Genomic DNA, 57671 nt, shown 5'->3' with positions numbered 1-57671 from the left:
AATAGGCCAATACCTTGTCCTTGACGGGGACCAAAAAATCGAATGCCATACTATTTCTTAGCTTTTGCTTTGGCTTTTTTCTTAGGTGATTTTTTTTCCAAAAGGGCCTGGGCTTCTTCCAAAGAGATTTTTGTGGCATCCACATCCTTGGCAAGTTCCACTTTTATTTTTCCCTTGATAATATTGTGCCTTCCCCATCTGGCCTTCTCAATACGTATTTTTTCTTCAGGCCACTCTTGTACCAGCTTTTCGGCTTCTTTCTTCTTTTTATCCTCAATGAGCTCCTCTATATCGGATTGGGAAAGGTTGTCAAAATCGTATTTTTTGTTCACATTGATGAAGATTCCGTTCCATTTTATAAACGGTCCAAACCTCCCCTTGCCCTTGGTAACTTCCATTCCTTCATACGAGGCAATGGGTGCATCGGCTTTTTCTTTTTCCTTGATCAACTCAATGGCGCGATCCAAATCCACATCAAAGGCACTTTCTCCTTGGGCCAGGGAAATGAATTTTTTTCCAAAGCGCACATACGGACCATATCGGCCTACATTGGCCTCTATTTCCTCTCCTTTATACTCACCCAATTTGCGAGGCAATTGAAAAAGCTCCATGGCCTCTTCAAAGGTAATGGTGTTGATGGATTGGTCCGGCAACAAACTGGCAAAGAGCGGTTTTTCCTCTTCATCCACCGTTCCAATTTGAACCATTGGTCCAAAACGGCCCAATCTTGCGGCTACCTGACGCCCTGTTTTGGGGTCGGTTCCCAAAATGCGTTCTCCGCTGGCACGATCGGCATTTTCCTCAACTTCCACAACATTGGGATGAAAATCTTTGTAGAAGGACTTCATCATTTCTTGCCAGTCTTCTTCACCTGCAGCAATCTCATCAAAATCCTCTTCTACCTGGGCAGTAAAGTTGTAATCAAGGATTTTGGTGAAATGGCTCACCAAGAAATCGTTTACGATCATTCCAATATCCGTGGGCACCAATTTTCCCTTATCGGAGCCTACCATCTCAGAAAGTCCTTTTTCTGATATTTTCCCATCTTCCAAAACCAACTGAACATACTTTCTTTCTGTTCCTTCCACCGTTCCTTTTTCAACATATCCCCTGTTCTGAATGGTAGAAATGGTTGGCGCATAGGTAGATGGCCTTCCAATTCCCAATTCTTCCAATTTCTTCACCAAGGAAGCTTCGGAGTAGCGGTACGGTGCCCGGGTAAACCGTTCCGTGGCCGTTATGAATACATTTTGCAAGGCCTCCCCAATCTGCATGGCTGGAAGCATCCCTTCCTGCTCCTCTGCAATATCTTCATCATCCGTGCCTTCCAAGTATACCTTAAGAAAACCATCAAATTTGACCACTTCTCCGTTGGCCGTAAACTCTTCTGTATGGGAACTGGCCTTTATTTTCACATTGGTACGCTCCAATTGCGCATCGCTCATCTGCGAAGCCAAGGTTCTCTTCCATATAAGCTCGTAGAGCTTGGCCTGATCCCGCTCCAAAGAAGGGGATTGTAGTTTCATGTCTGTAGGGCGTACCGCTTCGTGCGCTTCTTGGGCACCTTTGGATTTGCCTGTATAGTTTCGCACTTGACTATATTCTTTACCGTAGTTTTGAACGATAGCCTCCTTAGCGGCACCCAAAGCCTCATTGGACAAGTTTACACTATCCGTTCTCATATAAGTAATGAGTCCTGCTTCGTATAAACGTTGGGCCACTTGCATGGTACGGCTCACCGAAAAATATAATTTACGTGAAGCTTCCTGCTGCAAGGTAGATGTGGTAAATGGGGGAGCTGGGGATTTCTTGGCCGGTTTTTTATCCAGATTGGCCACTGAAAAATCTGCCCCAATATTTTTTTGAAGAAAGTTTTCGGCTTCTGCTTTGGAGGAAAACGTCTTATTGAGTCTGGCAGAAAACATATTGCCATCGCCAGTCTTGAAATCGGCCCTTATCCTGAAAGAAGCTTCCGGGGTAAAACCGTCTATTTCCCTTTCCCGTTCCACGATCAACCGTACGGCAACGGATTGCACCCGCCCAGCGGAAAGTCCCGGCTTTATTTTTTTCCAAAGTACCGGGGAAAGCTCATAGCCCACCAATCGGTCCAAAACCCTTCGGGCCTGTTGCGCATTTACCAAATTGTAATTAATGTCCCGTGGATTTTCAATGGCTTTTTGGATGGCAGACTTGGTTATCGAATTAAAAACAATACGCTTTGTTTTGCTCTTGTCCAATTTCAACTCCTCTGCCAAGTGCCATGAAATAGCTTCTCCCTCACGGTCCTCATCACTGGCCAGCCATATGGTTTCTGCTTTTTGGGCGAGGTCCTTCAGTTTCTTTACCAAGGCCCTCTTTTCCTTATCTACGGTATATTTTGGCTTGAAATCATTTTCTACATCTACACCAAGTTCTTTGGATGGCAAATCTGCAATATGCCCAAAACTGGATTCAACTTGAAACTCTTTTCCTAAAAAACGTTCTATGGTCTTAGCCTTTGCGGGGGACTCTACAATAACTAAATTCTTTGGCATGCACTGGGTTTTGTGGTAACAAAAGTATGTCAAAATTTCGATTTTGAATTTTTTGTAAACCCATAGGCAAAAAAATATCCCGCTGAAAACGGGATATTTGACTTTAAAACGGTACTTTTTTATTTCAGCCCTATCTGGCTGATAAGCTTTATTCCGTCATCTAAATATTCATATTGATAGAGCACTTCATCTCCCACCATGATCAATTGGTTTTCTAACGGAATTACATCAAACGTAACAATATCTTCAAAATGATTTAACTGTTTCAAATCATTAATATCGGTCTTATCATAAACTTTAAGACCTGAATCACCATCGCAGACAAAAAGCTTTTCCCCCTTGATTCCCAACCCGTACGGACCATCCATAGGGTACGAGATTGCCAGTTCAGGACTTTCAATATTGGAAATATCCACAATAAAAAGACCACTCTCCGTAGCTCCGCACCAATTGCCCCCACGCAGGGTAACATAAGCGTAGTTTCCATCAACTACTATGGGGTCACATGCCGTTCCATGCTCAAACTCGGAAACAAACTCTGGTTTTGCCGGATTGGTGATATCATAAATGTACATGCCGCGCATACTCCCCAAGAACAAATGGTTGTCCCTATTGAAAATGGTCTCGATATCGAACCCAGCGTATACATCTTCCAATTCTTTGGGGTTATCCAAATCTGAAATATTAAAAATATTGATGTTATGGTTGTCCACGGCATAAAGGTAGTCGGCCACAATCTTAAAACGGGCCAAAGAACCACCTTGACCTGACCCTCCATCATTGGCCGCTTCGGCAACTGCCACGTTATCAAAGAAAAAACCTCTTCCTATACCCTCTTCCACCTCGGAAATCAATCTTCGCTCCGTTATGGTTTCCCATCCGATCAGGATCTCCGTTTGGTAATCATAATCCTCATATTCAAAAATATCAGCTTCCATGGGCCAAAAAACATTGCTGTACAGAACATTTTCCAATCGGTTCACCTGCTTAATATTATTGATATCGGAAATATCGAGAACCACCAAATCCATAAGACTATCCGCATATAGGAAATCATCCTTTATAGAGATATCTACATTACCCGGAATCTTTATAAATCCGATTTTTACGGGTTGTTGTGGATTGGCATTGTTGATGACATGAATGCCTTGATGTTTGTCGTTGACAAAAATGTAATCCTTGTACGTATATATTTTTCCGGATTCATCTATGGGCCGTGGTGCAATGATATCAACACTGGCCGCAAATTCAGCTTGGCTCATCACAATGGGGCGGGCCACCAAGTACTCGGCATATTCGCCATTGGATTCATCATCGTCGCAGGCAACAAAAAATAATAGGGTCAAGGAAACTAGAAACAGAATTTTCTTTTTCATGGGTGATGCAGTTTTTTGGTAGATTACAATTCCTAGATAAAAAATAGCGGATGTCGTTGCTTGAATTTTGGTTAAAATTTAACTGCCAAATTGTCACTAAACTGGAATAAGCACTATCTTTGCAGACTATTGCATCACAATGACAAAGGACGAAACCGTAGAGAAAATAATAGATGAAAGCCAACAGGGAAGTACATTGGCCATCGAAAAAAATGCAAAGAATACCCGTAAACTTTATATAGAAAGTTACGGATGCCAGATGAACTTTTCGGACAGTGAGATTGTAGCTTCCATTTTGGCCAAGGAAGGTTTCAACACAACCCAGGAGCTCGAAGAAGCTGATTTGGTACTCGTGAATACCTGCTCCATCCGTGAAAAGGCGGAACAAACTGTTCGCAAACGCTTGGAAAAGTTCAATGCTGTAAAAAGGACCAACCCTGGAATGAAAGTAGGGGTCTTGGGCTGTATGGCCGAACGTTTGAAAAGCAAATTCCTTGAAGAGGAAAAAATAGTGGATATGGTAGTGGGACCTGATGCCTACAAAGATCTTCCAAACCTTATCCAAGAAATTGACGAAGGCCGTAACGCCGTAAACGTTATCCTATCCAAAGACGAAACCTATGGCGATGTGGCGCCGGTCCGGTTGAACTCCAATGGTGTGAGCGCCTTTGTATCCATTACCCGTGGCTGTGACAACATGTGCACCTTCTGTGTGGTCCCCTTTACCCGCGGACGGGAACGTAGTCGTGACCCCCAATCCATTTTGGAGGAAGTGAACGACCTTTGGGAAAGAGGCTTTAGGGAAATCACCCTTTTGGGCCAAAATGTGGACAGCTACCTTTGGTATGGTGGCGGACTCAAAAAAGATTTCGATAAGGCTTCCGAGATGCAAAAGGCCACTTCGGTGAATTTTGCGAAGCTTTTGGAGCTTGTGGCCTTGGCCCAGCCCAAAATGCGAATCCGCTTTTCCACATCAAATCCGCAGGATATGACCTTGGACGTCATCGAGGCCATGGCCAAATATGAAAACATCTGCAAGTACATCCACCTTCCGGTACAAAGTGGCAGCAATCGTATTTTACAAGCGATGAATCGTTTGCATACCCGTGAGGAATATTTTGAGCTTATTGACAATATTAAAAACATCATCCCCGATTGTGCCATTAGTCAGGATATGATCACCGGTTTCCCTACAGAGACCGAAGAGGACCATCAAGATACCTTGAGCCTCATGGAGTATGTAAAGTATGATTTTGGTTTCATGTTTGCCTATTCCGAACGGCCCGGAACCTTGGCCGAAAGAAAGATGGAAGATGACATTCCTGAAGCCATCAAGAAAAGACGCCTCACGGAAATCATCGAACTGCAACAAAAGCATAGCCATTACCGTACCCAGCAACATGTAGGCAAAATTGAGGAAGTCCTTATTGAGGGTCCGTCCAAAAAATCCGATGCCCACTGGATGGGTCGGAATTCACAAAACACCGTTGTGGTCTTTCCAAAGGAAAACTACCAAGTGGGCGATTTTGTGAATGTACAAATCAATGATTGCACCTCGGCCACACTCCTTGGAGAGGCCTTGGAATACTCAAAGAACAACTAATATATGGAGAGCGTTCAATCCATTAAACAACGGTTTGAGCTCATTGGCAATGACGTCAAGCTAAACCGTGCCATAGAAAAGGCTATTCAAGTAGCTCCCACGGACATATCGGTTTTGGTGACCGGGGAAAGTGGTGTGGGAAAAGAGGCCATCCCCAAGATCATCCATTCCCTATCACACCGAAAACATGCCAAATATATTGCCGTAAACTGTGGGGCCATCCCGGAAGGAACCATAGACAGTGAGCTATTTGGCCACGAGAAAGGAGCCTTTACCGGGGCTACCCAAACCCGAAGCGGATATTTTGAAGTGGCCGATGGTGGAACCATCTTCTTGGACGAGGTGGGTGAACTTCCACTTACCACACAGGTACGGTTGCTCCGTGTCTTGGAAAATGGTGAGTTTTTAAAAGTGGGGTCTTCCCAGGTTCAAAAAACGGATGTTAGAATTGTGGCCGCTACCAACATCAACATGTTCGAGGCCATTAAAAAAGAAAAGTTCAGGGAAGACCTCTACTATCGATTAAGCACCGTTGAAATCGCAATTCCCCCTCTTCGGGAACGCAGGGACGATATTCATTTGCTGTTTAGAAAGTTTGCTTCAGATTTTGGGCAGAAGTACAAAATGCCAACCATCCGTTTAGAGGAGGATGCCGTTCAATTATTGTTGAAATACCGTTGGCCGGGCAACATCAGACAATTGCGGAACATTGCAGAACAGATTTCGGTATTGGAGGAGGATAGAAACATTTCTGCGGCAACCCTGAACAGCTATCTCCCCAATTCCAGTGGTTCCAATTTACCCGCGGTGGTGGGGCAGACTAAAAAAGAAGGTGACTTCAGCAACGAAAGGGAAATTTTGTACAAGGTTTTGTTTGATATGAAAAGTGACCTCAATGATTTGAAAAAACTGACCTTGGAACTTTTGAAAAACGATACTTCTGAAAAGGTCCAGGAGGAAAATGAAACCCTGATCCGCAAAATTTATGGAGGTAAGGAAGAGGAATTTGAGCAGGAAGACGATACTATGGCCGAAGTATTACATCTTCCTGAGCCCACTGTGGAAAAACCTATGGTAGTGACCCAATCCCCAGAAGACCGGTACCATTTTGCCGAGGAGATCGAAGAAGAAGAAACCCTATCTTTACAGGAAAAGGAAATAGAACTTATTAGGAAATCACTGGAACGCAATCGTGGAAAACGCAAAGCCGCGGCTGCCGAATTGGGCATTTCTGAACGGACTCTATACCGAAAGATAAAACAATACGATCTATAATACTCCAAGTTTAAAATTTGAATTGATATACATGAAGAAAAATGGTTTTAAAATTGGACTTTTAGGGTTTATTCTCAGTCTTTATAGTTGTGGAGCCTATAATTTTTCGGGAGCAGATATTGGGACGGCCACTAGTTTTCAGGTCAACTTTTTCCAGAATTATGCCGACCAAAGCCCCGGTTCCACCATTGTGCCCGGATTGGATCGCGATTTTACCTTGGCACTTCAGGATATGATCAACAACCTCACCAGCCTATCGCTCACCGGCAGCAACGGTGATCTTTTGTACGAAGGTGAAATTGTGGAGTACAAGGTCATCCCCATGACGGCAACCTCCGACCAGAGAACGGCCCAAAACCGATTGACCATGAGCGTAAATGTACGGTTTTACAACACCACAAAGGATGATGCTGATTTTGAACGTCGATTTTCATTTTTCTATGATTTTGATGCCGCTGCTTCATTGACAGCAATCCAAGCAGCCGCACACGAAGAAATTTTTGAACGCCTTACCCAGGATATTTTTAATGCATCCTTAGGAAATTGGTAATGATTATGAACGTATCGGATTTTATACATATTCTTCAAAAGTCCAACACCATCCTGTCCCCAAAACAGACGAGGGAATTGGAGGACATTATTGAGGAGTATCCCTATTTTCAAGCCGCACGGGCACTGCACTTGAAGGGGCTTAAAAATCTGGACAGCTATAAATATAACGGAGCACTAAAAGTGGCCGCGGCCCATACGGCGGACCGTGAGGTATTGTTCGATTATATTACATCCCAGGAATTTGTACAGAACAATATTGCCGACACCATAGCCGGAAGAGGCAGCAAACTGGAAGATCAAAATGCCGTTTCAGAGGAAATTGAACCCAGTGAGACCGTGAAAGCCATGCTGGTGGATGCCGAAGAAGTGGCCTTGCCCCAAAACCTTCAGGATGCCGAACAAATATTGAATCCGGCCCTGTTCAAATCCAAAACCCCCGAAGAACCTGTTTCGGAAGAAATCAAGAAGGAAGATCCCACTCCAGAGGTCGAACTGCAATTGGGCAAACCCATCCCCTTTACCAAAAAAGAAAAGCATTCCTTTACCGAATGGCTCAAATTGACCTCCAAGCATGAGCAGGAAGCATCCCAAGATGAGCAGGAGATCATGGAAGAGTTGGAAAAAAAGAAAAAATTTGAGCTATTGGACAAGTTCATCGAGAACAATCCAAAAATAGTACCCCAAGAAAACACCAATCCCAAGGTAAATATCAAAGAATCTACCAAGTTCGATAAAAATGAACTGATGACAGAGACTTTGGCCAAGGTGTATTTGGAACAAAAAAAGTACAAAAAGGCCATTCAAGCCTTTAAAATATTGAGTTTGAAATATCCAGAAAAAAGTGGTTTCTTTGCAGACCAAATTCGGGCGGTGAAGAAGCTGCAAAAAGAAAAAGAATAAGATAGTAATGAGCACGTTTACAATTTTTTTGATATTGATTATCGTCGTGTGCCTTTTGTTGGTATTGGTCATCATGGTCCAAAATCCAAAAGGTGGCGGTCTTTCCTCTTCTTTTGGAGGAGGTGGTACCCAAGTTGTTGGTGGTGTAAAAAAGACAGGGGATTTCTTGGACAAAAGTACTTGGACCCTTGCCACTTTATTGGTTGTTTTGATTTTGCTTTCCAATGTTTCCCTAAAGGGAAGCTATAGCCAAGCAGACTCAAAACTTCTACAGGGTGACGGAACTGAAACTACAGTTCCTGAAGCACTTCCAGAAGAAGTTCCAGAGCAGGTTCCTGCGGCGGATACCACAAATCCCGCTGACACGATCAACTAAGAACAATGACAACAGATACAAAAATGCCAGCTTGAATGACAAGCTGGCATTTTTGTTTTCCATAATGTCAGTTTTTGGGCAATGGCATAATTTCTGCCCCAATATTTCGAGAATTTTAAAAACAAATACCTAAAAAGTAAAAATATGGCTAAAGTAAGCATCAAACCATTGGCAGATCGGGTCTTGATCGAGCCTCTTCAGGCTGAGACCAAAACTGCCTCCGGTATCATCATCCCGGACAACGCAAAGGAAAAACCCCAAAAAGGCAATGTAGTTGCCGTTGGTCCTGGCACCAAGGATGAAAAAGTGACCGTAAAGGTTGGAGATACCGTACTCTATGGAAAATATGCCGGAACCGAACTTAAATTGGACGGAACGGATTATTTGATCATGCGCGAGAGTGATATTTTGGCAATTGTTTAATTAAAAATCAACTAAAAAGAAATGGCAAAAGACATTAAGTTTGATATAGATGCACGTGACGGCCTGAAACGAGGCGTTGATAAATTGGCCGAAGCCGTGAAAGTAACCTTGGGTCCCAAGGGAAGAAACGTGATCATCAGCAAATCCTTTGGCGCTCCCCAAGTGACCAAGGATGGTGTATCCGTTGCAAAAGAAATTGAATTGGAGGACGCCCTAGAGGATATGGGTGCCCAAATGGTGAAGGAAGTTGCTTCCAAAACCAATGACCAAGCCGGTGATGGTACCACCACCGCCACTGTTTTGGCACAAGCAATTGTAAAAGAAGGTTTGAAAAACGTTGCTGCCGGCGCCAATCCCATGGATTTGAAACGCGGTATTGACAAAGCTGTTGAGGCTTTGGTGGCCGATTTGGAAAAACAAGCCAAAAAAGTAGGTAGCGATACTGACAAAATAAAGCAGGTTGCCGCTATTTCTTCCAACAATGACGATACCATTGGCGACCTTATCGCCACTGCTTTTGAAAAAGTAGGTAAAGAAGGTGTTATTACTGTGGAAGAAGCCAAAGGTACCGATACTTATGTAGATGTTGTGGAAGGAATGCAGTTTGACAGAGGGTATCTTTCTCCTTACTTCGTGACCGACACTGACAAAATGATTGCCGATTTGGAGAGTCCTTATATTCTTCTTTTCGACAAAAAAATCTCCAACCTGCAGGAAATCCTACCTATTCTTGAGCCCGTTGCGCAATCAGGAAGACCGTTGTTGATCATTGCCGAGGATGTTGAAGGACAAGCTTTGGCCACTTTGGTAGTGAACAAATTGAGAGGTGGTCTTAAAATTGCCGCTGTGAAGGCTCCTGGATTCGGGGACAGAAGAAAAGCCATGTTGGAAGACATCGCCATCTTGACCGGAGGTACCGTAATCTCTGAGGAAAGAGGTTTCTCTTTGGAAAATGCTTCTTTGGATATGCTGGGTACTGCCGAGACCGTAACCATCGATAAGGACAATACCACTATTGTAAACGGTTCAGGAAAAGCGACTGACATCAAAGCTAGAGTAAACCAAATCAAGGCGCAAATCGAGACTACAACCTCAGATTACGACAAGGAAAAATTGCAAGAGCGTTTGGCCAAATTGGCTGGCGGTGTTGCGGTATTGTACGTAGGTGCTGCCTCTGAAGTGGAAATGAAAGAGAAGAAAGACCGTGTGGACGATGCGTTGCATGCTACCCGCGCCGCTGTTGAAGAAGGTATTGTTGCCGGAGGTGGTGTTGCTTTGGTACGCGCCAAAAAAGTCCTTGAGAAATTGGAAACCGAATCTTTGGACGAAACCACTGGGGTTCAGATCGTGGCCAAGGCCATTGAGGCTCCATTGCGTACCATCGTTGAAAACGCTGGAGGCGAAGGTTCTGTTGTAATTTCCAAGGTTTTGGAAGGCAAGAAAGACTTTGGTTACGATGCCAAGGCCGATCAATATGTTGACATGTTGAAAGCTGGAATCATCGACCCTAAGAAAGTGACCCGTATCGCTTTGGAAAATGCCGCTTCGGTTGCAGGTATGATCTTGACCACGGAGTGTGCATTGACCGACATCAAGGAAGATACTCCTGCCGGACCTCCAATGGGTGGCGGCGGAATGCCAGGAATGATGTAAAACCCCATTGGGATTTAAAATAGGAACGCCCTGATTTTCATCAGGGCGTTTTTCTTTCTTTTCAGTTATGGCCCTTTGGGCCAAAAAACCACAAGTTACTTCTTCTTACCAGTAGCTTGGGTAGTCTTCTTGGCATTGCTTTTTACAGCTTTGGCAGGAGATGACTTTCCAGTTGACTTCGCTTGTTTCATGAGTCAATAAATTAAAAACTGAAGTAAATGTATATCAGTTTTCAATTCCATGATTTTTATTGGCTAAATATTAACTAAACTGGAAATAAAATATTTTTTATAATTTGATTATCAGTTTATTACACTAACTATACTTCCGCATTTCAACATGGCTTCACCGTAATATGGGTTCTTGATTTCCTCCTCTAGACTCAACCAATTTGCCCCTTTGCTTTTGTTGGCCATAGGACATTGTTGTACATATAGCTTCTTGCCCATTCCTGTTATCCCATTTCCAATCAGTATCATGTTTTCCGACAATTGGACAAAGTGATCTCGCTGGCTGTCCAACGAACTTTCCGAAGCAATAGTCGCGAATTGATTCCCAATCTTCGAAAAATGAATCTTTGTCTTTTCATCCATTTCCATGGCAGCAATTTGTTTGGCATTCTCCATCCCCTCACTGGCAAATTGTTGTACCTGTTCCATATTGGAAGCCACCAAGGCATCTTTTAGTTTAAGATACGGATCCAACAATAAGTCAAAGGCCGTCTTGGCATCTTTTGAGATTTCCATATCCATTTGCATTCCAGCTCCATGTCCTTCATGTCCGGTCATGGTTCTTCCCCCGCTTTTATTCATCATAGATTTTTTCCCTTGAAGTTGTGCAGCCGCATCCACGGTGAAGGCACCCTTGGCGACTACCTCCTCACCTGAATTCAATCCAGAAACCACCACATAATTCCCATTGACCAAATTCCCCAAGGTCACTTCGCGCATCTCAAAGATGCCTTCTCCTGAATTTGGCTTTACATAAACAACAGAGCGTTCCCCAGTCCAAAGAACCGCACTTTCCGGAACGGTAAGGGCTTCCGTTTCGGTATCGTTCTCCAATTGGATTTCGGCAGTGACAAACATCCCTGGCTTCAGCAACCCTTTTCTGTTATCAAGATTCGCACGCACCTCAAGGGTCCTGGTGGAACTGTTCAACAAGGGATCCACAAAGGAAATCTTTGCATTAAAAGTTTCATTGGGGTACGACTTTGTCCGCACCTCAAGGTTTTGTCCTTTCTTAAGAAGTGATAATTGGTTCTCGTAGGCATCGAAAACGGCCCAAACCGAATTTAAATTGGCCACTTTCACCAAAGGGGAGCCGGTGCTTACATAATCCCCTTCTTCGACCATGATTTCCGAAACCACTCCCGAAACATTGGCATATACCGGGAAATTTTCACGAACCTTTCCTGAACTTTCAATTTCATTGATTTGATTTTCAGAAAGTTTCCAAAAGGTAAGCTTGTTTCGAACCGCGGCATAAAGCGCCGGTTGGGAAGCCTTTAAATTGGCTGCCGTAATCAATTCTTGTTGTGCGGCTACCAGCTCGGGAGAGTAAATAGTGGCCAGTTGTTGCCCCTTTCTCACCTCTTCGCCTTCAAAATTGATGTTGAGCCTTTCTATCCTCCCATTAAAGTAAGCTGATTGTACGGCATCCGCTTCTTGGTTGATAGCCACTTTTCCAGAGAGTTTCACACTACCTTCCCCTGTTATCCCAGCACCCACGGTCACCGTTTCCACACCAGCGAGCGCCATGGCATTGTTGGACATTCTGATCTGTCCCATGGCAAGGCCTTCATCTGAAGAGCTGGCCGGAATCAAATCCATACCACAGATAGGACAGTCGCCAGGTTCCGGCTGCATGATTTGAGGGTGCATGGAACAGGTCCACATTTCACCGGATGCCATTTCCTCGCTGTGATCATGCCCATCGTTAGAATTCATTTCTTCAAGACCTGAACCAAAAATCAGATACCCCAATAGAAGTCCAACCAATGCTGCAACTGCAACAAATACACTATTCTTTTTCATACTATTTATTATTTCGTTTAACCACTTTTCGAACTGATGGGGAAGACGTGAACCAAAGCAGGAAACCACTCAATACCGTAATCAGTCCCAATAAAGAAAATCCCCGGAGCAACAGGGTATTGAAATCATCCCTCCCTTGATAATCCATGGTATGTGTCATCCATAAAAAATCAAACCAACGCCAATCCCTGTGCCGTACCGTTTGAAATGCCCCATTGTTGAGTGCCACATACGCCTTAAGTTCGTCCGTAGTCCCATATGAAATCTCATACGCAGGCAAGGGTCTTCCCCTATACTCGTGATGTGGCCCCACTTCATTAATCTGGGCAATGGAGCTGACCTTAAGGTCAGCGCGCATATGATCGGCCGCCACTTGCAGCGCCTCTTCCTTGGTTACACTTTCTTTTTGCTCCCCAGTTTTGGCATTGAACAACTGTGCCCCATTGATCCAATAATAGGGCTGACCAGCAATCTCCAAAAGCTCCATGGACGTAATCGCCTTAACACCGTTTAGGCTATCCGTACCCAAAAGATTGGTAAAGGATGTGGCCTTGGGCGGCATTTTTTTGAAATGATCTCCATGGATTTCATCAATATCCGTCCAACTGAAATACATCCCGCTGATCGTCCACATCAGGAATTGAATCCCCAAAAAGATTCCCAAGTACCTGTGGGTCTTTCGAATTTTGATTGCTGTTTGTCGTTTTACCATTATTTAGTCGATTGATTTAGTTCGAAGTCTGAGTGCATTGGCAATGACCGATACGGAGCTAAAGCTCATGGCCAAGGCTGCGATCATGGGAGAGAGTAACAATCCAAAAAATGGATAGAGCACTCCCGCGGCGATAGGAACCCCCAAGGTGTTGTACACCAAGGCAAAGAACAGGTTTTGCTTGATATTGCCCATGACGGCACCACTCAGGTTGAATGCTTTGACAATACCATGCAAATCTCCTTTTACCAAGGTAATGGAGGCACTTTCCATGGCCACATCGGTACCTGTTCCCATGGCAATCCCAACATCACTTTTGGCCAATGCAGGTGCATCATTTATTCCGTCTCCGGCCATGGCCACCACCCTACCTTGGGACTGCAATTCCGATACTTTTTTAAGTTTGTCCTCGGGCAGCATACTCGCTTCAAAGTCGGACAAATGAAGTTCATTGGCCACGGCTTGGGCCGTATCCCGGTTGTCGCCGGTAAGCATGATCACACTCACACCTTTATCCTGTAGCGCCTTGATGGCCTTTGCACTGGTTTTCTTTATGCGATCCCCAATGACCACATAACCCACCGCTTTTCCATCGATGGCCAAATAGGACACGGTCTTTCCTTGTTTCTGATAGGTTTGTACCTCATTTTCCATGGCTTCGGACACTTCTACGCCTACTTCCTGCATCATCTTACGGTTACCCAAAGCTGTCTTCTTTGCATTTACAGTTCCTTGGACCCCTTTTCCGGTAACAGCTTCAAAGCCATCAGCTTTTAAAATATCAATATTCTTTTCTTTTCCGTAGTTCACAGTGGCCTGAGCCAAGGGATGCTCGCTAAGATTGTTCAAGGAAACGATGTACTGTAAAACCATGCTTTCATCGTTATCGCCAAATGTCCCAACTTTTTCAACAGCGGGTTTCCCTTCGGTAATGGTCCCGGTTTTGTCCACAATAAGGGTATCCACCTTGTTCATTTTTTCCAATGCTTCGGCATTTTTGATCAAAACGCCATGTTGGGCCCCTTTGCCCACCCCCACCATAACGGACATTGGAGTGGCCAGCCCTAGGGCACAGGGACAGGCAATGATCAATACGGCGATTGCATTGACCAACGCATATACATAGGCCGGCTCTGGTCCCCAAATGGCCCATACGCCAAAAGTGACCACGGCTATGGCCACCACAATGGGCACAAAATATCTAGATACGGTATCGGCCAATTTCTGGATAGGCGCCCTGCTACGACTGGCATCGTTCACCATTTTTATGATTTGGGACAATAGGGTGTCCGACCCCACTTTTTCGGTTTTCATCAAGAATGATGTATTCCCGTTGATGGTACCACTGCTTACCTTATCTCCTTTCTCCTTGTTCACAGGAATGGGTTCGCCCGTGATCATGGACTCATCTATGGCTGTCTGACCTTCCATCACCACGCCATCCACAGGAATCTTTTCCCCGGGCTTTACCCGTAAAATATCCCCTAACTGAATGTCATCGATATGTACTTCCTCCTCTTCTCCATTGATTACCCTGATTGCTTTGTTCGGGGCAAGCTTTAATAGCTCCTTTACGGCAGAATTGGTCTTGCTGTGGGCCCTGGCTTCCAATACCTGACCCAAAAGTACCAAGGTAAGGATGACTGTTGCGGCCTCAAAATACACGTGTACCGTACCCGCTTCCGTCTTGAACTGTTCCGGGAAGAAATCCGGAAAAAGCATCCCAAAAACACTAAAAGTCCATGCCACTCCGGCACCAATACCAATGAGGGTGAACATGTTCAGGTTCCAAGTTTTGATACTTCTATAGGCCCGTTCAAAAAACATCCAAGTGGCGTAAAAGACCACGGGCAGGGAAAGGGCAAACTGCACCCAGTTCCAATACTTTTGCGGCAAAATGGTGTACAATGGATTATTGGGCACCATTTCACTCATGGCTATCAAAAAAATGGGCAGGGTAAATGCCAAGGCCAGCCAGAATTTTTTGATCAATTTTTTATACGTTTTCTCCTCTGCTGAAAGATCTGGCTTTTTGGGGACCAAATCCATCCCGCAGATGGGGCAACTGCCCGGTTCGTCCCGAACAATTTCAGGATGCATGGGGCAGGTCCATTGTTCTGAGGAAGGAGTGGATAAATTCTGTTCCTCTACCAAATCCATTCCACAGACCGGACAATCTCCAGGTTTATCATAGGTTTTATCCCCCTCGCAATGCATGGGGCAGTAAAAGACCCCTGTTCCATTTTTCACTGCGGGTTTTTCTTTTGGTTGGGGTGGATGGTGATGACCGGGCATATGGATGCTATATCTTCCCCCATCCTTTTCCAAGGCTTGTTGAAACCGTTCCAAGGGAATATGCTCCTCCATGGTGATCAAAGCTTCGGCCTTTTCCAAATTGACCTCAGCGGAAATTACCCCGTCAACCTCAGAAAGGGTTTTCTCCACATGGCCCCTGCATCCGTTACAGGTCATTCCGTGTATGTGATAGGTGTGCTTCATTGTTTTTGTTTTTATGTCGAAACTACCGTATCCTCCGGTCAACTACTTTTACAATTTTGGTTAATTGTTATACAATTTGGTCCCAAGCCTTTCTGTCCCACTGCTGAAGTTTTTGATATTCCCCCATGGACATTCCGGTGATGGCCTTGAACTGCTTGGCCAAATGGCTCCCACTGGCATAGTTTAGATCATAGGCAATCTCAGAAAAGGTTTTGTCCCCCATTTGAATCTGTTCCTTGGCCTTTTCAATTTTTAGCCTGATGAAAAACTTTTCAATGGTCATCCCCTCAGTCGCACTAAAGAGTTTGCTCAACACCGAATATTCCTTTTTCATTTTGTCGGATAGATACTCCGAGAGATTCCGGTCCACCCCATGGTTCAATGCCATGAGCACATGCTTTTTGATTTCAGCAATGCGGGTGTCGTTTGGATTCTCGATCAGCTCAAACCCATTGCAGACCAAAATCTCCCGAATATCGTCCATGCGATGCGATGCATCATCCAAGAACTGGATCTCACCCAAATCCATTTTCACCACGGCAATGTCCGCCTTTTGAAACTCGTCTTTCAAAACGCTCTTGCAGCGGTCGCACACCATATTTTTGACTTTAATGATCATAACCTGTGTTATATGGATGGGTAAAGTTTGAAGCTTAATTATGGGTATGCCCGTCCTTCATGTGCTCCGTATTTAAAACATAAGTCATCCCACAAGTTGGACATTTCCCTTCGGTATCGCTACCGCTGCCCTCACAATGCATGGGACACACATAGGCTGATGCATATTCCTTGCCTTGCATATCCTTGGTTTCCATATCGTTCATGTTGTCCATATCATGCCCTTCATGATCCATAGTCGCTTCCGTGGAAGTTTCCTTTGCCTCTTCTGTTTTTCCTTTACAAGATATGGTCAATACCAATGCCGATGCAAATGCGATTCCGATAATTGTTCTGATGTTTGTTCTCATTTTCGTTAAAATTAAATTACTTGTTGATTACATAATTGATTAAGGCAGATTGCACATAGTACATCTGCACAGATTGTATTTGATTGAGCTGAAATTTCAACTGCAATTCTTGAATGTCCAGTACATCATTGAAATCAATGGTGCCCGTTTCATAGTTTTTGATGAGGATTTCCTCCGCATCCTTGGCCTGATCCAGATTTTTAGCCTGAATGGCATGGGCAATCCGGGCCTCGTTACGCTGTGAAAGCGCTTTGGCAAATGTGTTTTCCAACACATTCAACCGTTCCTGCTTTTGCAGTTCGATCTCCTGTTGGCGCAATTGGTTCTGTTTGGTCACAGACTTGAACTTATTGTTGAAAATGGGAATGGAAAGGGTAACCATGGGCATTACAATGTCCTTGCCATTGTCACTGAAGCTCATATCGGGTCGTTCCGAAACGGTCACATAGTCCAATCCAAATCCGAGACTAGGGGCATTCTCCTTTTGATTGAGCAGTTCGGATTGCACCACGGATTCGTACAATTGGTCGTACTTTAGGAGTTCCGGGTTCAGGGTCAAGGCTTCCTTTTCAAGAATGGGATCGTCCTCTGGGATATCCATTCGCTCCACCACCTCAATTGAAATACTTTCATCCCGATTCAGCAAGTTGTTGAACACGGCCTGTTCCGCGATGTATTGTTGCTGCAATACTTCTTTTTGTTGTTGAAGTTCATTCTGTCTAATCTGAAGTTTAAGCACATCCACTGCCGATGCTTTTCCCACTTCAACTGAAGTAAGGGCCAAGCGTTCATAGGTTTTGAGCAAGGCAATATTCTCATCGAGTTTCGCCTGTGTTGCCTGCAATGCGTACAATCGGTAATAGGATTGGGCCACGGACAATGCCAATTTGCGTTTGGCTATGGCAATTTCCACATACTCGGCCTCGGCCATGGAACTGGCGTAGTTTTCACGGGCCGTAATGGTCCCAAACCAGGGCAGCATCTGTGATACTGAAAATCGGGCTCGCTGTGGACCGGTCCGTGTTTCGGGTTCGCTCACAAAATAACCCGCTCCAATAGTTGTGTTGGGTAAGGTGTTCACCTCATCCACCTTTTCCTTGGCGATGTTGTACCGCAGCTCCAAAGCCTGAATCAGTGGATTGTTCTGCTCCGCCTCCTGAAGATACAATTCCAAGGATTGGGCATTCATTCCAGCTGTCAACAGGGTAAATGCCATAAAAATGAGATTCTTTTTCATCGATTTTGCATTTTAAGTTGCCACTCGCTTTTCCAACTGAACAATACAGGCACCACAAACAGGGTGATCAATGCGATAAGCATTCCCCCAAAACTGGGAATGGCCATGGGAATCATTATATCGCTTCCCCTTCCGGTGCTGGTCAATACGGGCAAAAGGGCCAAAATAGTGGTCGCCGTGGTCATTAAACAGGGTCTAATACGCTTCTCCCCCGCTTCCAAAACCGATTCCCTGATGGCTTCCAAGGAGGTAGGGGTATTTTTCTGAAAGGTCTGCGTTAAATAGGTGGCCATAACCACACCGTCATCCGTAGCAATTCCGAAAAGGGCAATGAACCCGACCCAGACCGCAACACTCAGATTAATGGGATGCATTTGAAACAGGTCCCGTAGATTTTCACCAAAAAAACTGAAGTTCAAGAACCAGTCCTGACCATACAGCCATATCATTAAAAACCCACCGGCAAAGGCCACGGCAATTCCCGTGAACACCATCAAGGAAGTGGCCATGGACCGAAACTGAAAATATAGGACGAGGAAAATGATCAATAGGGCCAGCGGTACCACAACAGACAATGTTTTTTCTGCCCGAAGTTGGTTTTCATAGGTACCCGTAAACTGATAACTGATTCCCTTGGGCACCACCAACGCACCACTATCAATTTTTTCCAGAATCTTGGCTTGGGCATTTTCCACCACAGCCACTTCTGCAAAGCCATCCAGCTTATCAAAAAGAACATATCCCACCAAAAAGGTATCCTCACTTTTAATAACCTGCGGACCTTGTTCGTATTTTATGGTAACCAATTCGCTCAACGGAACGGGGTTGCCCTTTTCCACGGGCACATAAATATTGCCGATATCCGTTGGGTTTCCCCTAAGCTCTCTGGGGTATCGCACCCGAACCCCATAACGTTCCCTTCCTTCAACAGTTTGGGTCAAGGTCATACCGCCAATGGCCACCTCAAGAATTTGCTGTACATCTTCAATGACCACGCCGTATCTTACCAACTTTTCACGGTCGATATCAATCAGCAAATAAGGTTTACCCACAATGCGATCGGCAAAAACAGCTTCGCCCTTTACCCCATCAGCTTCTTTGAGGATGGACTCCAACTGCATTCCAAACGCCTCGATTTCCTTTAAATCTTGTCCTTTGACCTTGATTCCCATGGGAGCGCGCATCCCAGTTTGAAGCATTACCAAACGGGTTTCAATAGGTTGCAATTTGGGGGCAGAAGTAATTCCAGGCAATCGGGTCACCTTCACAATTTCATCCCAGATGTCATCCGGATTTTTGATTTCTGGACGCCAGTTCCTAAAATATTCCCCATTGGGATCAGCAATCAGTAGGTTCCTATCAATACGAAGCGGTTCGCTCACATGTGAACTTGCGTAATTTGCTTCATTCTGAACTTCTAGATTGGGATTGGCGGCCACTTTTCCGCTCTTCAATACAAAATAGCCATCTTCATTTACCTTAAACCGTTGTGGTGATCCTGATTCATTTTTCTCGTATTCGGAGCGGTATTGGATCACATTTTCATACATGGAAAGCGGAGCGGGGTCCAAAGCTGATTCGGTCCTTCCTGATTTCCCCACTACGGTTTCAACTTCAGGGATGGTGGCCACGGCCATATCCAACTGCTGCAACACCCTTTTATTTTCCTCTACCCCTGCATGTGGGAGCGAGGTGGGCATCAACAGAAAAGAGCCTTCGTTAAGGGAGGGCATAAATTCTTGACCTGTGTTACGCATGATCAAAAACCCGAAGACCACGATCACCGTAGGAATTGAAAGGAAGAGCAGTTTGTTCTCCAATGCCCACAACAATATGCGGTGATAGTATTTTCGGAATAGGTAGAACACGCCCAACAGTACCCCACAAATCAACCCAACAAAAATTAGGTTGATGGCTATGCTCCTGTCAAAGCCAAGGGGTCTCCAATAGGTAGCCAATAAAAATAGTATGGTAGTGATGCAAATGACCACATTGAGCCATGTAACATCCTTTTCAGACACCAACTTTTTCAATCTTAAAATGCCCAAAACTCCAAAAGCCACCAAGGTCAGGCCAAGCCATTGTCCAAAAACAACCGCTACAACACCCAAGGTGATAAGCGCACCATTCCAAATGTATTTTAGAAGAGGTCCTTGCGGTTTTCTTTTGAAAATGATGGCCGCAAAAGGAGGAATGAGGAACAGTGCCACAATTACGGAAGCTGCCAAGGCCATAGTCTTGGTAAATGCCAGTGGACGGAACAATTTCCCCTCCGCCCCTACCATGGTAAATACCGGGATAAAACTGATGATTGTGGTCAGCACGGCGGTCAATATGGCTCCGGAAACTTCTGATGTGGCATTGTAGACCACGGTGTTTATAGGCAGGTTTTGGGTATTCTCATCCCGGTGCCGGATAATGTTTTCGGAAAGGATAACCCCAACATCCACCATAGTACCAATAGCAATGGCAATTCCGGAAAGGGCCACAATATTGGCATCCACCCCGAACAGTTTCATGGAAATAAAGACCATGAGCACGGCCACTGGAAGCAATCCCGATATCAATAACGAAGCCCTCAGGTTGAAGACCATTACCACAATCACCAAAATGGTAATCAGGATTTCCAAGGTCAATGCTTCATTTAAAGTCCCCAAGGTTTCTTGGATGAGTTCCGTGCGATCGTAAAATGGCACAATGGTCAACTGTGATGTAGTACCGTCCTTTAATTCCTTTGACGGCAATCCGGCACTGAGCTCATTGATTTTCTCCTTTACATTATTGATGACCTCCAAGGGATTGGCCCCATATCGCGCCACAACAGCACCACCGACCACCTCGGCACCTTCCTTGTCCAAAATACCCCTTCGAACAGCAGGTCCCAAGGATACATGGGCTACATCCTGTACTCTTATGGAAGTATACTCTGTTGAAGTGACCACAGCATTTTTAATATCTTCCAAGGATTTTATGTATCCCAGTCCACGGACCAAATATTCTGCCTTATTGATTTCCAAGGTCTGTGCCCCAATATCGCGGTTGCTCTGCTTTATGGCCTTCACCACTTGATCCAGGCCAATCTTGTACTGTTTCAGCAATTCTGGATTTACATCAATTTGGTATTCCTGCACAAATCCACCAATGGAGGCGACTTCAGAAACCCCACTGGCCGAGGACAGGGCATACTTTACATAGTAATCCTGAACGCTTCGCAGTTCCTGTAAATCCCATCCACCGGTAACATTGCCCTCTTCGTCACGTCCTTCCAAGGTGTACCAGAAAATTTGCCCCAAGGCAGTGGCATCGGGACCCAATGCCGGATTCACCCCACTGGGCAAAAGATTACTGGGTAAGGAATTCAGTTTTTCCAGAATACGGCTTCGGCTCCAATAAAATTCCACATCTTCCTCAAAAATGATGTAGATACTGGACAGTCCGAACATGGAAGAACTCCGTATGGTCTTTACCCCGGGAATGCCCAATAATGAAGTGGTCAACGGATAGGTGACCTGATCTTCCATGTCTTGGGGTGACCGCCCAGGCCACTGGGTAAACACAATCTGTTGGTTTTCCCCAATATCAGGGATGGCATCCACTGCGACAGGGTTCTTGGGAAGAAATCCAGTGTCCCAGTCAAATGGAATGTTCACCGTACCCCAACCTACAAATAGGACTAGGAGTAAAACGGCCACTAATTTGTTCTCTATGAGAAATTTGATGCTCTTGTTCAGCATAAAGGTTTGATTTAAACAATTGGATCAGAAAAAAGTGCATAAATAGGCATGCCCAACCACAAGGGGTCGGGTACAATCAACCAATGTTAAATCAAATGAGGAAAGTCTGATGCAGCACTTGGACGTCCTGTATCAGTGGGGGTGGGGCGTAGTCCCTAAAGGCACTGACCTCCTCCACATTGTTTTCGAAAAGATAAAAATAGGAATGGACAAAGCTTACCAAAAACAGCTGTTGTCCAACACTAAAATCATCAAAAGAGATTTTTAAGTCATCCTGACCTTGAACAGTGAATGACTCATCATCACAACAAGATTTTTCCATCTCCATGTCCATACCACAATCATCCGCATGAGCAAAAAAGGAAATATCCTGTACTTTACCCATACAAATATGCTTGTCCACGGTCCAAGAAACCGTTGAGGCCAAGACCAAAAGGGCCATTACAGACGACATAATTTGATGAAAAATCTGTTTCATTTCCCTACAAAACTACAAAAATTGGTGATTTATTGTTTTGTTTAACAGAAGTTTAAAAATACAGTCCAGTAAGTTTATGGCTTTGCATCGGACAAACCCCCTATTCCATACCTTTGCAAAAAAATAGATTTATGTTGGCAACCCTTCAACCCAGAGTACTTTCCATTATTGCCGATGATTCGAAAACCGCGGACACCCGTTTGGGTGAAATCTGTGAACTATTACGCAGCGAAGTACCCTATTACGATTGGGTCGGGTTTTACTTCAGAAATGGAGACAAGGAGGAACTGAAATTGGGTCCATATGCAGGTGCACCCACGGACCATACCATTATCCCTTTTGGAAAAGGTATTTGTGGACAGGTGGCGGTGAGCAACCAAAATTTTGTGGTTCCCGATGTGGCGGCTCAGGACAACTATATTGCCTGTAGCATAACCGTAAAAGCGGAAATTGTGGTTCCCTTGTTTGTGAATGGGGAAAATGTGGGACAAATTGATATCGATTCCAACACCCCTGACCCCTTTTCCGAGGAGGATGAGCGGTTTTTGGAATTCATCAACGATAAAGTGGCCGGAATTCTGTAAAACTCCTCCATTTTGTTGATAACCCATTCTACTTTTTAGCAACAAAACAAGTACTTTTGTGGGTTTAAGAAATTGATTTTTAAGATACCCATGAAGACTGCCAAAAAAGCCTCCGCTGCACTGATTTCCGTATTCCACAAAGATGGTTTGGAGCCCATCGTAAAAAAACTGGATGAACTCGGCGTAACCCTTTATTCCACAGGAGGAACCGAAACATTTATCCGCAATCTCGGTATCGATGTGGTACCCGTGGAAGACGTTACCAGCTATCCTTCCATTCTAGGTGGACGGGTGAAGACATTGCACCCCAAAGTGTTTGGCGGCATTTTAAATAGACAGGACAACGAAAGCGACGTGGCCCAAATGCAAGAATTTGACATTCCCCAATTGGACATTGTCATCGTTGACCTCTACCCTTTTGAAAAAACCGTGGCCAGTGGTGCTTCGGAACAAGATATTATCGAGAAAATCGATATCGGTGGTATTTCCCTAATCAGGGCCGCTGCCAAAAACTTCAAGGATGTACTCTGTGTTTCCTCCATGGAGGATTACGAGGACTTCCTCAACGTTATTTCCGAAGGAAATGGTACCACTACTATGGAAGACCGCAAGCGTTTTGCCGCCAAGGCATTCAACGTTTCCTCACACTATGACACGGCCATTTTCAACTATTTCAATGCGGAAAAGGAAGAAACCGTACTCAAAATCAGTGAAGCCAAAGGACAAGTGTTACGCTATGGGGAAAACCCTCATCAAAAAGGATTCTTCTTTGGAGATTTTGATGCGATGTTCACCAAACTGCACGGCAAGGAGCTATCTTACAACAACCTTTTGGATGTGGATGCCGCAGTAAACCTGATGGGAGAATTTGTGAATGATGACCCCACTTTTGCCATTTTAAAACACAACAATGCCTGTGGCCTTGCCACCCGAAGCACCATCAAGCAAGCTTATGTGGATGCCTTGGCTGGCGACCCGGTCTCAGCTTTTGGTGGTATTTTGATTTCCAATGTTGAAATTGATGCCGAAACCGCAGCGGAAATCCACAACCTGTTCTGCGAAGTAGTCATTGCACCAAGCTATTCCGATGAGGCGCTGGAAATCCTAAAAGGAAAAAAGAACCGCATCATCCTTGTTCAAAACCAAGTAAGCCTGCCAGAGACTTTAGTCCGCACTTGCTTGAATGGATTTTTGGTACAGGACAAGGATTCCAAAACCGATTCCAAAGAAGACTTGAATCCTGTTACAGATAAAAAACCAACTTTAGAAGAAATCGAAGATTTGATTTTCGCTTCAAAATTGTGCAAGCATACCAAAAGCAATACTATTGTTTTGGCCAAGAACAAACAACTGTGCGCCAGTGGAACAGGTCAAACATCCCGTGTGGATGCACTGAACCAGGCCATCCATAAAGCAGGGTCGTTCAATTTCGATTTAGAGGGTGCCGTAATGGCCAGTGATGCCTTTTTCCCTTTCCCAGATTGTGTTGAAATTGCGGACAAGGCGGGCATTAAAAGTGTCATCCAACCAGGAGGATCCATCAAAGATCAATTGAGCATTGATTATTGCAATGAAAATGGAATGGCCATGGTAATGACTGGCACAAGGCATTTTAAACATTAATTTTAGTACATTAGCCGGTAATTTTTTACCGTTAATCCGAAAATAAACGCTTTTTATGGGATTTTTTGATTTCATGACCGAGGAAATTGCCATTGACCTTGGTACTGCAAATACCCTGATCATCCACTTGGATAAAGTGGTTGTGGACAGCCCTTCCATTGTGGCAAGGGATCGCGTGTCCGGAAAAATCATCGCGGTGGGGCGCGAAGCCAACATGATGCAGGGGAAAACCCATGAAAACATAAAGACCATACGGCCTTTGAAAGACGGGGTAATCGCAGACTTTGATGCCTCGGAAAAGATGATCAATATGTTCATCAAAAACATTCCAGCTCTAAAGAAAAAATGGTTCCCGCCTGCATTGCGAATGGTCATTTGCATCCCTTCCGGTATCACCGAAGTGGAAATGCGTGCGGTTAGGGAATCTGCGGAAAGGGTGAACGGCAAGGAAGTATACCTTATCCATGAACCCATGGCAGCGGCTATTGGTATTGGATTGGATATTATGCAACCCAAAGGAAACATGATCGTGGATATTGGTGGGGGTACCACCGAGATTGCGGTAATTGCCTTGGGCGGCATTGTTTGTGATAAATCGGTGAAAATTGCGGGCGATGTGTTCACCAACGACATTATTTATTACATGCGCACCCAGCACAACCTCTATGTAGGGGAGACTACCGCTGAAGCGATAAAAATTGAAATTGGTAGTGCCACTGAAGATTTAAAGTCCCCTCCAGAGGACAAGTCCATTCAAGGAAGGGACCTATTGACCGGAAAACCCAAACAAGTTCAGGTTTCCTATCGAGAAATAGCCAAAGCCTTGGACAAAAGTATTTTACGGGTTGAAGATGCTGTAATGGAAACACTATCGCAAACCCCTCCCGAGCTTGCCGCCGATATTTACAACACCGGAATTTATTTGGCCGGTGGTGGCACCATGCTCCGTGGATTGGACAGAAGACTTTCACAAAAAACGGATTTGCCGGTTTATATAGCCGAAGACCCCTTGCGAGCTGTGGTTCGTGGAACTGGAATAGCCCTTAAAAATTTAGAGCGCTACAAGAGCATCTTAATCAAATAATTTGCGAACTCCGCTTGCTTTTGGCGTTCGAACTTTTATAACGATACGATTGCATGCAACGGATCATTAATTTTGTTTTACGCTACAGAAATGCTTTTCTCTATGGCTTTCTTGCGATTATTTCGTTGATCATTACGGTTCGTTCGCATTCCTATCACCAATCCAAGTTTTTTAATTCTTCCAAATGGTTGACCGGTAATATTTATGGCTCAGCCGCAGATGTTTCATCTTACTTTGGTCTAAGGGAAGAAAACAATAGGCTTGTCAAGGAAAATGAGCGTTTGCGCAAATTACTGTTCAATATGAAGGTTAATAGTTCCCAACAACTGGATTCCTCTTTTGTTGCCTACGAAGTCCTGAGTGCAAAACTCATCAAGAATAGTTATACTTCCCCAAGAAATTACATTACTATCAACAAGGGAAGAAATCAAGGTGTTAAACAGGATATGGGCGTCATCACCACAAAAGGCATATTGGGCATTGTTGAAAATGTATCCTCAAATTTTGCCACCGTGCAGAGCGTTCTAAACACCAAGTCCAACATCAACGCCAAGATCAAACATTCAGAATATTTTGGCTCACTGGTATGGACTGCTGAAGATTATACCATGGCCCAGTTGATAGACATCCCCAGATTGGTTCCGTTGGTTGTGGGCGATACCATTGTCACCGGCGGTATGTCCAGTATTTTTCCAGAGAACATCCCTATAGGTACCATCAAAAAATATGACCTTAACACGGCCGGAAGCTTTTACAATATAGATGTTGAGCTTTTTAACGATATGGCCAACATAAAGAATGTATATCTCATAGAAAACAAGAGCAGAGAAGAAATTAAAACACTGGAAGCACGTACCACAAATGAATAATTCTGTATTGCTAAATGGTTTTAGGTTTGTATTGTTGATTTTGGCCCAAGTGCTGATTTTCAACAATCTTAGCTTTATGGGAAGCATCAATCCATTTGTGTATGTAATTTTCTTTTACTGGTACCCCATTAAAGGAAACCGCACCTTCTTCATGCTGATTTCCTTTTTGTTGGGATTCATTATTGATATCTTTTCGGACACCATGGCATTACATTCCATTGCATCCTTGACCGTGGCCTATGCAAGACCTGTAGTGATGCGATTCTGTTTTGGGGTCAATTATGAGTTTCAGAATTTTAGCTTCAAAAACACCACAAAAATTCAACGTGTTGCTTTTTTGGCCTTGCTGATATTGATCCATCAAGTTGTTTTCTTTTCGTTGGAAATTTTAAGTTTTACCCACATCCTTTTAATTTTGAAGAAAGTTTTTGGCACAGGTATCGTAACTTTAATATTATGCACACTATTCAGTTCTCTTTTTAGTCCAAAAACTGAATAAAAAAGGTAATGCTACGTTGAACTATTGAAGGACCAAAGCTTAAATCAGATTGTCCATGAAAAAACTGCTACTATCATCCGTGATTGTGCTAATAGGGTTTACCTTTATTGGTAGGCTTTCCTATTTGCAGCTTTTTCGTTTTTCTCCCGATCAAATATTGGAGGATCCCGCCATCAAAAAAATCTACGACTATCCTGAACGGGGATATATCTATGATCGAAATGGGGAACTCATGGTGGGCAATCAGCCTGCTTATGATGTCATGGTGATTCCACGGGAAGTAAAACCTTTGGATACTTTGGAATTCTGTGGCCTTTTGGGAATTGAAAAATCCGTCTTTACAGACCGTATGCACAAAGCCCGGACCTATTCTCCAAGACTTCCATCGGTTTTGGTACCCCAGCTCTCCAAGGAGGACTATGCCAAGTTACAGGAAAAAATGAGGCATTATGCCGGATTCTATATTCAAAAACGTTCCCTGCGTTATTATGCTACCAATAGTGCTGCCAATGTATTGGGGTATATTAGTGAGGTAAATGAATGGGAACTCAAAAACAATCCCAACTATGTGGCCGGGGAACTAAAAGGGCATACAGGGATTGAGAAACAATATGAAGAGGTGTTAAGGGGTCGCAAAGGGGTAAAACACATTCAGAAAGACCGCTTTAACCGTGATATTGGCCCTTATAAAAGTGGAAAATTGGACACCCTTCCCGAACAAGGGAAGGAAATCCATACTACTTTGGACAAAAAACTTCAGGAATATGGAGAACGATTGATGCACGGAAAGCATGGGGGAATTGTTGCCATAGAACCTAAGTCTGGTGAGATTTTGGCCATGATTTCCGGCCCTACCTATAACCCGGCATTATTGGTGGGCAGACAGCGCTCCAAAAACTACAGTAAACTACACTACGACACTATTTCCAAACCTACGTGGGACCGTTCCATTTTGGCACAGCCCTCCCCTGGTTCTCCCTTTAAAACCTTGAATGCCCTCGTTGGATTGCAAGAAGGAGTCATAGAACCCGACACCAAATTTAGATGTTACCATGGTTTTTATGTGGGTAACACGCTCCGGGGATGTCATTGCGGTGGCGGGGTGCGCAATTTAAATTCAGGAATCCAACAATCCTGCAATGCCTATTTTGCTGGTGTCTTTAGAAAAATATATGATAAATATCGCACTACGGATGAAGCTATGGACGCTTGGGAAAAGCATATGAAGAGTTTCGGTCTGGGCAATTTTTTAGGTACAGATCTGCCAACAGGTGCTCCAGGTCGTATTCCGGACAAATCGTATTACGATAAATGGTACGGTGATGGTAGATGGGCCGCCTCCACCATTATTTCCAATTCCATAGGGCAAGGAGAAATTGCCGCCACTCCCCTGCAATTGGCCAACATGACTGCCGCCATTGCCAATCGCGGTTATTTTTATACCCCCCATGTCATAAAAAGTATTGGAAATTCAGGATCCATAGATCCAAAATTCACGGAACCCCATTATACCACCATAGATCGGAAATATTTTGACCCTGTTATTGAAGGTATGGCCAACGTATACAAATACGGAACTGCGAGGTGGATACAAATTCCTAGTGTTGAAATTGCTGGAAAGACAGGTACCGTTGAAAATTTTATCCGAGTGGATGGTGAACGCATGCAACTTACGGACCATTCAGTTTTTGTGGCCTTTGCCCCAGTGGAAAACCCACAGATTGCGATAGCTGTATATATTGAAAATGGGTATTACGGAGCGCGTTATGCAGGTCATATTGCCTCCCTCTTGATTGAAAAATATATCAAAGGTGAAATTACCCGAAAAGATCTGGAGAAACGTATGCTGGAAAAAACCTTGGAGCACGAATATGCCAAACCATACAGTGGGGAACCTTTCAAGATAAATGAATATGTCTGGTAGGGGACTCTTTGGAAGAATAGATTGGATTACCATTATTCTTTACGCACTTTTGGTATTTATAGGATGGATCAACATATATTCTACATCACTCGTAGACCAAAGCACCTCCGTTTTTGATTTCACCACTCTTTATGGCAAGCAGCTTTATTTTATTGGACTTTCCTTATTGGGCATAATATTGGTCCTCTTTGTGGAATCAAACTTTTTTGAGCGGTTCTCTTCCATTTTTTATGTAGTATCCCTTGTGTTGCTGCTTGGACTTTTTGTGTTTGGAAAGACCATTGCTGGAGCAACATCATGGTACAATCTTGGTTTTTTTAACCTGCAACCTTCTGAGCTGGCCAAAGTGGCAACAGCACTAGCTCTGGCAAAGTTTTTAAGTGACATTCAAACAGATATTAGAACCCGGAAGCACCAGATGTATGCTTTGGTCATTATCTTGCTTCCTGCTTTTTTAATTCTTCCACAACCAGACCCTGGAAGTGCCCTCATCTATTTTTCATTTTTTTTCGTGTTGTTTCGCGAGGGGTTTCCTTTGTATTATCTGGGCATATTGTTGTTCATAGTGGCCCTTTTTGTTACTACCCTGATGTTCGGGACAGTCTGGGTTACCATAGGAATGGTGGTTCTTACCCTGCTGGTCTATACCTTTAAAAAAGCATCCGTTAAAATTCCTTTGTTGCCTGTACTGGGCGTCATTATAGTTTCCACCCTTTTTTCACTTTCGGTGAATTTTGTATATGAAAATGTGTTCGAACAGCGCCACCGAGATCGTTTTGCCCTTTGGCTAGGTCTGGAAAAAGACGAAGACAAGCTGGAAGAAATACGAAAGACCATCGGGTACAACACCTATCAATCTGAAAAGGCCATAGAATCAGGTGGTTTTTTTGGAAAAGGTTTCTTGGAAGGCACCAGAACAAAGGGGGATTTTGTCCCTGAACAGCATACAGATTACATTTTTAGTTCTGTTGGAGAAGAATGGGGGTTTTTGGGAACTGCAACCGTTGTATTACTATTTTCTGTTTTCTTTTTACGGTTGATTTATATTGCGGAGCGGCAAAAAAGTGATTTTAGCCGAATGTACGGGTATGGCGTAATCTCCATCTTGGTATTCCATTATTTCATCAATATTGGCATGGTGATTGGCCTACTGCCCACAATCGGTGTTCCACTGCCCTTTTTTAGTTATGGAGGCTCCGGACTTATATTCTTCACCATGCTACTCTTTATCTTTCTGAAACTGGATTCCAATCGTTTGAAGGACGGTATTTAAAAATCCCAACCGGTAGTGTTTACCATACGCTCATGGGCATCTTGCCATGTTTTGGGCTGTTTTTCAAAAAAATCGATTCCAGTTTTTTCCTCCAGTACTTCAACGGAAACCAAAAAGGTATCTAGAGAAGCGTTACTCTCTACATTGGGAATCAAAAAAGCGAGAACAGGTCTTATCGAGTTCTTTTCGGTATTGAGCACAATCTTGTAGAACGCTCTAGGCACATCTACATCTTCCTCACCAATTTCATCCAAATCATTTTCCAAAACACCCCCAGTGACCACAAATAAATCTCCATACTTCTTACACCACTGCCTTACTTGTTGCTCCAAACGGTTCCAGACCCCGGCATTAAAATCCCTATCCTGTGGGCTTATGTTACTGGTATAAAAGGTCTCGTTATAGGCATATTCCGAAAAACGTCTGTCTCCGGCAGGACATAAATGTCCACGATCATACCCAGAACCTCTATAATTTCTCCAATCTGCCGATTTGGTTCGTACCTTGGGGTCTTCTATAAAGTAAGGACGTTCTCTGTCATCGTAGGTCAAATGCTCCTTTTTTAGTTCGTAGGCCACCCATTCTGCCTGCTCATGGGGCTCACTATAGGAAAGGACAAAATTTTGATGAAAAACAATATCTCCAGTGGTTGACCGTGGCAATAAATTTGAGTCTTCCAAAACAACATCAGTTGTTTCTACGGGATTTGTATATGTGGCCGGAGTATAAAAATTTTCAAATACCCAAAAGCCGATTATACAAGCCGCAAAAAGCACTGCGAATATTGTTTTATTTCTCATATGTTGGGCTTCACTATAAATTTGGGAATAATCATTTCTTTATTAAAACAATTTGGATTTGAATATCAGCGTCTCAGAATAGGGTATAAAAAAACCGTCCCCTCAAGGACGGCTCCTTTTTTACTTTGATAAAGTTATCCTTTTACACTGGCTAATTTACGCTCATTGTTTTTAATGTTATTCATCTGAAGGTCTTTGAGAACATTGACCGCCTCTTCCACATATATGTCTTTGGCCAAGCTCTTATGCCATCTATCCCTTTTCTCTCGGAGAACAGAGTCTTGGGTAAACAGCTCGGTTTCGTACTCCAATGACTCAAAAGCCAATTTGGAATCATAATCCCTTAGTGTCTTAAAGTGTTCCGAACGCTTTTTGGCTTCATTCTCCCTGCTCACATAGCTATCAAAATTCAACGAAATCACGGTTTCATCCTGTTGTTCCTTCAACCACTTGGCATTTTCTTCGATAAGCTTGATTTGGGCATTGTTTTCCATTCGCTTTTTACTGTTGGCCACAGTGGTCTCAAAGTCGATGTATCCATCCCAAACCTTATAATCAGCAGGCGTGATTTTATCCCAACCCAATGGGTTTTCTTGATCGCGTTCCCCCAAATCAATATAGCTGTATTTATCAGGAACCACGATATCACTCTTAACTCCTTCCAGTTGGGTAGAGCCTCCATTGATACGATAGAATTTTTGGGTAGTCAATTTTATAGCACCTAAATCCCCGTGCTCATTGCTTCGAACAATATTGTCCAATGGAATTACATTCTGAACCGTTCCTTTTCCAAAAGTCTGCTTGCTTCCAATAACCACAGCTCGCTTGTAATCCTGCATGGCAGCTGCCAAAATTTCGGAGGCAGACGCGGATAGTTCATTGACCAAAATTACCAATGGACCGTCCCATTGAATTCGTTCATCCTTATCTTCGTGTACCTCTTTGCGCTGTCCTGAAGAACGTACTTGAACAATAGGCCCATCCTTTATGAACAACCCGGCCATTTCAACCACGGTTTTCAATGATCCGCCGCCATTGTCCCTTAAATCGAGAACAATACCTTCAGCTCCAGCTTCTTTCAAGCGCTCCACTTCCTTGGCCACATCGGTCGCGGCATTTCGTTCAGTATAGTCCTCAAAATCAACATAAAACTTGGGTAAGTTGATGAGGCCAAATCTATGGTCATCACCTGTCTTTATAGTTGCCGATTTTGCATAAGATTCTTCCAATTCCACAACATCGCGGGTAATGGAAACCACCTCAATGGTGCCATCCACCCTTCTAACGGTAAGGTCCACAATGGTCCCTTTGGGGCCTTTGATCAACTTTATGGCATCATCAAGACGCATTCCCACAATATCAATAGGCTCTTCGCCATCTTGCCCTACTTTTAGGATTTCATCCCCTACTTCCAAGGTTTGATCTCTCCATACCGGACCTCCCGAAATGATTTCAACAATCTTTGCTCCCTCAGGTCTTTTTTGCAAACGGGCTCCAATACCTTCAAACTTGCCGGACATACCAATGTCAAAACGTTCCTTTTCCTCCGGCGCAAAGTAAAAAGTATGTGGGTCAAACTCATCCACTATGGTATTTATGTACTGTACAAACCAATCCTTTCTCTCCAAATCATCCACAAAATCAAAGAACTCGTCCAAGGTATTCTTGGTGTTTTCGCGTGCTTCTTCCTCGGTCAATTCACGATTCACGGAGGTTGGAATTTCGTTGTATTTTACAAAAGCCTGTGCATATGCTTGTGGGCCATCCCCTTGTGCGGTTTCAGAAATCCGATTTTCCACCTTGTTCTCAAAAACGGCCAAGGTGTTATATTTCAGTTGTTTTCTCCAACGCTCCTTAAGTTGTTTCTTGTTCGCTGCAAATTCTTGCTTTTCATAATCAATATCGATAGACTCATCAAGCGTATAGTCGAAAGGCTCAGAAAGCACTTCCTTGTAAATTTCCTTGGCCTCGTTCATGCGGACCATCAAACGCTGATATACTATATTGAAAAAAGTGATTTCCGTATTTCTGATTTCATCATCGATCATAAACCGGTACTTTTCAAATTCCCGGACATCACTTTCCAGAAAATATCTTTTGGTAGGATCGAGGATATCGATAAAATCATCAAAAACATTGGAACTAAAAGTATCATCCAAATCTTTAGGCTCATAATGGCCTCGCTCCAAGACATAGGTAATCAAATCCAACAGTAATTTGTCCTTGTCATCGTTCTCAAAAGACTTATTGGTAAAGCTACAAGAGGCGACTGCAACAAGAATCACCAAAAGTGCCAAAACGAAGTTCTTCTTCATAATATGTTTTTTTCGGACCGAAACCATCTGACCTGATAGGTTGGATTTGCATTACGGTATCCGTCGTTTTTAATTGTATGAATTCCCTAAGATACTGAAAAAACCGTGCCAGTTCGTTGTGTCCCGCTTAATTTTTTGTTAAACGGTTGGGACGTCATATCCTTATGAAAAACGTATTTTTATGCCATTAATTATGCAAAATGGAAAAACCGCTCATTCTGGTCACCAATGATGATGGAATTACCGCACCAGGCCTAAGGGCCTTAATACGGACCATGAAAGAAATAGGGGACGTTATTGTAGTGGCCCCAGACAGTCCACAATCGGGCATGGGACATGCCATAACGGTAGACAGCACCCTATTTTCCAAGAAAGTGGTGGTAGACCATAAGGAAGGTGCTCCAAGTGAGTACAGCTGCAGTGGCACGCCAGCCGATTGTGTAAAATTGGCCCTTAAGGTAATCTTGGACCGAAAACCGGATATTTGTGTGAGTGGTATCAATCACGGGTCCAACTCTTCCATCAACGTGATCTATTCCGGCACCATGAGTGCTGCCATAGAGGCAGGTATCGAAGGTATTCCTGCCATTGGGTTTTCCCTATGCGATTATTCATGGGAGGCCAATTTTGAGCCATCCCTAAAGCCTATCAAAAAAATTGTAGCAGAGGCTTTGGCCAATGGAATCCCAAAGGGGACCGTGCTCAATGTGAACATTCCCAAAACCTCTGAAGAACCCAAAGGCATCAAGGTTTGTAGGCAGGCGCGAGGGAATTGGAAGGAGGAATTCGACAAGCGCACCAGCCCCTCTGGAAAGGATTATTATTGGTTGACGGGCGAATTTGAACTTTTGGACAAAGGTGAGGATACAGATGAATGGGCGCTGGCCAACGGTTATATTTCAGTGGTACCCACCCAATTTGACCTTACGGCACACCATGCCATTTCGAACATTAACAACTGGAACTTGAATGGACACTAAAAAGGAAATCATTATCGGTTTTGTTGTAGGCATCATAGCAAACACTTTTGGAACTTTACTATACATTCTTTTGTTTTCTGATATTGGTATTGTGGACACCTTCAATGCCGCAGTGGAACAAGGCCATATTGGCAGTTTATTGGCCTTGGGTGCCATTTTGAACCTGATTGCATTCTTCGGGTTTCTCCGTATCAAAAGGGATTTGAGGGCAAGAGGGGTCATGATTGCCACATTGTTGACCGCCTTGGTGATTTTGGCCTACAAAGTTTTGTTCTAATTGAACTTGAGCATTATACGATGAAGTATTATATCATAGCGGGTGAGGCTTCCGGCGATCTGCACGGCTCCAACCTAATCAAGGCGCTGAAGGATGAAGATCTTGATGCAGATATCCGTTGTTGGGGCGGTGATTTGATGCAGCAGGCCGGAGGGCAATTGGCCAAGCATTACAAGGATATGGCCTTTATGGGATTTCTTGAGGTGATCATGAACATCCCCACCATTTTTAAAAACATCGCTTTTTGTAAGGAAGACATCAAAAAATTCAATCCGGATGTGGTCATTTTCATTGATTTTTCGGGATTCAACCTTCGGATAGCCCAATGGGCCAAACAAAACGGATTTAGAACCAACTACTACATTTCCCCTCAAATTTGGGCCTCAAGGGAGGGTCGTATCCAAAAAATCAAGCGTGACATTGATGCGATGTACGTTATCCTTCCTTTTGAAAAGGAGTTCTATGAAAAAAAGCATGGATATCCCGTACAGTTTGTGGGCCACCCCCTTATCGATGCCATAGAGAGCACCCCTTTGGTGGACGAGGCCACTTTCAGAAAAGAAAATGGATTGGACATCGAAAAACCCATCATTGCCTTGCTTCCCGGAAGTAGAAAACAGGAGGTTCAAAAGATGTTGGACGTGATGCTGTCCGTAAAAAGCGATTTTTCCGAATACCAATTTGTGATTGCGGGAGCCCCTAGCCTACCAGATGAATTTTACGCTCCTTTCCTAAAGGAAAATAGGGTGGGCTATGTATCCAACAAAACCTATTCCTTGCTCAAACATTCCCATGCGGCACTGGTGACTAGTGGGACGGCCACTTTGGAAACGGCCCTTTTCGGCATTCCCCAAGTGGTGTGCTACAAGGGCAATTGGATTTCTTACCAAATTGCCAAACGCATCATCACACTCGACTTTATTTCACTGGTCAATTTGATTATGGGAAGAGAGGTGGTCAAAGAACTTATTCAAAACGACCTGACCACCAAAAACCTCAAAAATGAGCTTTCAAAAATAGTGGCAGGACAAGAGCGGGAACAAATTATAGAGGACTATGAATTGCTACGAAAAAAATTGGGTGGAAAAGGCGCCAGTCAATTAGCCGCCCGATTAATCATTGAAAATGCTTAGATTTAACGTCCAAGAAAACAATACTATTTCTTGGATGCTACGTAAAACCATTTTCTTACTGTTTCTTTTTGCTTTTATCAGTTGCGGCCCAGGCAAGAGAAAACGAACCTACAGCAAGACCCGAACCATTACGGTAGAGGGGTCAACAGAAGACACATCCCCCGAGAAAAAAACCAGAAAGGAAGAACGTGAAAATGCCAAGGCCGAGGCCATCATTTCCACCGCTATGGAATTTTCTGGAACGCGCTACAAGTACGGGGGCACCACCAAAAAAGGTATGGATTGTTCTGGATTGGTCTATGTTTCCCTAAAGGAAAACGAAATCCTATTCCCAAGAACTTCGTACCAAATGGCCCTAGAGGGCGAAAAAATTCGGGTGGAAGACGTAGAAAAGGGCGATTTGCTCTTTTTTAAGACGAGTAAAACAGGAAAACGCATCAACCACGTGGGCCTTGTAGTGGATGTGGATGGAGACGACATTAAATTCATTCATGCCACGACCTCAAGAGGCGTTCTGGTATCCTCATTACGGGAGGGATATTGGAACTATGCCTTTGTAAAGGCCATGCGTATCCTATAGTGCACTCGTTTAATTTTGTGTCCATCAAACTCACGGTGTTTCTCATTGTGGGAATTGTTTTGGGCTTTTATCTGGATATCGCACCTCGCATCCCGTTCATTGCGATTTGTATCCTGTTCCCCGTCCTGTACTTTACCTACAAAAGGCAGGCAAGGGATGGTGTTCCCTTTTTTGAGTTGACCACCCTGCTTATAACCGCATCCTTAGGTATGTTGGTGGTTGGTCTATCGCTCTCCAACAATTTGGAGAACCACTATTCCCATCACAATTTTACCAAAGAACGGTTGTGGCAGCTTAAGATAAGGGAGGTCTTAAAACCCAATCCCCATACCCAACGCTATGTGGTTGAAGTGGAAGGTCTGGAACAAAAGGAGGCAAGGGGCAAACTATTGCTCAGCCTTCCTGTGGATGCTACCAAAAAGAACTTCCAAATTGATGATGAGCTTGTTGTGTTCTCAAAGGCTGAGGGCATTCAACCTCCCTTGAATCCGCATCAGTTCAATTACAAGGACTATCTGGGAAAGCAGGGCATCTTTCATCAGATACGGACGGACCATGAATCCATTGTTGTTCAGGAAGCGCCCACTTTGACCATAGTTGGGTTGGCCTCAAATTTCAGGGAACACCTCATCGCAAAACTGAAAGAATACCCTTTTGATACAGACGAACTGGCCGTTATCCAAGCCTTATTGTTGGGGCAACGGGACGACATTTCAGAAAGCACCTATAACAATTACGCCAACGCAGGCGCCATACATATCTTGGCGGTATCGGGACTGCATGTGGGCATCCTGCTTTTCATCTTTCAGTTTTTGTTGTCACCTCTGGAGCGTTTCCCTAAGGGAAAAACCTTAAAACTGGTCGGCGTGGTCGTCCTATTGTGGGCATATGCCTTTGTGGCCGGGCTCTCCCCTTCCATCGTACGGGCTGTTACCATGTTTTCCTTTGTGGCCTATGCCCTGTATTTAAACCGCCCTACCAACGCCTTTAACATCATTGCCCTTTCCATGTGGTTTATTTTGTTGATAAAGCCTCTTTTCTTATTTCAAGTAGGGTTTCAAATGAGTTATGCGGCTGTTTTTGCCATTGTTTGGATCTATCCAAAATTGCAGCGTTTTTGGTTCCCGGAGCATATCATCGTCCGCAAAATATGGCAATTATTGTCCGTGAGCTTGGCCGCCCAATTGGGAGTATTGCCCATTAGCCTGTTCTATTTTCACCAATTCCCTGCTTTGTTTTTTGTATCCAATCTTTTGATCATTCCATTTTTGGGGTTGATTTTAGGCCTTGGCATTTTGGCCATGGTTTTGGCCTTACTGAATCAGCTTCCTACTTTTTTGGTAGTTTCCTACAATTGGGTCATACAAACCATGAATTCCATCGTGGGTTGGGTGGCCCGGCAAGAACAGTTTGTGATCAAGGATATTCCGTTTGATGATGTCCAGCTGGTTTTAGGCTACGCCATCATAATTTCTTTGGTCGTATTCTTATCTCAACCAAAACTGAAACCCACTTTAATTTTATGTAGTGCCTTCATTGCTTTCCAATCCTGGGGCATTTGGAACCAGATACAACTCCGGCAAAAAGAAGCCTTGGTCTTGGTCCACAGATCACGAAACTCCATTTTGCTGCACCAGTTGGGGAATGCTTTGCACATATATGCCCAGGATAGCGTTAATTTAGGCAGTATTGCTCAGGATTATTTGGTCGCAGAGCGAATCAAGACCATTGACAACACGCAGCTCAAGAACAGTTACTCCATCGGTCAAAAAAAGTTGTACATCATGGATAGTTTAGGGATTTTCCCTGAAAACAAAGAACAGGATTTTGTCCTGCTCACCCAGTCCCCAAAAATCAATCTGGAGCGTTTTTTGGATTCCGTTCGTCCCAAAATGGTATTGGCCGATGGCAGCAATTATCCCAGCTACGTATCCCGCTGGAAACGGACTTGTGTTCAAAAAGAAATCCCTTTCCACCATACTGGCGAAAAGGGATATTATGTTTTTGATTTTGATACGGATTAGTGGACGTTCCCCATCAAGCGTTTCATCAATGGTGCAAAAATCAGTACCACTACACCCGCTACCAATGAATATTTGGCAATGAGACTAAAACCATCCAAATACACATTCAAGGTATCGAAGCCGCCCACATTGCTATCGGTGCTCTCAATGGCCAATTGCTTGGAGATGAACCCTACTATTTGGAACGCATAGGCCGATGACAAGAACCATATCCCCATCATAAACGCTACAATACGTTTTGGCGAAAGATCGGTTATCTTGGATAGTCCTACTGGCGACATAAACAATTCCCCGACCGAAATCAGGAAGTATAAGGCAAGCAAATAGGAAAAGGGAACCATTCCATTTTCATCGGCACTACCACCACTTAAAGAAACGACATAAAAGGCCAACCCGGCCAATACTAACCCCATACCAAACTTATATGGTGTTCTTGGGTTGATTTTCTTCTTGGCCATGTACGTCCACATAACCGATATGGGTATGGAAAGAATAACAATGAACATAGAATTCAAGGCATTCGTCTGGCTCGCATTGATCAAAGAAAGGTTGACATTCCTTGCGGCAAAAAGGGTAATTACACTACCATGAAGCTCATGGAATCCCCAAAATATGGTCATAAAGAACGTAATCAAAATGGCCATGAAGAGTTTTTTACGCTCATCCAAAGTAGCTTTGACCATAATATAAATCAAGTAAATTCCTATGGGGATTAACATAAAATTGAAAATCAGGTTAACTGGATTCTGGTTCTCAAAGAAAGATCCTTCGCTTCCAATTGGTTTATAGGAATGAAGAAGGAGTGCAATCAGTGGAGCTGATAAAAAAGCCAAGAGTGTAACTAAATGTTTTTGTGGAATTCCCCAAACCTTCTTTTCATATACTTCAACACTGGGCGGTTTACCTCCATCACCAAATACATTATTTTTGATACCCCTCCAGAAAAACAACAATCCAGTCAACATGCCTATTCCAGCCAGACCAAATCCATAGTGCCAACCATAGGTATGTCCCAACCAACCACAGAGCAAGGGTGAAATAAAGCCCCCTATATTGATTCCCATATAAAAAATGGTGAACCCTGAATCTTTTCGGGTATCACCATCTTTGTACAAGGTTCCCACAAAGGTTGAGATATTGGGTTTGAAAAAGCCATTGCCCACAATGATAAAGGCCAAGGCCAAAAAGAAAGCTATATTATTGTCAATAGCCAATACAAAATGACCTAGGGACATTAAAATCCCTCCTAAAAAAATTGACCTTCTCATTCCAATTATGGTATCGGAAATCTTTCCTCCGATTACTGTAGAAGCATAGACTAACGAGCCATAAGAAGAGTAAATTGCCGCTGCTGCGTAGTCTCTAGTGACCAATGCTTCAAATATGACCTCAACCATATAAAGATACAGCAAGGCCCGCATCCCATAAAAACTGAAACGCTCCCACAGTTCAGCAAAAAATAGGTAGAAAAGCCCCTGCGGGTGCCCAAAAAGGGTTTTCTCGTCGGCTGGTTTTACAATGTCTGACATATATTTTATGTATTGGTTATAAATTCTCCTTGATGAAATTGGTCATTTTAGTGAACAGGTGCAATCGGGTATTACCTCCATAAATACCGTGGTTCTTATCGGGGTAAATGGCCCAATTAAAAGGTTTGTTGGCCTGTACCAAGGCTTCTATCATTCGCATGGAGTTCTGCACATGCACATTGTCATCCCCAGAACCGTGCACCAACAGATATTTACCCTTGAGCAGCTCGGGATAGTTGAATGGAGACTCATTGTCATAGCCTTCAGGGTTTTCTTCAGGGGTACGCAAAAAACGTTCGGTGTAAATGGTATCGTAGAACCTCCAGTTGGTCACCGGGGCCACGGCAATGCCCATTTCAAAGACATCATTCCCTTTCAACAAGCAATTGGTGCTCATATGTCCCCCAAAGCTCCATCCCCATATTCCGGTTCGGTCTTCATCCACATAAGGCAGTTCGCTTAATTTTTTGGCCGCAGCAATTTGGTCCTCGGTCTCATATTTCACTAGGTTCAAATAGGTGACTTTTTTAAAGTCACGCCCTTTATAACCTGTCCCCCTACCATCCACACAAACAACGATGTAGCCCTCGGAGGCCAACATTTCATGCCAGTAGTCATTGCTTCCCAACCAACTATTGGCCACTTGCTGCGAACCAGGGCCACTGTATTGGAACATGATCATAGGGTATTTTTTTGCAGGGTCGAAATCGGCTGGTTTCATCATCCACATGTTCAGGTCGTTCCCATTGATGTTGATGGTGGAGAATTCTTTGGGAACAAGTTCATATCCCTCCAATTTTTTCAACAAAACTGCATTGTCCTTGATCAACCTTCCTTTGCTGATAAGCTCGTTGTCTTCCTTTAAGTCTTTGATTCGTTTACCTTTAGCCACTTGATGGAGGGTGAACTCGTACGGCGTTGTGGCACTTGAAAAGGTGTTGATGTAATAGGTGTAATCGGCACTGAAGGCTGCTGAATTGGTTCCTTCCTTGTTGCTCAACCTTTTTTTATCCTTTCCAGAGCTGGCGATGCTGTAAACGTCCCGATTAATGGAACCGTTCTCCACAGATTGATAGTAAATTTTATCATTGGCCTCATCATACCCATAATACTGGGTCACCTCCCATGGCCCATTGGTAATCTGGTTTTTCAGCTTGCCGTTTTTGCTGTGCAGGTACAAGTGGTTGAAACCGTCGCCTTCGCTGGTCCAGATAAAGCTATCGTCCGGCAAAAAGGTTAGGTCGTCATCAATATCCACATAGGCATTGTCTTTTTCTTCCAACAAAATGGAAACCGAGTTGTCCGTGGCGTTAACATCCAACAGTTTAATATGGTTTTGGTGTCGGTTGATGGTCTGTACACTCAAATGTTCTGGACTATTCATCCATTTGATGCGGGGAATGTAATAGGGATTACCCAAATCCACTTTAGAAATGGAACCTGACTCTACATCCAGCATGTGTAAGGTTACTATGGAATTGTTCTCTCCTGCTTTGGGATATTTAAATTCATACGGAAACGGGTAGAGCCCCTGCCCATATACATCCATGGAAAACATAGGCACTTCGGTTTCGTCAAATCGTAAAAAGGCAATTTTGCTGCCATCACTGTTCCATTCAAAGGCACGGACAAAGGCAAATTCCTCTTCGTACACCCAATCCGTGACCCCGTTGATGATGGTTCCCTTGTTCCCATCTGTGGTTATCTGTTGCACTGACTTGGAAGCAACATTGAAAATGTACAGGTCATTGTCCTGTACGTAAGCTACTTTAGAACCATCTGGAGACAACATAGGTTCTTGGATTTTGGTGTCACTAACCTTTGTCATGCTCTTGGATGCGATATCATACACATAGTATATTCCCAATCTTGATCTTCTAAAAATCGGTTCGACCTCTGTGGCCAACATTATCTTTGATTCATCCTCGCTGAAGGTATATGAGGTAAAAAATGGCACAGTACCTCCTGAGGCCACAATAGTTTCTACCTTTTCCAAAGTTTGATAATCATATTTGTCCAAACTACTGGTCTGGGGTGATCGGGTAAAGTTCAAGATGGTGTACTGTTTTCCGTTTTTCATGGAACGGAGCACATCCATGTACTCGGTCCTAAATTCGCCACCCCAAATTTCTTCGAGGGTAATTTTTTTCTTTTGTGCTGTGGAAATGGTCAAAAATCCTAAAAGGGATAGGATCAAGAAGAACTTTTTGTTCATGTGGAGAAAAAATTATTTAAAACTGTCAAGTTTACTAATATTTATCGAAAAAATAAACTTAAATGTTGCATTTGCAACAAGAACTGATTCACAACATCCTACCTAATCAACGCTTAAGTTTTGACCAGACCTACCCCAAAGTTCTATTATCTTTATATTTGAACCTTTTTAACCGAACACTATGGACACCCCTGTTGAAGGATTTTCCAAACGCTCAAAAGCTGAGAAGATAGCCTACATTGCCGAGCATTTCACCGCAGACCCCAAAGCTTCCAAAAAATTGCTGGAACAGTATTGGAATCCCGACCCAACGGTTCAGAAGCTTCACGACGAGTTCATAGAAAATACTATCTCCAATTATTACCTCCCCTTTGCCATAGCCCCCAATTTTTTGATCAACGGAAAACTTCATGTCATCCCCATGGCCATTGAGGAAAGCTCTGTAGTAGCGGCGGCCAGCAAGGCGGCCAAATTTTGGTTGAACCGGGGCGGATTCAAGACGAAAGTCATTGATACTGAAAAAGTGGGGCAAGTACATTTTATCTATAAGGGAGATGTCCGAAAACTTCAAGGCTTTTTTGAGAAGTTAAAACCAAAGCTCATCCAAAGTGTATCTTCCATTACCCAAAACATGGAAAAACGTGGCGGGGGCATCAACGATATTCAATTACGGGACCTCAGTGATAAAATGGAAGGCTACCACCAACTGCATTGTACGTTTGAGACGTTGGATGCCATGGGGGCCAATTTCATCAATTCGTGTTTGGAACAGTTTGCCAAGACCCTGAAGGATGAAGCAGCTTTATATGCCAACTTCGCCCAAGAGGAAAAGGAGATTGAGATCGTCATGAGCATCCTCTCCAACTACGTTCCCAATTGTTTGGTAAGGGCCGAGGTAAGTTGTACGGTATCAGAATTTGAAAAAGGTGGGGTCTCCGCTGAAAAATTTGTACAGGCGGTGAATATAGCCAAAGTGGAACCTTATAGGGCCGTGACCCACAACAAGGGAATCATGAACGGAGTGGATGCGGTGGTCTTGGCCACTGGAAACGATTTTAGGGCCGTGGAGGCCGGAGTACATGCCTATGCTTCAAAAGACGGGCAGTATTCCAGCCTGACCCATGCCTCCATAGAAAACGACATTTTCTCATTTTGGATTGAAATCCCTTTGGCTTTGGGTACTGTAGGTGGGTTAACCACATTACATCCTTTAGTGAAATTGGGACTGGAAATCCTTCAAAATCCATCCGCAAAGGAGTTGATGCAGATTGTTGCCGTTGCCGGATTGGCACAGAATTTTGCAGCACTACGATCTCTGGTCACCACCGGAATCCAGAAAGGGCACATGAAAATGCACTTGATGAACATGCTCAACCAAATGGGAGCCTCAGAAAGTGAAAAACAGCAACTGGTCCAGTATTTTAAGGACAGAACTGTTACCAACGCTTCGGTTAAGGCTGCATTGGAGAAGATTAAAGCAGAATAATGAAGAAAGAGTTTTACAGTAATGGTAAATTATTGCTTTCTGGCGAGTATGCCATTTTGGATGGAGCTTTAGGATTGGCCATTCCTACCAGCTATGGGCAATCACTCCATGTAACTCCCACCACTACTGGTTTTCTGGAGTGGACCAGTTTTGAAGAGAACAAGAACATTTGGTTCTCCGCCAAATTGGACCTTACCAATTTGAGTATTGTTTCCACATCGGACCAATCAGTGGCCAAAACCCTGAAGTCCTTACTATTGGAAGCCAACGAACAAAATCCCCTGCTATTGACAGATAGTGAGGGTTTTCAAATTGAAACACATCTTACCTTCCCAACATCTTGGGGATTGGGAACTTCCTCTACACTCATTAATAATTTGGCCCAATGGGCGCGCGTGGATGCCTATCAACTTTTATGGAACGCTTTTGGTGGAAGCGGGTACGATATTGCTTGTGCCCAACATGTTTCAGCAATTACCTACCAATTAAAAGATGGGAAACCGGAAATCAATAAGGTGTCGTTTGACCCTAAGTTTAAAGACTCGCTTTATTTTATCCACCTGAACGAAAAACAGAGCAGTAAAGAGGCCATTGCCAACTACAGAAAGCAACAGTTTAACAAAGATGATTTATTGGGGCGGATATCCGATATCACAAAAAATATGGTATCGGAAAACATTTTGACGAAATTTGAAAGTCTAATGGAAGAGCATGAGGCCATCTTATCCGAAATTCTTCAAATCCCAACGGTAAAATCACGCCTTTTTCCAGACTATCCCAACGCCATTAAAAGTTTGGGGGCTTGGGGTGGAGATTTTGTTTTGGCCGTGGGAAATGAAAATACTTTGGATTATTTTCGTGGCAAAGGATTCAAAACCATCATCCCATTTTCTAAAATGGCGTTGTGAGTTTTGGCTCCATTCCCAAAATACCTCATCATGAACAAACTCTCTTCATACGTCATTTTCTTTTTTGTCCTTTTGGGCTGTACCTCAAAAAAAACACCTGTTAGGTATGAAAGCGACCAACTTGTGGTAGAGCAACTGTCTGAAAATACTTTTCAACACATTACCTATCTGAATACCCAGGATTTTGGAAAAGTGGCCTGTAATGGTTTAATTGTTATTGACGAAGGAGAAGCAATCATTTTTGATACCCCCAACACTGATGCTGAATCTGAAGAATTGATTCGTTGGGTCGATGAAGAATTGGGATGTAAGGTGACGGGAATCGTAGCAACGCATTTTCATACCGATTGTTTGGGAGGGCTGCAGGCTTTTCACAAGCATAACATTTCTTCCTATGCAACCGAAAGAACCATCGAACTAGCCACTGCAAAGGACCATCCCGTACCTCAAAATGGATTTGTCAATACCAAAGAGCTAAAACTTGGGAGTAAAAAAGTAATTCTAGATTATTTGGGAGAAGGCCACACCCAAGACAACAGCATCGGTTATTTTCCAAGTGAACAAGTACTATTTGGTGGATGTTTGGTAAAATCCCTAGGGGCCGGAAAGGGAAATCTGGAAGATGCCAATACGGAGGCATGGCCGCAAACCATCCAGAATATAAAAGCCAAGTATCCCCAAGCAAACATTATAATTCCGGGCCATGGGAAACCAGGCGGTACCGACCTCCTTGATTTTACCATGGCACTCTTTAGGGATTAAACCAAAAATACTGCCCATCCAATTTAACATCAAAGTCATCTTTTTGGTCATTTCGTAAACCCAAATAAGGTATCCATCAATTGGAATGCCCATACCATGGAAGTATCCACTAGGTTTAAGCTATAAACCAAAAGTTGACTATTATGCCATGGTTCGGTAAAATCCCCATTATCTATCTGTCAGTTGGGTTCATATCCATAATGGATGTATACACCCAAACCCCTGAAACCACGCAAAGACTTGACCAATTTGTCAAGGAGAATTCCAAAGTCACCTATACTGAGATTACTTCTGAAGCCACAGAGTATATCCTAAAACACAAAGTATACTGCATCGCCTTGGAGACTTCCAACATTTATGATGACCCGGGTAGGGATTTGGATGAATTCATTGTGATTGATGACGGTACGGATATTCAAAGCTGTCAGAAGCTCAAAAAAAATACTTCCATGGCGTATTTCTTAGGCCACCTCCATGAAGATTTTACCCTGACCCTTACGACCGCTCCCTTATTTCAAGATCTTCTGGACATTCTATACCCAGTGGAGGATTGGAAATTGGATAAACGGGAATTCTTTTTTAAGAACAGCAAATGGTATTTTCTGCGTGATGCTTATATGAGGTCCAAACAAGGCTTTGAAATAACTGTGGATTCTGGAGGAAAAATTACTGACATGCGATACAAAATGAAATGGGACGTTCCGGACAGGTCATAAAAAAAGCGCCCAGTACAGTACTGGGCGCTTTTTTTATATTTCCAATAACTACATTTTAGTAGAATGTAGCTCTGTTATCCTCTATTTCGGCATTTTCCTTAAGTGCATTGTATACTGCTCCATTTACTCTATTTGCCGCACTTGCACGCAAGTTACCCGCATACGTACTAAAGTTCTCCATAGCTGGAGCATCTTCCTTCTTTGTCACTTTTAGCATATAAACACCTGTTTCACCCTGGATCAATCCAGATGTTTGATCTTGGCCAAGGGCAAAGGCCGTGCCCACTACCAACGGCTCTCTTCCTGCTCCAGGTATGGTTGGTGACTTTAAGGTTACTGCCGTAGCATTGCTTAAACTCACATTGTTGTCAGAAGCTATGGCATCCATTGCCTTTCCTTGATTGGCAGCGATAATCTGTTCTGCTTTACGTTCTTTTCTGATTTGTGGTAAAGCCATTGTAGAAGCATCTTCAGGGGTCATTAACCCTTTTTTGTACTTCTTGGTCAATTGTACAACCGCATAACCGTTGTTCACATTAAATCGTCTAATATCGCCAACACTGGTGTCTTCATTAAACGCCCATTGAACAATACTACGCTGTGAACCCAAACCGGGAAGACTTTCATCCATTTCCTTGATCTTGTTCACAGGACGTACGGTATAGCTACTCTCCCTGGCAATATCGCCAAAGTCCTCTGCTTTGGCATCCATGGACGCCATTTCGAACTTGGTGGCATCGGTGAACAAGGTATTGATGGTCTCCTCGGAAGGTTCAATTTCCCTTGAAAGGGTAGCAACTTGTACTACATCTTGTTTATCATCAACCTTAATGACATGGAAACCAAATTGAGTTTCTACCAGACCAATTGTTCCAACTGGGTTGCCAAAACAAAAGTCATTGAACCCATCAGCCATAACTCCTTCTTGGAAATATCCCAAGTCTCCGCCTCGTGGTGCGGATGGACCATCTGAATTTTCTCTTGCCAATGTAGTGAAAACAGCTCCTTCTTTTCTTGCTTCAGCCAAAATTTCTTTTGCTTTTGCTTCTGCTTCTTCCTTGGTTCTGGTTATGCTTGGATTGGCTCTTTCAGCACCTTCCCATGTAAAAAGGATATGGCTTGCCTTTACCGACCCATTGGCTTTTTTGTTCATGATCTTCGAAACCCTATAGAAATTTCCATCTTTATAGGGTCCATATACTTCCCCAATGGCCAAGGTCATCAGTGTATCAGCAACCACGGCTGGCAATTCATTTTGCCTTTTGTAGATGGTATCGAATTTTGTATCAGAATTCCGATCCAAGAAAGCAACCATGTCCGTTGTGTTTCTAAACCCAGGAATAGTATCGGTTGCATCTCTTTCTTCATCATACTCTACCGTATCCCCCAACAGCGAAGTAATGGCTTCCTTCACGGCATTTTCATCTTCAACGGAGGGTCTTTCCTCAAAATAAATGAAGCGTATATCCCGTGCCTTATCTTGTTCAAACTGTTTTTTATGATTGCTGATGTACGCCTGAATATCACTTTTGGAAACTTCTATAGTACTGTCGGCAATGGAGGTATAAGGTACACGTACATATTGAATGTCTACCTTCTCATTGGCCAATTTATAGTCAAACTCACCCTCAACGAGTGTTGCACCAACTCCACCTTTGATCAGGTTAAAATACAAGCGTTCCTTGGCGGCTTCAATAATCGCTTTTTCATCCTGCAACCAAGCTTCATATCTTAATGGATCGTTCACTTTCCAATCTGCAATCGCACTTTTGAATACTTCTTCGTTGAAAATTCCATTTTCATCCAAAAAGTCAGGAATCTGGGCATATCCCGAAGTCTTTACAAACTCAATGATTTGGTCACTTTCCACATCAATCCCCAAATCCTCATATTGTTGGTTCAAAATCGCTTTTCTTACTTCGCGATCATAAACGGTGTTCACCAACTGTGTTGATGAGAAATTGGGCCCGTACTGTCTTGAGGCTGTCTCTACCTGTCTTCTAAAGTCATCAATGGAAATACTTTCCCCATTTACCTCAGCTACCGAGGAGCCTACTTTGCCTCCTGCAAAATCGTTGCTGGAAAAGACTCCGGATATTACAAATGCGAACAACGCTAAACCTATGATCAAAATCAACACGGTTGTCCGTTTTCTAATATTCTCTAATATTGCCATTTTACTGCTTATTTTCTTTAATTACGGTGGGCGAAAATACCACTTTCTTTTCAAATAGGAAAGCTTAAAAAAGCGTGGAATTTGTTAATCCTCAGTATGAACGCGCACAACCACCAAATCGATTTTAGTGCTGGACACTTCCAAAATGTGAAAAGTGAAATTTTCAATGTTTACTTCTGAGTCTTGTTCGGGTATTTCACCTGTCTCATTCATGATGAGTCCGCCCAGTGTCTCGTATTCCTCACCTTCGGGCAGCTCCAACTTATAATTTTCATTGATATAATCCACTTCCAATCGGGCAGAGAACTTATATACATTTTCACTTAGTTGTTCTTCATGAAGGTCTGTAGAGTCGTGCTCATCTTCTATCTCCCCAAAAAGTTCTTCAATAATATCCTCAACAGTCATTATTCCCGCTGTGCCACCATACTCATCCAACACCACGGCCATACTTTTCCTCTTTTTGGTCAAGGCATTCAAAATATCTTGAATGGGCATGGTTTCTGGAACAAATTCAACCGGCAAGAGGATACTTTTTAAGGTCTTGGGTTTTTTAAAAAGCTCATACGAATGTACATACCCAATGATCTCATCTATATTTTCCTTGTACACCAGAATCTTGGAGTACCCTGTCTCTGAGAACAATTTTGCCAGATTTTTGGGTGTCTCGGAGATTTCCACTGCGGTGATCTCCGTTCTTGGCACCATGACTTCCCTTGCCTTTACTGTGGAAAACTCCAAGGCGTTCTGGAATATCTGAATTTCAGAATCCACCTCATCCTCCTCTTCCACAGCTTCCATCTGCTCGGTAATGTAGTCTCCAAGTTCCAGTTTGGTAAATGATAACTGCACTTCATCCCCATCCGTTTTAAAAAATATTTTGAGAATAAAATCCGATACCTTGATTACAAACCAAGAGATGAACGAGAACAACACATAAAAAACATAGGCCGGCACGGCCAAGAACTTCAGTAGGGTATTGGAATAGATTTGAAAAAGTACCTTGGGCAAAAACTCGGCGGTAAGCAAAATGATCAAGGTTGAAATCACTGTTTGGGACACCAAACTAAAATCTGTGAGCAGCACATTAAGAAAATCCAAGTTTGTGGGCAACAGGCTTTGAAACCATCTCATGAGTACATCTCCCATGAAAAGTCCATAAATAACCAATGCTATATTGTTTCCAATGAGCATGGTGGCTATAAATTTTGATGGTTTTTGGGTAAGCAGTGTCAATACTTTTGCCAAAAATCCTTGTTGCTTTTTCTCAATCTCGATATGGATTTTGTTTGCAGAAATAAAAGCAATCTCCATTCCTGAAAAAAAGGCCGAGAACAACAGCGAAAGCGCTATGATGCCAAAAGAGAAGTCCAAAATTATTGTTGGTTGTCCTTTTTACGTTGTTCAAAACGTTTGCGATACCTCCTTCTAAATAAGAACATGGCTATGGAGACCACCGCAAAAAATATAAAAATATAGGTTTCCTTTGGGTCTATCTGCCAAAGGGTAACAATCTTATATATAGCTACAATGGCAACGACCAAATAAAGGTATTCCGTGTATCGTAAAATCTTTATCATACTATTCTTTTTCTTCCTTGATAGTCATTAGACCATATGTTTTATGGGCTTTTAAAAAACTAAATTCCTTATTGAAATCCATTCCTTCCCCATCCATTATGGTTCCATCTTCGGGGTTGGTATATGTAAATTTCTCTTCGGTAAAAATCCAATTGTTCTTTCTATCGAAGAACAGTTGGGGAGTTTCCAATTTTTTGCCATCATGGGTTTCGATTACCACATTGCCCTGTAAGTCTATCAATCCGGTCTGGGAATATACAATCCCATAGTCTGCCTTGACAACACTTTTTTGATTCTTCTCGTCAAAAAAATCGACCTTGAGTCCATTAGGAAAGGTACGGAATTTAAAGTTTTGGTTGTCATAATCCTCAGATAAAGGACTGGACAGCACTGCAATTACTCGGGACTGTGCAGAATCTTGGGAACTCATGACATCAACGGTCTCGGTATATGTGAAGGTGAAGTTATGGGCAATCCTTTCAGGGAAAACAGGTTTTATGGCTTCTTCACCCACCCTTTGATAGTCGTCCTTACAGGACATAAAAAGGATTGCCACGACAAAAGCCGTGGCAAAACACTTTAAAATATTTCTGGATGTTCGTTTCAACTTATAGATTAGGTACTTTAACACTACCACCTACCCAGCAGCTGAAACTAATTGTTTTTCCTGCCATTCCAGAGCTGAAGATCATTTCCTTGGTAGGGGCTTTTGCATCATAACTTGCAGCAGTTTGACTGGCGTGACCACTCAAAGAAGGGTCTACCCTTCCAGCTTTTCTTGCCATATCCGCAGCTTTCCAATAGATAGCTCTTTTTTCAAACGCGGAGGTTCCACAATCGTTGGCACTTCCAGCATAAAGATTGGCAATCAACAAATAGGCTTTACCATTTGCTGGATTGGCATCAACTGCTTTTAGCGCATAGCTTCTACCTTGTGATTTACTGCTTTTTCGAACAATAGTGGCAATCTTGTATAAGATATTGGACTTCTTATAGGAATCCGTTTCCAGTTCCACGGCTTTATTAAAGTCTGCAATAGCTCCTTTGCTATCTCCAGATTTTTGTTTTAAAACACCTCCATACATGTAGGCATCTGCGGAAGGGTCCAAAGCCAATTGGGCTTCAAACAACTTGCGGAACATAGGGTCGTCCGTACACTCTTTGGAGAACATTCTTCCCACGGCACGCTTCACCCATTTTACATCTCCTTTTTTGGCATCATAACTCTTTTCATATAGCGGGATAAGATTGTCACAATCTGCCAAGGCACCCAATTTGGAGTCGATGCTACTTGCAATTTTCCCGTAAGACTCAGAGTTAGTGCTGGCCACTCTCAATTGTCTTTTTTCTTTGGAAGTCAATGTTCCCAATGAATCCTTCGGAAGCAACTTGGTGACAACATCGGTCAATTTTTTATTTTCTTCCTCTACTTTCTCGGTTACATCATCATAGGTATCAAATACATCTTGCAGGTCTTTCTTGCCTGTATCATGTAAATTCACCAAAGCTGAGAAGTATAGGTATAGGGCTTTAGGGTTTTTGAAGTTATCACGGTCTTCCTTAAAAGCCTTGTCCAACATACCGAACAACTGCTCATCGGATGCCATTTTGTTGTCGTAAAGCAAAAGTGCTTTATCGATTTCCGTAGCCGCTGGTGGGTAGTTCTTTGGGAAATATTTTCTACTGTTGTCATATAATGACAACAATTCCTGGATATATCCATCTTTATCGGCGCCTGAAGAGTTGTCTATTTTGTGCGCCAGAATTTTTTCTCCATAGGAAAAATTGGCCTTGTTGATGTCTGGGCAGCTTTCATAAACCATTTTCCATGGTTCGTAGGCGGCATCATAGTTTTTTACTTTAGCGTGTTCTGCGTAAATGGAAAGATTGGTCATGCACTCTGGATTTTGTGCTTGAGCCATACTTAATCCCGTCGACATAATGGCCGCTATCATCGTTAAGTAGTGTTTCTTCTTCATCTTACTAATTTTAAAGTGGTTAAAGTACAAATTTTCATTAATAAATCCTGTTAAAGGAACTTATATGGGTGGTTATTTATTATTTCTTTAAAAAAAGGGCCATCAATTTATTTTTCTCTTGACAAACCATCTATCGTTTAAGGACAATCCTACATTAACCTTAAAATAGCTTTCTTCAATAAGAGCTGCATCCGTGGTACCCCTTCTTCCCAGTTCAAAACCTAGGTTTAGATTTGAGAACGAATTCCCCAACGGTAATCCAAGTCCAAAAGTTATGCCAAAGTTGTTTATTTCCTTGTTGTTCACTTGGAGCCCGGTTACATCGTACCGGAGTCCTGCACGGTACGTAATTCTTTTAAAATAGCTGGTCAGGGAACGATAATCTGGCACAAAATACCCTCCAAAGGCGTATGTACTTGCATCGTTATAGGTTACATTTTCCAAGCCTAGGAATGTGTTTTCAAAATCGCTGAATTGTTGGAAACTGTATTCACCGCCCATGAACCACTTTTTGTTTTCCCCAAAACCTAATCCAACCGTAGTTCTTGTAGGTATTTTGAGCTCGGTGTTCCTAAGGTTGTTTGCATCCAAATCCACATCTATCACTTCAATCTCGTCTCCTGTGACCAACGAGAACGAACCTAGTTTTGCGGAATTCTTTGAAACAAGATTGCCTTGGGTATTCACCAATACCGAGGTATATAGTGTGTACTTATCTTTTATGGTTGGGTTATAATTGAGCGCATATTTAAAGTCGTACCCATTTATACGTGACTCGCGATCGTCCAAAGTTCCAAACTGAACATCTTCCACACTTTGGACCCTTCTGTATTCCAACGTTCCAAAATTGTAGCTTGCCGTAACACCAATGCTCAAGTCTTTAAGAATTTGCATTCCTATAGAGGCATATATACGGTTTAGCCCACCATCTCCCGTGAACACATTGGTGACCTCTGCACCATCGGAAGTTCGCGTCTCATTCCTTAAACTATAGCCTACAGATGACAAGGGCATTAATCCAAAGCCCATGCCCACATTTTTTGCCACAGGGAAGCCAATAGCCAAATAATCCAGATTTGTAACCGAGATGTTCTGCTGTTCGCTCCAATCTTTTAACCTGTACTCTGTATGGGAGAGTGCTGCGGTATATGTAGTAAGTTTTAGTTTTGAATAGGCCGCTGGATTGGAAAGGTTTATATGGATGCTGTCCGCATACATACTAACGCCCCCCATCATTTGGTTATCCACCGTTCCATTGTTTCTCAGGTCCCCTATTCCAAAGTATGAATACGGTGATATTGTACCGTTTTGCGCAAAAATGCCATGGGCAATCACACAAAAAAAAGCAATCAAAAATTTCCTAACCATCTAGCTTTTGTTGTATTCCAGCAAGTAATTTAGTCCCTCCAAGAGAAATTTGGGGTTCGCAAATATGGTGTTTTTTAGCCTTTTGTCAAAAAAATGGGAGTCACCGCCTGTTAAAATAACTGTTAAATGTTGGAACCGAGCCCGATACTGGTCAATAACACCGTCCACTTCCCGGGACACACCATTAATTACCCCACTATGCATACAAGCATTGGTGGAGTTTCCAATAAAATCCAAAACCTCAGTAGGTTCCAGCAGAGGTAATCCGGCCGTTTGCTGGTTCATGGCTTTATATCGCATCCGAATACCGGGCGAAATAGCTCCTCCAACAAACTCCCCTACATTATTTACCAAATCGTATGTGATGCAGGTCCCGGCATCTATCACCAATGTATTGCCTCTAGGGTTATGGTAAAAAGCCGCCGTTGCCAATGCCAACCTATCTACACCCAAGGTCTGTGGGGTGGCATAACTGTTCTTAAAAGGAACTTTTGATGCATTTGTGAGCACATGCACCTTACAGAACAAGGCCAGAACATCGCGCTCTTTTTTATCCATTTTCCCAACCGAAGAGATCAATGCGTTGCCAATTCTGGGGTATTGTTCAAAAAGTTCCTTGATCTGGGAAAGGAACAATCCGGACTCTGAATTTTGGTCATGCAGCATTCTGCCGTTTTCAAAAACCGCATACTTTACCAAGGTATTCCCGACATCCACAACCAAATTCATTCTGCAAAGATCGAGAATTGAAAAAAAACCCTAGCCTTTTTTCCAGATTTTGTTTGTATATCCTAATTTTGAAATTATATTTGCACCCGCTTAACGGCATGGTACCTTAGCTCAGTTGGTAGAGCAACGGACTGAAAATCCGTGTGTCCCTGGTTCGATTCCTGGAGGTACCACAAAGTGGCAACTACAAAAAGCCCATCCAATTTGGATGGGCTTTTGTTTTGGGACAAAACGGAATCGAAGTGTATCCTGAGCAAAAACATAGTTTTCGATGAATTAACTCCTTAAGCCCCACCTCTGCCGCTGGACAACTTATTTCTTGACCCGGTCAAAATATTCTTCTTGAAGCTTTAAGGTATTTACATCGTTTTTGACTTCTTTGATCGCCGACACCAATGAAGAAATGACATTCTCGGTAATTACCTTGCCTAACTCAACGGTAGCCACACTCGCATCGCCCGCATAGTGGTTGGGATAGGCGGCATACCACCATATAGCAGTGTAGATATTGCTTGAAAGGTTCAATCTCCCTTGATTAGCCCCGGATTCTTGGGTGCTTCGCTCCTGCTTCATCAAATCTGGCCTCAGGTACAATATGGCCGATGCTTCATTCTCGCCTCCGTGCTGATCCGTAACTGGGTCCGACTTTCTAATGGACGCCATCTTATCGGCCACCTCCTTAGGAACATTGGGCTCAAAGAAATACACGGCATAATCCCTTCTTTTCTCCAATTGGTTTTGAATAAAATATCGAATCATTTGGGGATTCCCACCATGTCCGTTGATAATGATTATCCGCTTAAAACCGTTTCGGGCAATTTCCTTTGTGGTCTCCTCCAACAACTCCATGGCCAATTTGCTTGGCAGGGAAAAGGTCCCGTACTGCTGTTTGGCCTCATTGACCTGCCCATAGAAATAATCCGGGAACACAACCGCGTATTCTTGTTTGGTGGCTCTGGCTGACCACTCTCGTACGCGTATCAAATCTGAACCAATTGGGACACCTGGCCCGTGCTTTTCCAAAATTCCAATGGGCAATATGCACGTATAATTTGATTTTACAAGTGCATTTTCCCAGTCCGAAGCGGTCAATTCGTCCCACCGGGAAGGAATCTCTTGGGACCTTACTACGGAACAAACCAAAACCAATGCGTAAATGAGATATTTCATATGTGATCTATGTTATTGATGTACAAACAAAAATATAGAAATCTTTACCTCATAAGGAGCAGGTCTTGGCGTATCACATTAATTGTTTCTTTTGTTATTTATATGAATTTCAGCACTTTGTAGCCCTATCTGCTGTGTTGGCTCCAAACACAATGCACCCGAAACCAATACCAAGGTGGCTCCTTTCGCTTCCTTTTAAGTGTGTATCTGTGACACCATACCGCATGATGCCATATTGCAGGGGCAGAGCAATGGATTATAGCCTGTTGTACCTAGTTTTAATATTTAATTTCTCTGTAAGTTCTGTGATATGGTTTTGTTGTTCCATCAGGACTTATTACGTTTTTGACTAATTTAATCCAGTTCCCTTTTTCGTCATATTCATAATTTATTTCGTGAATAAAGGGTTCTGTTTTGTCGGTCAAAATCCAATACATTTTTATAATATCTCCGTTTTCATTTTTGTCAATGATATAGTCAGAATTAATATTCCCTTTTATTTCCTCTTCTAGTTGCCCTTGGTAATTAAAATCCATTAAAATGAATTGACTATTTGAATAATCATAATTGATATTTTGAATTCTGGTTTTATCAGGACCAACAATTTTATGCTCAATTAAAGTCGGATTGTTTAAACTATCATATGTCACAGTATATCTCATATAAGTTTTACCCGAATCGTTTATTTTTTCTTTAATCTTTTTTCCTTTGAGATATTGATAATTGACTTTAGTTATGTACCATTTTCCTCCTTCATATTTTAAGTTTCCTTCATAGTTCAAAATACGTTTATTTGAATCCAGTTTAATTATTTCGTCAGCAATAAATTCATTATCTCGATATTTTTTAACAAGCATTTCAAAATCAGATTTGAAGGTGTAAGTGTTTTTTTCAATCCAAGTTTCGGAATTTGTCATAAAAATTGTGTCATTGACAACTATCTCTGAAGGGTTTCCAAATTTCACGTTATAATATGCCTTAGATGCAACTTTTTTCGCAATTTCAGAATAGAAAGTTGGTTCAGATTCTTGATTTTGCGAATATCCAAATAGTGCAATGAAAAGTGAAAATATGAATGGTAGTTTGCTCATTTCTTAAATTAGGTACAACTTGTTTATATGGATGTAAAATACATCTATATACACCCAAAATAGGAATAAAACTGATAATAAGTGTTGTTTTTTACTTCAGTAAAGGGCTGGCATCCTATCCATCAAAACCTTCAGCAAAAAATTCAGTGATGCTTACATTAAAGTAGGTAGAAATTCTTTTGATGGTGCTAAACTTTGGGTCCCATTTTCCAGTTTCTACACGTCCAAAATGGATTCCTGTATCATTGTAGGCGTCTTCTTGGGTAAGATTTCGAGCTTCCCTCAATGCCTTGATTCGTTTGGCTAGATCTTTCAAAAAATCAACATTTTGGTCGTCATTTTGCTCCATACGACAGCAATGTCAAAATTTTAGGCGGCGAAATTAATGACTTAAACGTCATTTTATGTATTTTTGAAGAATCCCATTCTTTAAATAATCTACTATGCCAACACCTTCCATTTTATCCGCCTTTGATCGCTTTCTCCACCAAAACTCCCCTGCCGCCTTGCACCTTAGCTTTGCCAACTTGGAAATCCATAACCACCAAAACGGGCAATTGCTGCAACGGGTACATAGGCCGCAGGGTCATGTGATCCTCCAGAAAACCCCACAAGAGGGCATGGCCCAAATAACGGTGCTGGACTATATGGTGTTCCCATTCTCCTTTCAATTTGCCATGCCCCGCGCCCAAGGGCCCCATGAGGGCCAAATGCTGCATCTGCCCCGCCCCCTGCACCAAGGCAATTGGTACGTGGACCATGATAAACTGCAGCTCTCCTTTTTCATAGATCCCCCGGACCCCTTTCTACGGCTACAGGTGACCCATGTGTACCAAGGCATACTGGTGCGCAACCGTTGCTGTGCCCCATGTTGTGGGTAACCCACAAAGCCAATATGTAGGTTTAGTTTCTTTCGTTTCTTTTTAAGTGTGTGTCTTGGTGCCCTGCACCAAACCTAATGATTAGTTGTTCCCAACGGATTTTATTTGTTCAGGGCAAAATTTACAATGCTTTCAACATGGATTTTTGTTGTGTCGAATACGGGAAAGTCAAAATCATTCTGATCAATGAGCATGGGTATCTCGGTACATCCCAAAATAATTCCTTCGGCTCCTCTTTTCTTTAATTCATTGGCATGCCGTATAAATTTCAATTTGGATTCCCCGCTTATTATTCCTTTTCCAAGTTCATTCTTTACAATATCTTGGATTTCCTCAATATCTCCTTTGTCCGAAGGAATGATGGTTTCAATTGTATATTCCTCCAGTTTATTTCGGTAAAAATCCATTTCCATGGTAAATTTTGTACCCAACAGTCCAACTTTCTGAAGTCCTTGTTTTTGTATTTCTTCGGCTGTGGCAGATGCAATATGGATAATGGGAACATCAATTTTCGATTGGATCTCGTCAGCAAACAAGTGGGCCGTATTGGCGCACAGGACAATGCAATCAACCTTATTCGAGATCAAACTGTTACAGGCCTTGAAAATAAGGTCGTAGGAGTTTGTCCATCCCCTATCTTGGATATCCGCAAAATTCAGGGAATACAGTATGCATTCAGCCGAGTTCAGTCCTCCCAATCTTTCGTTGATGCTTTGGTTAATATATGTGTAGTAGTCCAAGGTCGACGTCCAACTTATTC

General features: G+C 43.0%; 50 protein-coding genes and 1 tRNA gene (2 of these 51 only partly in view). 25 read left to right on the top strand and 26 right to left on the bottom strand.

From position 1 onward, the window contains the following. From ACP14V_RS02560 to ACP14V_RS02550, 3 genes are all read right to left on the bottom strand, one after another. Positions 1 to 49, bottom strand: the beginning of a protein-coding gene (locus tag ACP14V_RS02560) for a formimidoylglutamase (RefSeq protein ID WP_136565486.1). It extends 1109 nt beyond the left edge of the window; 49 of the gene's 1158 nt are visible here — the first part of the coding sequence; it begins with the start codon at positions 47 to 49; its stop codon lies beyond the left edge, outside the window. A gap of 1 nt (position 50) precedes the next feature. Beyond that, positions 51 to 2534 carry a type I DNA topoisomerase gene (topA, locus tag ACP14V_RS02555; protein ID WP_272610776.1) on the bottom strand — a complete coding sequence of 828 codons (2484 nt, stop codon included), beginning with the start codon at positions 2532 to 2534 and terminating at the stop codon, positions 51 to 53. Between the two features lie 119 nt (positions 2535 to 2653). Continuing rightward, positions 2654 to 3910 (bottom strand): LVIVD repeat-containing protein, encoded by a 1257-nt coding sequence (locus ACP14V_RS02550; protein WP_424987786.1) that lies wholly within the window; start codon positions 3908 to 3910, stop codon positions 2654 to 2656. A gap of 139 nt (positions 3911 to 4049) precedes the next feature. Here ACP14V_RS02550 and miaB point away from each other — a divergent pair, with 139 nt between their 5' ends. From miaB to groL, 7 genes are all read left to right on the top strand, one after another. Next, positions 4050 to 5513 (top strand): tRNA (N6-isopentenyl adenosine(37)-C2)-methylthiotransferase MiaB, encoded by a 1464-nt coding sequence (miaB, locus tag ACP14V_RS02545; protein ID WP_136565483.1) that lies wholly within the window; start codon positions 4050 to 4052, stop codon positions 5511 to 5513. A gap of 3 nt (positions 5514 to 5516) precedes the next feature. Beyond that, positions 5517 to 6788 carry a sigma-54 interaction domain-containing protein gene (locus ACP14V_RS02540; RefSeq protein WP_272610777.1) on the top strand — a complete coding sequence of 424 codons (1272 nt, stop codon included), beginning with the start codon at positions 5517 to 5519 and terminating at the stop codon, positions 6786 to 6788. Positions 6789 to 6819: 31 nt separating this feature from the next. Continuing rightward, positions 6820 to 7338 (top strand): LptE family protein, encoded by a 519-nt coding sequence (locus tag ACP14V_RS02535; RefSeq protein ID WP_136565481.1) that lies wholly within the window; start codon positions 6820 to 6822, stop codon positions 7336 to 7338. A 5-nt stretch (positions 7339 to 7343) separates the two neighbouring features. Next, positions 7344 to 8240, top strand: coding sequence for a hypothetical protein (locus tag ACP14V_RS02530; protein ID WP_136565480.1), 897 nt, complete (start codon positions 7344 to 7346; stop codon positions 8238 to 8240). A 7-nt stretch (positions 8241 to 8247) separates the two neighbouring features. Continuing rightward, on the top strand, positions 8248 to 8616 hold the full coding sequence (gene secG / locus ACP14V_RS02525; protein ID WP_136565479.1) for a preprotein translocase subunit SecG: 369 nt from the start codon (positions 8248 to 8250) through the stop codon (positions 8614 to 8616). A 144-nt stretch (positions 8617 to 8760) separates the two neighbouring features. Beyond that, complete coding sequence (locus ACP14V_RS02520; RefSeq protein ID WP_116216218.1) at positions 8761 to 9039, top strand: co-chaperone GroES; 279 nt, start codon at positions 8761 to 8763, stop codon at positions 9037 to 9039. A 21-nt stretch (positions 9040 to 9060) separates the two neighbouring features. Beyond that, complete coding sequence (gene groL / locus ACP14V_RS02515; protein ID WP_129653473.1) at positions 9061 to 10692, top strand: chaperonin GroEL; 1632 nt, start codon at positions 9061 to 9063, stop codon at positions 10690 to 10692. Positions 10693 to 10994: 302 nt separating this feature from the next. Here groL and ACP14V_RS02510 read toward each other — a convergent pair whose 3' ends face one another. The 8 genes from ACP14V_RS02510 to ACP14V_RS02475 all read right to left on the bottom strand — a co-directional run bounded on the left by ACP14V_RS02510 (position 10995) and on the right by ACP14V_RS02475 (position 22332). Beyond that, positions 10995 to 12728: an efflux RND transporter periplasmic adaptor subunit gene (locus tag ACP14V_RS02510; RefSeq protein WP_272610778.1), complete on the bottom strand. Its 1734-nt coding sequence runs from the start codon at positions 12726 to 12728 to the stop codon at positions 10995 to 10997. 1 nt (position 12729) lies between these two features. Beyond that, positions 12730 to 13440, bottom strand: coding sequence for a PepSY domain-containing protein (locus ACP14V_RS02505; RefSeq protein WP_272610779.1), 711 nt, complete (start codon positions 13438 to 13440; stop codon positions 12730 to 12732). Positions 13441 to 13443: 3 nt separating this feature from the next. Beyond that, positions 13444 to 15939: a heavy metal translocating P-type ATPase gene (locus ACP14V_RS02500; protein ID WP_272610780.1), complete on the bottom strand. Its 2496-nt coding sequence runs from the start codon at positions 15937 to 15939 to the stop codon at positions 13444 to 13446. Between the two features lie 67 nt (positions 15940 to 16006). Further along, complete coding sequence (locus ACP14V_RS02495; RefSeq protein WP_272610781.1) at positions 16007 to 16558, bottom strand: helix-turn-helix domain-containing protein; 552 nt, start codon at positions 16556 to 16558, stop codon at positions 16007 to 16009. Positions 16559 to 16592: 34 nt separating this feature from the next. Next, a complete protein-coding gene (locus ACP14V_RS02490; RefSeq protein ID WP_272610783.1) occupies positions 16593 to 16907 on the bottom strand; it encodes a heavy metal-binding domain-containing protein in 315 nt (104 codons plus the stop codon). Positions 16908 to 16923: 16 nt separating this feature from the next. Then, complete coding sequence (locus ACP14V_RS02485) at positions 16924 to 18144, bottom strand: TolC family protein (RefSeq protein ID WP_272610784.1); 1221 nt, start codon at positions 18142 to 18144, stop codon at positions 16924 to 16926. Beyond that, positions 18141 to 21878 carry an efflux RND transporter permease subunit gene (locus ACP14V_RS02480; RefSeq protein WP_272610785.1) on the bottom strand — a complete coding sequence of 1246 codons (3738 nt, stop codon included), beginning with the start codon at positions 21876 to 21878 and terminating at the stop codon, positions 18141 to 18143. Before ACP14V_RS02480 ends, ACP14V_RS02485 begins: the two co-directional genes overlap by 4 nt. Before the next feature lie 91 nt (positions 21879 to 21969). Further along, a complete protein-coding gene (locus ACP14V_RS02475; RefSeq protein ID WP_242502079.1) occupies positions 21970 to 22332 on the bottom strand; it encodes an HYC_CC_PP family protein in 363 nt (120 codons plus the stop codon). 155 nt (positions 22333 to 22487) lie between these two features. Between ACP14V_RS02475 and ACP14V_RS02470 the strand changes: the two genes are divergently transcribed. The 7 genes from ACP14V_RS02470 (at position 22488) to rodA (ending at position 30212) form a co-directional block, all read left to right on the top strand. Next, positions 22488 to 22940 carry a GAF domain-containing protein gene (locus ACP14V_RS02470; RefSeq protein WP_272610786.1) on the top strand — a complete coding sequence of 151 codons (453 nt, stop codon included), beginning with the start codon at positions 22488 to 22490 and terminating at the stop codon, positions 22938 to 22940. 90 nt (positions 22941 to 23030) lie between these two features. Continuing rightward, complete coding sequence (gene purH / locus ACP14V_RS02465) at positions 23031 to 24563, top strand: bifunctional phosphoribosylaminoimidazolecarboxamide formyltransferase/IMP cyclohydrolase (RefSeq protein WP_272610787.1); 1533 nt, start codon at positions 23031 to 23033, stop codon at positions 24561 to 24563. 55 nt (positions 24564 to 24618) lie between these two features. Further along, positions 24619 to 25647 carry a rod shape-determining protein gene (locus ACP14V_RS02460; protein WP_424987778.1) on the top strand — a complete coding sequence of 343 codons (1029 nt, stop codon included), beginning with the start codon at positions 24619 to 24621 and terminating at the stop codon, positions 25645 to 25647. Between the two features lie 53 nt (positions 25648 to 25700). Next, the gene (gene mreC / locus ACP14V_RS02455; RefSeq protein ID WP_272610789.1) at positions 25701 to 26516 is read left to right on the top strand and encodes a rod shape-determining protein MreC; all 816 of its coding nucleotides are present in this window, start codon (positions 25701 to 25703) and stop codon (positions 26514 to 26516) included. Further along, positions 26509 to 27015, top strand: coding sequence for a rod shape-determining protein MreD (locus tag ACP14V_RS02450; RefSeq protein WP_272610790.1), 507 nt, complete (start codon positions 26509 to 26511; stop codon positions 27013 to 27015). The genes mreC and ACP14V_RS02450 overlap by 8 nt, the downstream gene beginning before the upstream one ends. Positions 27016 to 27070: 55 nt before the next feature. Further along, positions 27071 to 28939, top strand: coding sequence for a peptidoglycan D,D-transpeptidase FtsI family protein (locus tag ACP14V_RS02445; RefSeq protein ID WP_272610791.1), 1869 nt, complete (start codon positions 27071 to 27073; stop codon positions 28937 to 28939). Continuing rightward, a complete protein-coding gene (gene rodA / locus ACP14V_RS02440) occupies positions 28929 to 30212 on the top strand; it encodes a rod shape-determining protein RodA (protein ID WP_272610792.1) in 1284 nt (427 codons plus the stop codon). The genes ACP14V_RS02445 and rodA overlap by 11 nt, the downstream gene beginning before the upstream one ends. On the opposite strand, the gene ACP14V_RS02435 is transcribed toward rodA, so the two are convergent. Both ACP14V_RS02435 and ACP14V_RS02430 read right to left on the bottom strand, forming a co-directional pair. Continuing rightward, the gene (locus ACP14V_RS02435; RefSeq protein WP_272610793.1) at positions 30209 to 31012 is read right to left on the bottom strand and encodes a DNA/RNA non-specific endonuclease; all 804 of its coding nucleotides are present in this window, start codon (positions 31010 to 31012) and stop codon (positions 30209 to 30211) included. The genes rodA and ACP14V_RS02435 overlap by 4 nt on opposite strands. Positions 31013 to 31146: 134 nt before the next feature. After that, positions 31147 to 33327: a carboxy terminal-processing peptidase gene (locus ACP14V_RS02430; RefSeq protein WP_272610794.1), complete on the bottom strand. Its 2181-nt coding sequence runs from the start codon at positions 33325 to 33327 to the stop codon at positions 31147 to 31149. A gap of 200 nt (positions 33328 to 33527) precedes the next feature. Here ACP14V_RS02430 and surE point away from each other — a divergent pair, with 200 nt between their 5' ends. From surE to ACP14V_RS02405, 5 genes are read left to right on the top strand one after another with little or no spacing between them, the layout of a single operon-like run. Then, positions 33528 to 34307: a 5'/3'-nucleotidase SurE gene (gene surE, locus ACP14V_RS02425; protein WP_136565463.1), complete on the top strand. Its 780-nt coding sequence runs from the start codon at positions 33528 to 33530 to the stop codon at positions 34305 to 34307. Beyond that, on the top strand, positions 34297 to 34584 hold the full coding sequence (locus tag ACP14V_RS02420; RefSeq protein WP_116216237.1) for a hypothetical protein: 288 nt from the start codon (positions 34297 to 34299) through the stop codon (positions 34582 to 34584). The genes surE and ACP14V_RS02420 overlap by 11 nt, the downstream gene beginning before the upstream one ends. A 20-nt stretch (positions 34585 to 34604) precedes the next feature. Next, the gene (lpxB, locus tag ACP14V_RS02415; protein ID WP_272610795.1) at positions 34605 to 35717 is read left to right on the top strand and encodes a lipid-A-disaccharide synthase; all 1113 of its coding nucleotides are present in this window, start codon (positions 34605 to 34607) and stop codon (positions 35715 to 35717) included. A gap of 34 nt (positions 35718 to 35751) precedes the next feature. Further along, positions 35752 to 36297 (top strand): C40 family peptidase, encoded by a 546-nt coding sequence (locus ACP14V_RS02410; RefSeq protein ID WP_272610938.1) that lies wholly within the window; start codon positions 35752 to 35754, stop codon positions 36295 to 36297. A gap of 17 nt (positions 36298 to 36314) precedes the next feature. Continuing rightward, positions 36315 to 38321, top strand: a complete 2007-nt coding sequence (locus ACP14V_RS02405) for a ComEC/Rec2 family competence protein (RefSeq protein ID WP_424987774.1) — start codon at positions 36315 to 36317, stop codon at positions 38319 to 38321. Here ACP14V_RS02405 and ACP14V_RS02400 read toward each other — a convergent pair. Together ACP14V_RS02400 and ACP14V_RS02395 are read right to left on the bottom strand one after the other, a co-directional pair. Beyond that, the gene (locus ACP14V_RS02400) at positions 38318 to 39850 is read right to left on the bottom strand and encodes a peptide MFS transporter (protein WP_272610797.1); all 1533 of its coding nucleotides are present in this window, start codon (positions 39848 to 39850) and stop codon (positions 38318 to 38320) included. The genes ACP14V_RS02405 and ACP14V_RS02400 overlap by 4 nt on opposite strands. Before the next feature lie 16 nt (positions 39851 to 39866). Further along, positions 39867 to 42065 carry a S9 family peptidase gene (locus ACP14V_RS02395; protein ID WP_272610798.1) on the bottom strand — a complete coding sequence of 733 codons (2199 nt, stop codon included), beginning with the start codon at positions 42063 to 42065 and terminating at the stop codon, positions 39867 to 39869. A gap of 181 nt (positions 42066 to 42246) precedes the next feature. On the opposite strand from ACP14V_RS02395, the gene ACP14V_RS02390 reads away from it, so the two are divergent. The 4 genes from ACP14V_RS02390 to ACP14V_RS02375 all read left to right on the top strand — a co-directional run bounded on the left by ACP14V_RS02390 (position 42247) and on the right by ACP14V_RS02375 (position 45937). Further along, positions 42247 to 43551, top strand: a complete 1305-nt coding sequence (locus ACP14V_RS02390; protein ID WP_136565458.1) for a hydroxymethylglutaryl-CoA reductase, degradative — start codon at positions 42247 to 42249, stop codon at positions 43549 to 43551. Continuing rightward, positions 43551 to 44459: a GYDIA family GHMP kinase gene (locus tag ACP14V_RS02385; protein ID WP_272610799.1), complete on the top strand. Its 909-nt coding sequence runs from the start codon at positions 43551 to 43553 to the stop codon at positions 44457 to 44459. Before ACP14V_RS02390 ends, ACP14V_RS02385 begins: the two co-directional genes overlap by 1 nt. 30 nt (positions 44460 to 44489) lie before the next feature. After that, positions 44490 to 45221, top strand: a complete 732-nt coding sequence (bla, locus tag ACP14V_RS02380; protein ID WP_272610800.1) for a subclass B1 metallo-beta-lactamase — start codon at positions 44490 to 44492, stop codon at positions 45219 to 45221. Positions 45222 to 45364: 143 nt separating this feature from the next. Next, a complete protein-coding gene (locus ACP14V_RS02375; RefSeq protein ID WP_272610801.1) occupies positions 45365 to 45937 on the top strand; it encodes a hypothetical protein in 573 nt (190 codons plus the stop codon). 55 nt (positions 45938 to 45992) lie between these two features. Here ACP14V_RS02375 and ACP14V_RS02370 read toward each other — a convergent pair whose 3' ends face one another. The 7 genes from ACP14V_RS02370 to ACP14V_RS02340 all read right to left on the bottom strand — a co-directional run bounded on the left by ACP14V_RS02370 (position 45993) and on the right by ACP14V_RS02340 (position 53769). Next, entirely contained in the window at positions 45993 to 48113 is a 2121-nt protein-coding gene (locus tag ACP14V_RS02370; protein ID WP_272610802.1) for a peptidylprolyl isomerase, read from the bottom strand. A gap of 84 nt (positions 48114 to 48197) precedes the next feature. Beyond that, positions 48198 to 49487, bottom strand: a complete 1290-nt coding sequence (locus ACP14V_RS02365; RefSeq protein WP_272610803.1) for a hemolysin family protein — start codon at positions 49485 to 49487, stop codon at positions 48198 to 48200. A 2-nt stretch (positions 49488 to 49489) separates the two neighbouring features. Further along, positions 49490 to 49693 carry an NfeD family protein gene (locus tag ACP14V_RS02360; RefSeq protein WP_136565452.1) on the bottom strand — a complete coding sequence of 68 codons (204 nt, stop codon included), beginning with the start codon at positions 49691 to 49693 and terminating at the stop codon, positions 49490 to 49492. A gap of 1 nt (position 49694) precedes the next feature. Beyond that, positions 49695 to 50300, bottom strand: coding sequence for an LPS export ABC transporter periplasmic protein LptC (lptC, locus tag ACP14V_RS02355; RefSeq protein ID WP_272610804.1), 606 nt, complete (start codon positions 50298 to 50300; stop codon positions 49695 to 49697). Between the two features lies 1 nt (position 50301). Then, positions 50302 to 51672 (bottom strand): hypothetical protein, encoded by a 1371-nt coding sequence (locus ACP14V_RS02350; protein ID WP_272610805.1) that lies wholly within the window; start codon positions 51670 to 51672, stop codon positions 50302 to 50304. Positions 51673 to 51774: 102 nt separating this feature from the next. Beyond that, positions 51775 to 53040: a hypothetical protein gene (locus ACP14V_RS02345; RefSeq protein ID WP_272610806.1), complete on the bottom strand. Its 1266-nt coding sequence runs from the start codon at positions 53038 to 53040 to the stop codon at positions 51775 to 51777. After that, positions 53041 to 53769 (bottom strand): type III pantothenate kinase, encoded by a 729-nt coding sequence (locus ACP14V_RS02340; RefSeq protein ID WP_136565448.1) that lies wholly within the window; start codon positions 53767 to 53769, stop codon positions 53041 to 53043. 100 nt (positions 53770 to 53869) lie between these two features. Between ACP14V_RS02340 and ACP14V_RS02335 the strand changes: the two genes are divergently transcribed. Further along, positions 53870 to 53942, top strand: a tRNA-Phe gene (locus ACP14V_RS02335). 139 nt (positions 53943 to 54081) lie between these two features. On the opposite strand, the gene ACP14V_RS02330 is transcribed toward ACP14V_RS02335, so the two are convergent. The 3 genes from ACP14V_RS02330 to ACP14V_RS02320 all read right to left on the bottom strand — a co-directional run bounded on the left by ACP14V_RS02330 (position 54082) and on the right by ACP14V_RS02320 (position 56346). Then, positions 54082 to 54939 (bottom strand): creatininase family protein, encoded by an 858-nt coding sequence (locus ACP14V_RS02330; protein ID WP_272610807.1) that lies wholly within the window; start codon positions 54937 to 54939, stop codon positions 54082 to 54084. Between the two features lie 278 nt (positions 54940 to 55217). Continuing rightward, complete coding sequence (locus ACP14V_RS02325) at positions 55218 to 56030, bottom strand: hypothetical protein (protein WP_272610808.1); 813 nt, start codon at positions 56028 to 56030, stop codon at positions 55218 to 55220. A gap of 115 nt (positions 56031 to 56145) precedes the next feature. After that, entirely contained in the window at positions 56146 to 56346 is a 201-nt protein-coding gene (locus ACP14V_RS02320) for a helix-turn-helix domain-containing protein (protein WP_272610809.1), read from the bottom strand. A gap of 127 nt (positions 56347 to 56473) precedes the next feature. Between ACP14V_RS02320 and ACP14V_RS02315 the strand changes: the two genes are divergently transcribed. Beyond that, entirely contained in the window at positions 56474 to 56911 is a 438-nt protein-coding gene (locus ACP14V_RS02315; protein ID WP_272610810.1) for a hypothetical protein, read from the top strand. A 101-nt stretch (positions 56912 to 57012) separates the two neighbouring features. Here ACP14V_RS02315 and ACP14V_RS02310 read toward each other — a convergent pair whose 3' ends face one another. After that, positions 57013 to 57671: the 3' portion of an aspartate/glutamate racemase family protein gene (locus ACP14V_RS02310; protein ID WP_272610811.1), read on the bottom strand. It continues 25 nt past the right edge of the window; only the last 659 of its 684 coding nucleotides appear in the window; its start codon lies beyond the right edge, outside the window — the gene reads right to left on this strand; it ends in the stop codon at positions 57013 to 57015.

It is taken from the genome of Flagellimonas alvinocaridis, from assembly GCF_965248585.1.
Taxonomy (GTDB): domain Bacteria; phylum Bacteroidota; class Bacteroidia; order Flavobacteriales; family Flavobacteriaceae; genus Flagellimonas; species Flagellimonas alvinocaridis.
The sequence above is the reverse complement of the archived record's forward strand: the minus strand, read 5'-3'. Positions and strand labels throughout refer to the sequence as shown.

Coding starts and splice junctions, on each gene's coding strand:
- topA (WP_272610776.1), bottom strand. CDS start 2,534: ATGCCAAAGAATTTAGTTATTGTAGAGTCCCCCGCAAAGGCTAAGACC.
- ACP14V_RS02550 (WP_424987786.1), bottom strand. CDS start 3,910: ATGAAAAAGAAAATTCTGTTTCTAGTTTCCTTGACCCTATTATTTTTT.
- miaB (WP_136565483.1), top strand. CDS start 4,050: ATGACAAAGGACGAAACCGTAGAGAAAATAATAGATGAAAGCCAACAG.
- ACP14V_RS02540 (WP_272610777.1), top strand. CDS start 5,517: ATGGAGAGCGTTCAATCCATTAAACAACGGTTTGAGCTCATTGGCAAT.
- ACP14V_RS02535 (WP_136565481.1), top strand. CDS start 6,820: ATGAAGAAAAATGGTTTTAAAATTGGACTTTTAGGGTTTATTCTCAGT.
- ACP14V_RS02530 (WP_136565480.1), top strand. CDS start 7,344: ATGAACGTATCGGATTTTATACATATTCTTCAAAAGTCCAACACCATC.
- secG (WP_136565479.1), top strand. CDS start 8,248: ATGAGCACGTTTACAATTTTTTTGATATTGATTATCGTCGTGTGCCTT.
- ACP14V_RS02520 (WP_116216218.1), top strand. CDS start 8,761: ATGGCTAAAGTAAGCATCAAACCATTGGCAGATCGGGTCTTGATCGAG.
- groL (WP_129653473.1), top strand. CDS start 9,061: ATGGCAAAAGACATTAAGTTTGATATAGATGCACGTGACGGCCTGAAA.
- ACP14V_RS02510 (WP_272610778.1), bottom strand. CDS start 12,728: ATGAAAAAGAATAGTGTATTTGTTGCAGTTGCAGCATTGGTTGGACTT.
- ACP14V_RS02505 (WP_272610779.1), bottom strand. CDS start 13,440: ATGGTAAAACGACAAACAGCAATCAAAATTCGAAAGACCCACAGGTAC.
- ACP14V_RS02500 (WP_272610780.1), bottom strand. CDS start 15,939: ATGAAGCACACCTATCACATACACGGAATGACCTGTAACGGATGCAGG.
- ACP14V_RS02495 (WP_272610781.1), bottom strand. CDS start 16,558: ATGATCATTAAAGTCAAAAATATGGTGTGCGACCGCTGCAAGAGCGTT.
- ACP14V_RS02490 (WP_272610783.1), bottom strand. CDS start 16,907: ATGAGAACAAACATCAGAACAATTATCGGAATCGCATTTGCATCGGCA.
- ACP14V_RS02485 (WP_272610784.1), bottom strand. CDS start 18,144: ATGAAAAAGAATCTCATTTTTATGGCATTTACCCTGTTGACAGCTGGA.
- ACP14V_RS02480 (WP_272610785.1), bottom strand. CDS start 21,878: ATGCTGAACAAGAGCATCAAATTTCTCATAGAGAACAAATTAGTGGCC.
- ACP14V_RS02475 (WP_242502079.1), bottom strand. CDS start 22,332: ATGTCGTCTGTAATGGCCCTTTTGGTCTTGGCCTCAACGGTTTCTTGG.
- ACP14V_RS02470 (WP_272610786.1), top strand. CDS start 22,488: ATGTTGGCAACCCTTCAACCCAGAGTACTTTCCATTATTGCCGATGAT.
- purH (WP_272610787.1), top strand. CDS start 23,031: ATGAAGACTGCCAAAAAAGCCTCCGCTGCACTGATTTCCGTATTCCAC.
- ACP14V_RS02460 (WP_424987778.1), top strand. CDS start 24,619: ATGGGATTTTTTGATTTCATGACCGAGGAAATTGCCATTGACCTTGGT.
- mreC (WP_272610789.1), top strand. CDS start 25,701: ATGCAACGGATCATTAATTTTGTTTTACGCTACAGAAATGCTTTTCTC.
- ACP14V_RS02450 (WP_272610790.1), top strand. CDS start 26,509: ATGAATAATTCTGTATTGCTAAATGGTTTTAGGTTTGTATTGTTGATT.
- ACP14V_RS02445 (WP_272610791.1), top strand. CDS start 27,071: ATGAAAAAACTGCTACTATCATCCGTGATTGTGCTAATAGGGTTTACC.
- rodA (WP_272610792.1), top strand. CDS start 28,929: ATGTCTGGTAGGGGACTCTTTGGAAGAATAGATTGGATTACCATTATT.
- ACP14V_RS02435 (WP_272610793.1), bottom strand. CDS start 31,012: ATGAGAAATAAAACAATATTCGCAGTGCTTTTTGCGGCTTGTATAATC.
- ACP14V_RS02430 (WP_272610794.1), bottom strand. CDS start 33,327: ATGAAGAAGAACTTCGTTTTGGCACTTTTGGTGATTCTTGTTGCAGTC.
- surE (WP_136565463.1), top strand. CDS start 33,528: ATGGAAAAACCGCTCATTCTGGTCACCAATGATGATGGAATTACCGCA.
- ACP14V_RS02420 (WP_116216237.1), top strand. CDS start 34,297: ATGGACACTAAAAAGGAAATCATTATCGGTTTTGTTGTAGGCATCATA.
- lpxB (WP_272610795.1), top strand. CDS start 34,605: ATGAAGTATTATATCATAGCGGGTGAGGCTTCCGGCGATCTGCACGGC.
- ACP14V_RS02410 (WP_272610938.1), top strand. CDS start 35,752: ATGCTACGTAAAACCATTTTCTTACTGTTTCTTTTTGCTTTTATCAGT.
- ACP14V_RS02400 (WP_272610797.1), bottom strand. CDS start 39,850: ATGTCAGACATTGTAAAACCAGCCGACGAGAAAACCCTTTTTGGGCAC.
- ACP14V_RS02395 (WP_272610798.1), bottom strand. CDS start 42,065: ATGAACAAAAAGTTCTTCTTGATCCTATCCCTTTTAGGATTTTTGACC.
- ACP14V_RS02390 (WP_136565458.1), top strand. CDS start 42,247: ATGGACACCCCTGTTGAAGGATTTTCCAAACGCTCAAAAGCTGAGAAG.
- ACP14V_RS02385 (WP_272610799.1), top strand. CDS start 43,551: ATGAAGAAAGAGTTTTACAGTAATGGTAAATTATTGCTTTCTGGCGAG.
- bla (WP_272610800.1), top strand. CDS start 44,490: ATGAACAAACTCTCTTCATACGTCATTTTCTTTTTTGTCCTTTTGGGC.
- ACP14V_RS02375 (WP_272610801.1), top strand. CDS start 45,365: ATGCCATGGTTCGGTAAAATCCCCATTATCTATCTGTCAGTTGGGTTC.
- ACP14V_RS02370 (WP_272610802.1), bottom strand. CDS start 48,113: ATGGCAATATTAGAGAATATTAGAAAACGGACAACCGTGTTGATTTTG.
- ACP14V_RS02360 (WP_136565452.1), bottom strand. CDS start 49,693: ATGATAAAGATTTTACGATACACGGAATACCTTTATTTGGTCGTTGCC.
- ACP14V_RS02350 (WP_272610805.1), bottom strand. CDS start 51,672: ATGAAGAAGAAACACTACTTAACGATGATAGCGGCCATTATGTCGACG.
- ACP14V_RS02345 (WP_272610806.1), bottom strand. CDS start 53,040: ATGGTTAGGAAATTTTTGATTGCTTTTTTTTGTGTGATTGCCCATGGC.
- ACP14V_RS02340 (WP_136565448.1), bottom strand. CDS start 53,769: ATGAATTTGGTTGTGGATGTCGGGAATACCTTGGTAAAGTATGCGGTT.
- ACP14V_RS02330 (WP_272610807.1), bottom strand. CDS start 54,939: ATGAAATATCTCATTTACGCATTGGTTTTGGTTTGTTCCGTAGTAAGG.
- ACP14V_RS02325 (WP_272610808.1), bottom strand. CDS start 56,030: ATGAGCAAACTACCATTCATATTTTCACTTTTCATTGCACTATTTGGA.
- ACP14V_RS02315 (WP_272610810.1), top strand. CDS start 56,474: ATGCCAACACCTTCCATTTTATCCGCCTTTGATCGCTTTCTCCACCAA.